The following is a 56,973-nucleotide window of genomic DNA, read 5'->3' on the forward strand; positions in this document are numbered from 1 at the left end:
GGGCAGGCGCCCGCCCAGGGCCAGGCGCCGCAGGGGCAGGCGCCCGCGCAGAGTCAGCCGCAAGCGCCGGCCGCCTACGCTCCCAGCACCGCGGCCCCCGGCTCGCCCGCGGCGCCCGCTGCCTATCCCCCGCCGCCCGGGCTTCCCTACCCGCAGGGGCAGCAGAGTTCGGTCGGCCGGGCCACCATGCCGATGCCGCCGCCCGGTTCCGACGCGCCGCAGCAGGCACCCGGCCCGGCGCCGGACCCCGCGCAGCCGGGCTCGCGGATCGCGGTTCCCATGCAGCGCCCGCCCGCGGACGGCACGACACCGGAGTCGGCCGCCCCGGCGACCGACCGGCCGGCTCGCCACGGAGCGCCGGACGCCGGGGGCGAGACTGCCGCGCGGGCGGACGACGGCACCCGCGAGGGCAAGCCCGGCGCGCACTCCGCCCCGTACATGGATCTGGATGGAACCCTGCACAACCTGCGGCCGATCGGGCGGCTCGACGTCGCCGAGCCGGCGCAGGAGTCGCGGCGGCCGGCGGACACCGAGTTCGGCGGGATGTGGTTCGCCAAGCCGGCGACGGGCGAGCAGGCCGACGAGCCGGAAACGCCAGAGACGCCAGAGACGCCGGAAACGACCGAAACGACCGAGACGGCCGCGACCGCCGAGACGCCCGCAGAACCGGAGCCGCCCGCCGAGGAGGTCGTGCAGCACCCGGCCGCTCTGTCGGCGGCCGACCTCGAGGCTATCCGGTGGCGGCTCGACGGGGGCACCCTGCGGGAGGTGGTGGACGACAAGGAGGCGTTGCGGGCGCTCGGTGAGAAGATCGACGGGCCGCTCGCCGAGGAGGTCGACAACGTCGCCAAGGCGGGGCTGCTCAGCATGCGGGCCGAGGTCTACCGGCTGCTCGGTGAGCTCGGCATGGCGGCGGCGGCCAGCCGGCTGGCTCTGGCGCACGCCGAGTCGGCGCGGCACGTGCAGTCGATCGTGATCGCGCAGGCGGAGCTGGCGCACATTCTGCGGCTGCGGCGTGACTTCACCGAGGCGGACCGGCTCTTCTACCGCGCGGCCGACTCCAACGTGCCGGAGACGCTGCGCAGCGTGGTGCACGAGAACGCCGGCCGGTCCTGCTTCGACCAGGGACGGCACATGGAGGCGCTGGACCACTTCGCCCGGGCGGTACGCCTGGGCCGCGCCGACGACCAGGAGCTGGCCGAGCGCATCGGGGTGTGTCTCGAGTCCGTCTACATCCACGTGCTGCGCGACGGCTGGGGCCCGTACCCGCGGGACAGCCACGAGATCCTCGGCACCGACCCGCCGCCCCCGGTGCAGCCGAAACTCAGCGACGCGTTCGACGAGACCACCGCCGAGCAGCGGATCGTGCGACCGGGCGTCAGGTGAGCGCGGTCAACTGGTCGACGTTGTGCCGCTCGGCCGGTGGGCTGGCCACCCCGGTACGGCCGCGGCCGCCCTCCTTGGCCTGGTAGAGCGCCGCGTCCGAGGCCGCCGTCAGCTCCTCGGTGGTGGCGGCGTGCTCGGGCGCCACGGCCACCCCGATGCTCAGGCCGGGCGGGCCGCAGGGCAGCGAGTCGATCTCGGCGACCAGGGCGCGCAGTTCCTCGGTGGCCCGGAGGGCGCCGGCCTGGTCGGTGCGCAGCAGCACCAGGAACTCGTCGCCGCCGAGCCGGCCCACCACGTCCTCGGGGCCGTGGGCGATCTTCTGGAGTGCCTCGGCGACCGCCTGGAGGGCCTGGTCGCCGACCGCGTGTCCCCAGGTGTCGTTGATCTTCTTGAAGTAGTCGACGTCGAGGGTGAGCAGCGCGACCGGCTGCTGGGCGCCGTCCGCCCAGGTGATCGCGCGGGCCAGCTCACCGTCGAACGAGCGCCGGTTGGCCACGCCGGTGAGCGGATCGGCGTACGCCTGCCTCTCCAGCACCTCGCGGAGTTTCTCGTTGCGGTTGCGCAGCGACGTCACGACGATCGTGGTGAGCGTCATGGCCACCGAGAGCGACGCCCAGTCGGACACCGCCTGGTGGACGTCGAGGACGCCGAACACCACGGCCGCGTTGCCGCCCGAGACCCACAGCAGGCTCAGGTAGTTGACCGTACGGCTCAGGAAGTTGGCGGCGTAGAGCACCGGCCACAGATAGAACAGCTGGGCGCCGGTGCTGGCGTCACTGGTGGCCAGGTTGAGCGAGGTCACCAGGCCGGCACCGAGGAACGGCGCGACCAGCCAGGACAGGTGCGGCATCCGCTCCGGGCGCCAGCGGCACAGCACGCCGAGGCCGAGCAGGATCACCGTGAGCAGGGTGAAGATCGCCGCGCTGACCATCGAGGGATGTTCCGGCGGCAACACGATGCCGGTGACGAACATGAACGGACCGGCACCCATCAGCAGATACGCGACAGAGCGGGATGCACCCGCCGGATCGCGCAGCTGATACCGCACCGTTTACCCTCCTCAATTCGGAAAAACCCTTCGGTCCCGGACGCTGCCATCTGAGGGGTTCCGGCGGCTCAGCGTGATCCCGGCGCTGGCGAGGGTGACCAGCGTCAGGGCGACGATCTCGACGGGGCCGAGGCGCTGGCCGAGCACCACCAGCCCGGCGAGCGCGGCGGCGGCCGGCTCGAGGCTCATCAGGATGCCGAAGACGCGGGTGGGTATCCGGCGCAGGGCGTTCAGTTCGAGGCCGTACGGGAGAGCCGACGAGAGCACGGCCACCGCGATGCCGCCCAGCAGCAGTTCCGGCCGCTCGACGACCGCGCTCGCGCCCGCCGCGCCGAACGGGAGTACCAGCAGCGACGCGACGGCCAGCGACACGGCCAGCCCGCCGGTGCCCGGGACCAGGCCGCCCAGCCGGGCGCTCAGCACGATGTAGGCCGCCCAGCACAGCCCGGCCAGGAAGGCCAGCGCCAGCCCGCCCACCGGAGCCGAGCCGCCGCCCAGGCCGAGCAGCGCCACCCCGCCGCCGGCCAGCAGCGCCCACAGCAGGTCGGCCAGCCGCCGGGTCTGCACCAGGGCGAGCAGCAGCGGGCCGAGGAACTCGACGGTGACCGCGGTGCCCAGCGGCACGGTCCGCAGCGACAGGTAGAAGGTCAGGTTCATGGCCGCCATGGCGACCCCGAGCAGAGCCGCGGCCCGCCAGGCGGCGAGCGACCAGGAGCGCACCGCCGGGCGGGCGACCACGGCCACGATCAGCCCGCCGAGCAGCAGCCGCAACAGCGTGATGCCGGACGCGCCGAGGTCGTCGAACAGGGTGCGGGCCACCGCGCTGCCGACCTGCACCGAGGCGATGGCGGCCAGCACCATCAGGGGTGCCGGCATCTATTCGGTCCGCAGGGCCACGACCGGGTCGAGCCGGCCGGCCCGCTGGGCGGGCACCACGCCGAAGATGATGCCGACCGCCGCCGAGACGCCGAACGCGAGGGCCAGCGACCACCAGGTGATCGCCGCCGGCACCGGGCTGAGCCGGTCGACCAGCAGCGCCGAGGCGATGCCCAGGGCCATCCCGAGCACGCCGCCGATGGTGGTCAGCAGGACGGCCTCGAGCAGGAACTGGACGCCGATGTCGCGCGGCCGGGCACCGACCGCCTTGCGCAGGCCGATCTCCTTGGTCCGCTCACGCACCGACACCAGCATGATGTTCGACACGCCGACGCCGCCGACCAGCAGGCTGATCCCGGCGATGGCGGCCAGCACGCCGGTCAGCACGCCCAGGATGTCGCCGAGAACGCCGAGGATCTGCTCCTGGGTCACCGCGCTGAAGTCGGTGTCCGGGTGGCGCTTGACCAGGGCGTCGACCACCGCGGCGCCGAGTTGGTCGATGCGTTCCCGGTCGGGGGCCCGGATCGCCAGGCCGTCGATCCGCTCGGTGCCGAGCAGCCGCTGGGCCGCGGTCACCGGTACGTGTACCTCGCCGTCCCGGTCCACGCCGAGGCTCTGCCCGAGCTGCTCGAACGTGCCGATCACCCGGAACCGGACGCCGCCGATGGTGATCTGCCGCCCGATCGGGTCGCGGTCGCCGAACAGGTCGCGGGCGGTACCGGCGCCGAGCACCGCGACCCGGCGACCGGTGGTGACGTCGGTACGCGTGAGGTAGGCGCCCCGGTCGAGCCGGCGCACGAACACCGACGGGGTCGTCTCGAGGACACCCTGCATGCTCGCGAACGTGGACCGCGAGCCCGCGCGTACGGTCTCCCCAGAGCTGATCGTGACCGCCACCCGGGACCGGTCTCCCACCACCCGGGTGACCGCGTCGACGTCGTCCATGGTGAGCGTGGACGCGGCCGGGGCCGCGCCGGGGTCGAGCCGGCCCGGCACCACGATGAGCAGGTTCGAGCCCAGCCCTTCGACCTGCTGCTCGATCTGCTGCTTGGTGCCGGTGCCGATGCCGACCAGGGCCACCACCGCGCCGACCCCGATCACCACCCCCAGCATGGTGAGGACGCTGCGCAGCCGGTTGGCCCGCAGCGCGTCGACGGCGACCCGCCACGCCTCGGCGATCCTCACGAGACGATCACACCGTCCTTCATCACGATCTGGCGGCTCGCCCGCGCCGCCACGTCCTTGTCGTGCGTCACCAGGACCACCGCCACGCCGTCGGCGTTGAGCGACTCGAGCAGCGCGAGCACCGACTGTCCGGTGGCCGAGTCGAGGTTGCCGGTAGGCTCGTCGGCCAGCAGCACCGACGGCCCGGTGACCAGGGCCCGGGCGATCGCCACCCGCTGCTGCTCGCCGCCGGACATCTGGTTGGGCCGGTGGTCGAGCCGGTGCGCGAGCCCGACCCGGTCCAGCATCTCGGCGGCCCGGCCGCGGCGCTCCCGGCGGCCCACCCCGCGATAGACCAGCGGCAACGCCACGTTGTCCCGGGCCGTGGTGCGGGCCAGCAGGTGGAACGACTGGAACACGAAGCCGATCGTCTCGTTGCGCAGCCGGGCCATCTCGGCCGGCCCGAGGGTGGCCACGTCCCGGCCGCCGATCAGCAGGGTGCCGCTGGTCGGCCGGTCGAGCCCGCCGAGCAGGTGCATGAGGGTCGACTTGCCGGACCCCGAGGTGCCGACGATGGCCAGGTAGTCGGTGGATTCGATGCGGAGCGACACCCCGCGCAGCGCCGGCACCGAGACCCCGTCAAGCTCGTACGTGCGCGTCACGTCGGTCGCGACAATCGCGGGGCCGGTCATGAGGCCTTGTCGCCGGCGCGCACCCGGTCGGCTCCGGCCACCACGATCCGCTGTCCAGGATCAAGACCGGAGGTGACCTGTACGACGTCCTCGCCCTGCACCCCGAGCCGCACCGGGAGCTGCCGGTATTCGCCGTTCTGGACGGCCCACACGGTGTCCTGTCCGGCGGAGTTGACGACCGCCGAGGCCGGCACCGTGACCGCGTCGGCGGCCTGCCGGACCTTGAGCCGCACCACGGCGCTCATCCCGGGCCGCGGGGTGGGTGCCGCGGTGCCGTCGTCGAGTTTGCCGCCGGCCAGGTCGAGCCGCACCCGGTAGGAGACGCCGCCCCGCGCCGAGGTGGTGGGCAGCAGGTCGACGGCCCGCACGGTGGCCTCGTAGGCGGCGCCGGTGGCCGCGTCGAGCTCCACGGTGGCCGCCACGCCCGGCTCGACCAGCAGCACGTCGGTCTCGTCCACCTCGGCGGTCAGACCCAGCCGGGTCACGTCGACCACGGTGAGGATCGGGGTGCCGGCCGCCACGAAGGCGCCGCGCGGCACCGCGGTGTCGACGCCGGGCAGCCCGGAGCCACCGCCCGCGGACTGCGGAGCGGCCGCGGCCGGTCCACCGGCGCCGGACAGCAGGTCGTTCAGCGAACTGCTGCCACCGGTCGCCGGGCCGCCCAACTGGACCACGCCGGCCACCGGTGCGCGCAGGGTCAGCGCCTCGACGGCCGCGTCGGCCAGGTCGTACGCCTGCTGGGCCTGGAGTTTCTGTGCGGCCGACAGCGAGCCGAGCGCCTGGCCGAGCGAGGCCACGCCGCGCTGCACCGAGCGCAGCGCCGCGCCGGCCGCCGCCGAGGCCGCCGCGTACTGCTCCTGCGCCGCGTCGACCTGCTTGAGCAGTACGCCGCGCAGCTGCTCGTCGGTGATCTTGTCGGCCGCGTCCCGGGCGTCGTCGAACGCGGCGGCCGCCCGCTTGTCGGTGCGCCGCTGGACGGCCGTGAAACCGGAGGTGCCGACGCTCGGCGTGCCGCCCCGCGAGGCCTGGTCCAGCGCCTTCTCGGCGGCGCGCCGGCGGTCCTCCAGCTCGGGCGCGTCGAGCACGCCGACCACCTGGCCCTTGCTGACCCGGTCGCCCGGCTCGACCAGCAGCTCGTCGAGGGTGCCGGCGGCCGGTGCGCTGACCGTGGCGGCGGCCCGGGCGGTGACCGAGCCGGGCGCCTCGACGATCTCGTCGACCGTGCCCCGGCCGGCCTGGCCCACGGTGACGCCGGTGTCCTCGTCGCCGCAGGACGCCGCGGTCAGCGAGACCAGCGTGACGAGGGCGAGCGCGAGGACGCCCGGCCGGGGCCGGGCGCGGAGGGATCGGCCGTCGGGCCGCGGTACATCGCTGGACACGCTGGCCACTCTATGCCGGGTCGGGTATCCGTCATCGGCGCGCGTCAGTGGTACCGGGCTTGACCCGGTCGTTCACCCTGGGTGAACCGTCCCCGCGGTTCCCCACGTGACAGATGTGGCACAGGTGACCCGAAGGACGTGAGTGAGCAATGCAGCAAGCCGATGAGCTGACCGTGGTGCACCACGACGACTCGGTCAGCCGGTTCCGCGACGTGACATACACGCTGAGCCGCGAGGGGTTAAGCCTGGTGACCGCGTGCGGCAGCGAACGGCACTTCCCGCGCCACGATGTGCTGACCACGCACGTGCGCCGGCTGCGCGCGGCGGCCTGAGACCGACACAGCGCCCGGGCTCGTGACGAGCACCGGGCGCTGAACGGATCAGGTGCCGGGACGGCGCCCGATGACCTTCACCGTCGAGCCGATCTTGCCGAGATTCCAGTACGCCTTGGCGTCGGCCTTCAGCAGGTTGACGCAGCCGTGCGAGCCCCGCCACTTGTCGTGCAGGTAGGTGGTGGTCTCGTGGAAACCGCGCCCGCCGATGAACCGCTGCCAGTAGGGCAGCCAGACCTCGTACGGGTTCGACCACTCCTTCTTCGTACGCTTATTGATCTTGAAGGTGCCGGCCGGGGTGCGGTAGCCCTTCATCCCGGTCCGGGTGACCGTCGGCTTGAGGTGCACCTTGCCGTTCTTCATCACCCACGTGGTCTGGTGGGTGAGGTCGATGCAGAAGGTGATCCCCGTCTTCTTGGCCTTGCAGGCCGACGTCTTGGTCGACGCGAGCCGCTTGGACACGTCGTACGTCGTCGGACCGGCCAGGCCGGCGGCCGGCTTGATGCCGAACCGCGTCTGGAACTTCTTGATCGCCGCGCAGTCGGCAGCCGACTGCTTGCCGTCGACCTTGACGGTGCCGTACCCGCCGATCTTCTTGAGGTAGCCCTCGACCTGCTTCTGGTATTTGCCGGTAGCGCAACCCGCGGCCGCCGCCTTCGTGACCACCGCGGTGGTCGCGACCGTGGACACCGGGGTTCGCACCGCGGCACCGGCGCCCGCAGGCGTCAGTGCTATGGCGCCCAGACCACCGCCCACCAGCGTCGCCATCGCGACACCGGTGAGACGGGTGGTCACCCGTCTCACTCCCAAAATCGTCCTCCCCAGGAGATGTGTGCGCACATCGAAGCACAGCCACGCCCGCGACGGCGGTCGCGGAACGACCGTGGCGCGAACCTGGGATGCGAATCGGCGCGTCTCCTGGGGAGTTGACCGTTTTACGCCATGTTTACGACATCGGGGTTACGACATGGGGGTGGCGAAGTCCTGGACCCAGTACGGGCCGTCGCCGCCGCCGATCGCGAGGCCGACGCCCATCTCGTGCAGGCGACAGTCCAGGATGTTCTCCCGGTGCGACGGGCTGTTCATCCAGCCGTCCACCACCTCGTAGGCGCTGTCGGCACCGCGGGCGATGTTCTCGCCGTACCGCTTCCACCGGTAGCCGGCCTCGCGCACCCGCTCCCCCGCGCCGTCGCCGTTGGGCGAACTGTGCGCGAAGTAGCGGCGCCGGGCCATGTCCGCCGCGTGCTCGTTGGCGGCGTCGATCAGCCGGCGGTCCAGCGAGAGGCTGTCGCACCCGCCCCGCCGCCGGTTCTCGTTGACCAGGGCCAGCACCTGCTGCTGCACGGGCGCCCACGGGCTGTGGGACATGTCGGCCGCGGTCACCCCGCGCCGGGCCGCGGCGAACAGGCCGGCGGTGGAGCGTTGTCCGGCGGCGGGCCGGTCCGGGCGGTCGGCGGTGTCGTCGCGGTCCGGGCGCTGCAGCGCCGGTTTTTGCGGTACGGACCCAGCCTGGTGGCCGGGACGCGCGTTGCCGGCCAGGTCCGATGTGCCCCGGGCCGACGAATCCCCGCCGGGGCCGTGCGCACCCGGGGCATTGCCACGGTTCCCCTGCGTTCCGGTCCCCTGTGTTCCGGCCGGCGCCTTCGCGCCCGGTGCCTGCCCGTCGCCGTGCGCGCGGGTGCCGTGCCCGCCGCCCGCGGGCGCGCCGGCATTGTGGCCGCCGCCCGCGTGCCAGCCCGGCAGATCGCCGCTGTTGCCGTCCCCGCCCGGTCCGGCCCACCCCGGCGCGTCCCAGCGGTGGGCGAAGTCGGACGAGCCGGAACTGTCGTGCGCGTCCACGTCGGACGCCGGGTCACCGCCGAACAGGCTGGACAGGTCGGGCATGCTCCAGCCGGGCATACCGGGCACGTCCGGCGTCTCCTCGGCGCCCGCCGCCGTCGCTACCAGGACACCCCCGAGCAGCATCGCCGACGCCGCCGCACCGACCACCACCAGACGCTTCCGCATACCCCTCAATTCCCATCGATCACTGGCACCCGGCCGCTCCGGGCGCCCCATGCCATGGGTCAACGTCACAAAGCGGCCACGGTCACCACGGATGTCGCACAACCGCACAGACAATTCGGACAGTTCACCCCTTCGGGTTAAGCCTGCGAGGCGTTCTTGCCGACCGCCCGGACGGTCCCGCCCGGCGGGCCCGGTGGCTACCTTTCCCCGGTGCGAAACCGCTACCTGGACCTGCTCCGAGCCGCCGCGATCGTCCGGGTGGTCGTGTACCACCTGTTCGGCTGGCCCTGGCTGTCCATCGTGCTGCCCGCCATGGGCATCATGTTCGCGCTGGCCGGCTCGCTGACCGCGGCCTCGCTGGACAAGCGCGCGGCCGGGCAGGTCGTCACCTCGCGACTGCGCCGGCTGCTGCCGCCGCTGTGGTTGCTCGGCCTCATCGCCGTACCCGTGATGCTGGTCGCGGGCTGGGCCCGGGAAACCGACGGCGCGCACCCGTTCGGCCTGCCGGGTCTCGCGTTCTGGCTGCTGCCGCTCGGCGACCCGCCCGGCAGCGATCTGGGCGTCGACGTCTGGGAGCCGCTCTGGTACGTGCGGGCCTACCTCTGGTTCGTCCTGCTCTCGCCGGTCCTGTACGCGCTCTACCAGCGGATCGGCTGGCTGGCCGTCGCCGCGCCGATCGGGCTGCTGGCCGCGCTGGACGTGACCGGGTTCAGCCTGCCCGAGACCGCCGATGCCGCGCTGTGGGACTTCGTCACGTACGGCGCCTGCTGGATTGCCGGTTTTGCCCACCACGACGGCCGGCTGGCCCGGGTCAAACCGTGGCTGGTCATCGCCGCGGCGGCCGTCATGGGTGGCCTGGCGCTCTACTGGCTCAACGGACACCAGGGCGAAGAACGCTGGGACCTGAACGAGGTGTCCGAGTCGCAGGCGCTCTGGTCGCTCGCGTTCGTGCTGCTCGCCCTGCGCTGGCAGCCGCCGATGGGCTGGCTGGCCCGGACCCGCCCGTTGGACGGCACGGTGAACCTGCTCAACGCCCGCGCGGTCACCGTGTACCTGTGGCACAACATCGCCATCGCCGCGGTCTGGCCGGCGCTCACCCTGGTGGCGCTGGACGACCTGGCCGGCGAGGCGGAGGCCGCGGTCGACCTGGCCGTGGCGCTCCTGCTGACCGCGCTGGCGGTGGTGGCCTTCGGCTGGGCCGAGGACCTGGCCGCGAAGCGCCCGCCGCGGCTGTGGCCGACCGGCGGCCCCCGCCCACCCGCGGACCCGCCGCAGCCCGCCCAACCCGACCCCGCCCAGCCCGACCCCACCCAGCCCGATCCCACCCAGCCCGACCCCACCCAAGGCGCCGAACCGAAGGCGGTCGACTTCCCCGCCCCGGCCACCACCCGGCGGCTGATGGCGATCCCACCGACCCCGCGACCCGCGCCCGGCCCCGGCCCGGCCGATCCCACCCTGGCCGATCCCACTCCGGCCGATCCCACCCCGGCCGATCCCACCCTGGCCGATCCCACCCTGGCCGATCCCACCCTGGCCGATCCCACCCCGGCCGTACCCACCCCGGCCGGCGCCCGGGTGGGCCGGCACTCCCGGGAGGCACACGGCGAGGGCCGCCTCGACCTCGGCCTGCCGGACGACGGCTCCCTGACGGTGGCCCGTCCCGCGGACACCTCGCCGGCCGACCGGCCCGGCCACGGGGTGCTGACGACGGGCGGCCCGCCCGGTGACGGGATGCCGCGCGCGGGACGGCCGCACGGCGGGCCGGCGGGCGGCGGGCTGCCGCTGGCGGGCTGGCCCTGCGACGAGCCCACCATGGCCGGGTTGGCGAACTGGCCGGACAGCGACCCGACCATCGCGGCGTGGCCCCGCGGTGCGATGCCCGGCGACGTCCGGCCCCCCGCCGGGGCGCCGCTCGCCGGGGCGCCGACGGCCGGCGGAGGGCCGGACGGCGGCGTGCGGCCCGCCTGGCCGCCGATGGCGCGGAGTGCCGAGCCGCTCAGCGGGGAACTGCTCGACCCCGGCGGGCGGGTGCTGCCGGACGGGCCGCCGGACGGGTCCGTGGAGCGGCTGGACTGGTTCCGGTCCGGGCAGCCGGGCGACGAACCGGGCCGGTGAGCCGGGCCGGTGAGCCGGGCAGACCCGAAATTGTGCGAGGAAAGCTCGCCTTACTCGGATGAAAGCTCGCTAACCTGAGCGAGTGCGGCAATACGGACAAGCGTCCACGGACTACGGCGAGGCTGTCATGGCCGCGCTGGTCTTCCGCGCCGGTCAGCTGCTGTGTGCGTTGCGGCTGGACGAGGTGATCGAGACACTCCGGCCGCTCGACACGCAGCCGCTGGCCGGGACGCCGGCCTTCGTACGCGGGATCAGCGTGCTGCGCGGCGTGCCCACCCCGGTGATCGACGTGGCCCGGCTGCTCGGCGGCGGGCAGATCGAGGCGGAGCGGTACGTGGCCGTCCGCACCGAGCGCGGCGCCGTCGCCCTGGCCACCGGTCAGATCCTCGGCATCCGCGACGTCGACACCAACGTGGCCGGCGGGCACCCGGCCCTGCTCGGCGCCCGGTCCAGCCACCTGGTGGCCGGCGTCGGCACGATCGGCGCGGAACCGCTGCTGCTGTTGCAGAGCATGCGTGCGGTGCCGGACGAGGTCTGGGAAGCGGCGGCTGCCGCGGTCGTGTCGTGACCAGGGCGGCGGAGATCACCCGATTCCGCGAGTTGCTCGCCCGCCGGTTCGGCTGGACCTATGCCGAACGCGACTACGACCTGCTCGCCAACCTGTTGACCGAGCGCTCCGCGCTGGCCGGGATGCCGCCCGGCGACTACCTCAACAAGCTGGCCGCCCGCCCATGGACGACCGAGACCAACGAGCTGATCGAGCGGCTCAGCATCACCGAGACCTACTTCTTCCGGCATGGCGAGCAGTTCCGGGCGCTGCGCGAGGAGGCCCTGCCGGACCGGGTCGCGGTCCGCTCCGCCCAGCGGGTGCTGCGCATGCTGTCGGTGGCCTGCTCGTCCGGCGAGGAGGCGTACAGCCTGGCGATCACCGGGCGGCAGGTGCGGCCGGACCCGGACTGGATCATCGACGTGATCGGCATCGACGCCAACCCGGCGATGCTGGCTCGCGCCGGGGCCGGCCGGTACACGGCCTGGTCGCTGCGCGAGACCCCGGACCCGGTACGGCGCCGCTGGTTCACGCCGGACGCCGAGGGTTACGCGGTGGCCGACGAGGTGCGGGCCATGGTGCAGTTCCGGCGGTACAACGTCGCCGACCCGGACGAGGGCCTCTGGCGGCCGGACCAGTACGACGTCATCTTCTGCCGGAACCTGCTGATGTACCTGACCCCGCCGGTGGTGTCCGCCCTGGTCGCCCGGATGGCCGGTGCGCTCGCGCCGGGCGGTTACCTGTTCCTCGGGCACACCGACTCGCTCGGCACCGGCGCGGCCGGACTGGAACTGCGGCACACCCACAACGCGTTCTACTACCGTCGCGGCGGCGCCGGCGGTACACCGCCGGCGCAGCGGCCCGGTCCCGCACCTGGCACCGCCGCCACCGGCTCGGCATTCACCGACGAGGATGCGTACCACCGCGCCCTGTCGATGTTGCGCGACGAGCAGTTCGCCGACGCACTGGCGCTGATCGCCGAGCGACCCCCCGCCCGGGCCCGGGACCGGTTGCTGCACGGGGTGCTGCTGGCCCAGGCCGGCCGGCTCCCCGAGGCCACCGAGACGGCCCGCCGGCTGATCGACGACGACGGCCTCAACGCGGACGCGCACCAGTTGCTGGGGCTCTGCCTCGAGGGGGTCAACTCGCCCGGCGAGGCGGTCGCCCAGTACCGGCTGGCCGCGTACCTGGACCCGGGTTTTGCTCTGGCCCGGCTGCGACTCGGCCAGCTCGCCCGGCGCCGCGGCAACGACGGGGACGGCGCCCGCGAACTGGAGCAGGCCCTCGACCTGCTGGCCGGTGAGCAGGACGACCGGATCGCCCTGTTCGGCGGCGGGTTCGGGCGGATCGCGCTGACCGTGCTATGCCGGTCCGAGCTCGAGGCGTGCGGAGCGTCGCGATGAGCCCGGCGATGGAGGGCACCGTAGCGTCCCGGATCGAGTGGCTGCGCGGGGAGTTCGACGGATCGTTCGCCGAGCCGGTCCGGCGGCACGACGAGGAACACGTCGAGTTGCTGTCGATCCGGGCCGGCGACCGCCCGTACGCCCTCCGCCTCTCGCAGACCTCCGGCCTGCACCCGGACCGCCCGATCACCCCGCTGCCCGGACCGCTGGCCGCACTGCTCGGTCTGGCCGGGTTCGCCGGCACCGTGGTGCCGGTCTTCGACCTGGCCGCCCTGCTCGGCCACCCGCTGCCGGAGAAGCCCCGCTGGCTGGTGCTGGCCACCGGCACGCCGCCGCTCGGGCTCGCCTTCCACGAGCTGGACGGTCACGTCCGGGTGCCGGCCGACGCGATCGTGGCGGAGGCCGCCGGCGACGGTCGCAAGGGCTGCCTGCGCGGCATGGTCACGCTGCCCGGCGGGGTCCGGCCGATCTTCGACGTGCCGGCCGCCCGGGCCGCCGTGCACACCCTGGCCGGGCACACCCCACTCACCGACGAGGAGGCCGCGCCATGATGGCGGGACGCACTTTCGGCACCAAGCTAGCGGCCGGCTTCGGCCTCACCCTCGCGCTCACCCTGCTGATGACCGCCACCTCGGTGCTGGCCCTGCGCTACGTGCTGATCACCAAGGACAAGGTGATCCACTCGGCCAGCCAAGGGCTGGTCGGCGCCGAGATGCTCAGCGCAATCATGGAACGGCGGATCGGCGACTACCGCGCGTACCTGCTCTCCGGCAGCGACGAGTGGTTCGACGCGGCCACCAAGGCCCGGACCGAATTCCTCGACCAGGTGACCGCGCTGCGCGGCATGCTGGAGGATCCTCGCAACCTCGAACTGCTGGACGCCGTGCAGGCATCCGAGGTGAAGCATGCCGCCGTACTCGACCCGGTGATGGAGAAGCGCCGGACGATCACGGACCTCAACCAGGTTCCGGACCTTTCCGGCGGCACGCTCCGGCCCGCCCGGGAGGCTTTGCAGCGCGACCTCGACGCGCTGATCAACGGCGTGCGGACCACCGTCGACGAGACTCGCACGGAGTCCTCGGAACGGGCCACCCTGTCGATGCTGGTGATCATCGGGATCGGCACACTGTTGATCATCGGTGCCGCCGCGGTGTCCTGGCGGCTGAGCCGCGACCTCAAGCGCGAGGTGGGTGCCGCGGTGGGCCACATCCAGAGCTCCTCGGCCGAGCTCGAGGCGGCCGCGGCCCAGCAGGCGTCCGGCGGGCGCGACCAGGCCAGCGCGATGAGCGAGATCACCACGACGATCAGCGAGCTGCTGATCACCTCGCGGCAGATCGCGGACAGCGCGCAGCGGGTGTCCAAGGTCGCCGAGGACACCGCCGAGGCGGCCCGGACCGGCGACGCCACCATCGATCAGACCCGGGCCTCGATCACCGCGATCCGCACCCAGGTCGACCAGATCGTGCAGCACATGCTCGCGCTCGGCGAGAAGTCGCAGCAGATCGGTGGCGTCGTCGACCTGGTCTCCGAGCTGGCCGAGCAGACCAACATCCTGGCCATCAACGCGACCATCGAGGCGAGCGGTGCCGGCGAGTGGGGCCGCCGGTTCGCCGTGGTGGCCGAGGAGATCCGCAAACTGGCCGACCGGACCGCCGGGTCGGCCAAGGAGATCCGGGCGCTGATCGAGGACGTCCGCGGCGCGGTGAACACCACCGTGATGGCCACCGAGATCGGCGCCAAGGCGGTCGACTCCGGCTCCCGGCAGTTCGACGACGCGACCAGCTCGTTCCGCCGGATCGCCCAGCTGGTGGCCACCACGAGCGACGCCACCCGGGAGATCGAGCTGTCCACCAAGCAGCAGACCACCGCGGTCGAGCAGGTCAACTCGGCCGCCTCGGACACCGCCCGGGCCAGCCGCGAGACCGAGGCCAGCGCGGTGCAGACCAAGCAGACCGCAGCCCACCTCAGCACGCTCTCCGGCGACCTGCTGGACCTGGTCGGCACCGGGCGGCACTGACCATGGGCGAGGTCCGGGACCCGCTGCGCTACTTCCGGATCGAGGCGCGCGAGCTGGTCGACCAGATCAGCGCCGCCGTGCTCGACCTGGACCAGCAGCCCGGGCCGGAGCTGGTGGCCCGGCTGCTGCGCTTCGCGCACACCCTCAAGGGCGCGGCCCGGGTGGTCAAGCAGCAGGAGATCGCCGAACGCGCGCACGAGTTCGAAGAGGTGCTGGTGCCGCACCGCGGCGGCGCCGACCCGGTGCCCGCCGACGAGATGCGCGAGCTGCTGCGGCTCAACGACGAGATCGCCCGCTGCGTCACCGCGCTGGAGAAGCCGGCCGAGGCACCAGCCGTGCGGCCGGCTGCCGAGGCCGCCGCCCGGCCGCCCGAGACCCCCATCGAGGACGACACCCCGGCGCCCCGGGCCGCCACCGCCGACCTGGACGAGCTGCTGGACGCGATCGGCGAGGCCAGCGCCCGGATCGCGCCGCTGCGCGACGGCAGCCGCACGCTGGCCCGGCTGCACCGCGGGGTGGAGGCGATCAGCGACCGGATGCGCACCCGCCGGGACGCCGGCGACCCCGGCACCCGGGCCGGGATGCAGCGGCTCGCCGCCGACCTGGGCGCACTGGGCCGCCGCCTCACCGACGCAGTGGACCAGGTGGAACGCGAGCTCGACGAGATTCGCGGCCGGGCCGAAGGGCTGCGCCTGGTAGCGGCCGGCACCATCTTCACGGCGCTGCACCGGGCCGTGCACGACGCGGCCGAGGCCGAGGGCAAGCGGGTCCGGTTCGGTGGCCAGGGCGGTGAGATCCGGATGGGCCCGCAGCTGCTCAACCAGATCAGCGGCGCCTTCCTGCACGTGGTGCGCAACGCGGTGGTGCACGGCATCGAGTCGGAAGCGGACCGGCTGACCGCCGGCAAACCGGCCGAGGGCACCGTCGAGGTCGAGGTGGAACGGCGCGGCCGGTGGGCGATGTTCCGCTGCGTCGACGACGGACGCGGGTTCGACGTGGCCGCGCTGCGCCGGGTGGCCGAGGCCCGCGGCCTGCTCGCCGCCGGCCAGGACGCCACCCCGGACCAGATCATCGACCTGGTGCTGCGCGGCGGGATCAGCACCTCGGGCTCGGTGACCGACGTGGCCGGGCGCGGCATCGGGATGGACGTGGCCCGGGACGTGGCCCAGCAGTTGCACGGCACGGTGTCGGTACGCAACCGGCCCGGCCAGGGCGCCACCGTGGAACTGTCCGTGCCGCTCACCCTGCTCAGCATGAACGGGCTGATCGTCGAGGCCGGCGGGACGGTGGTCACCATGCCGCTGGACGCGGTGCGCCGCTGTGTACGGCTGCCGGACCGGGACGCGGCCGCCGCGACCGCCAACGGCCGGCTCGCGCACGACGGCGAGGTGGTGCCGTTCCTGCCGCTGGCCCGGGCGCTGTACGCGGGCGCCGCGGTGCCGGACGTGACCGGCGCCGGGGTGGCCGTCGTGCTCTCCGCCGACGACCAGACCGTGGCGATCGGCGTGGACCGGCTGGCCGGCACCACCACGCTGGTCGCCCGGCCGCTGCCCGACCTGGCCCCGGCCGCACCGGTGATCGGCAGCGTGGCCATCGACCTGGACGGCAACCCGCGGCTGGTGCTGGACGCGCACGGCCTGGTCACCGAGGCGCTCCGGGACCTGTCCACGGCCGTCACCCCACCGGCCGCGGCGGCGCCGAAGCTGCCCATTCTGGTCGTCGACGACTCGCTCACCACCCGGATGCTGGAGCGCAGCATCCTCGAGTCGGCCGGCTACGAGGTGGACCTGGCGGCCTCCGGCGAGGAGGGCCTGGACCGGGCGGCGGCCCGCGAGTACGGCCTGTTCCTCACCGACATCGACATGCCCGGCATCAACGGGTTCGAGTTCGTCCGGCGCACCCGGGCCGATCCGGCGCTGGCGCACGTGCCGGCCATCCTGGTCAGCTCCCGGGCGACCGCCGAGGACCGCGAGCGCGGCGCGCAGGCCGGCGCGTCCGCGTACGTGGTCAAGGGCGAGTTCAACCAGGAGGAACTGCTCGCGCACATCAGGAGGCTGATCCTCTGATGATCCGTGTGCTGCTGGTCGAGGACTCCGCGACGATGCGCAACCACCTGCGCGAGTCGCTCGCCGCCGAGCCCGACCTCCAAGTCGTGGGCGAGGCCACCGACGGTGGTCAGGCGGTCGAGATGGTCGGCCGGCTGCGACCCGACGTGGTCACCATGGACATGATGCTGCCGACCATGAGCGGCCTGGTCGCCACCGAGCACATCATGGCCGAGCACCCGACGCCCATCCTGGTGGTCTCGTCCGCCGACCGGCAGGAGCTGTTCAGCACGTACAACGCGCTGGCGGCCGGCGCCGTGGACGTGATGGAGAAGCCGCGCGGCGACGCCACCGACGCGGACTGGGGCCGCCGGCTGCGGCAGGCGGTGCGGCTGGTCTCCCGGATCCGGGTGATCACCCACCCGCGGGCCCGGCTGAGTGCCCGCCGGGCCGCGCCGCCGGTACCGTCCGCGGCGCCCGGCAACCCGCTGCGGGTGGTGGCCGTGGGCTCCTCCACCGGCGGCCCGCGGGCGCTCACCGAGTTGCTGCGCACGCTGCCGCTCGGCTTCCGGCCGCCGGTGCTGTGCGTGCAGCACATCGGGGCCAGCGAGCCGTTCGCCGAGGCGTTCTCGGACTGGCTGGCCGGGCAGACCGGGCGGGACGTCAGCTACGCCCGGGACTGGACCCCGATCGAGGCGGCCGCCGGCCGGGTGCTGCTCGCCCCGCCGGACCGGCACCTGCAGGTCCGGGACGGCGCGCTGCGGCTCAGCGACGCGCCGCCGCGGCACTCCTGCCGCCCGTCGGTGGACGTGCTGTTCGACTCGATCGCCACCGGGTACGGCCCGGCGGCGGCCGGCTGCCTGCTGACCGGGATGGGCCGGGACGGTGCCGACGGGCTGCTGCGGATGCGCTCGCACGGCGCGGTCACCTTCGCCCAGGACGAGGCGAGCTGCGTGGTCTACGGCATGCCGCGAGAGGCCGCGCTGCTCGGGGCGGCCTCGTACGTGCTGCCGCCGGCCCGGATCGCCGCCCGGCTCACGGAGATGCAGCCCGCGGGGAGCACGCCGTGACCCATCGCGTGCTGATCGTGGACGACAGCCTCACCGTCCGGATGGACCTGCACGACGCGTTCGCCGCCGACGGATTCGTCACCATCCTGTGCGCGACCGGCGCCGAGGCCCGCACCGCGTTCGCCGGCGTCGAGTTCGACGCGGCCGTGCTGGACGTGCTGCTGCCCGACGCGGACGGTCTCGACCTGCTCACCGAGCTGCGCAAGTCGCCGGACCGCTCCGAGGTGGCGATCGTGCTGCTGTCCTCGGAGGACGAGGTGGCCGACCGGCTGGCCGGTCTGCGCACCGGCGCCGACGAGTACGTCGGCAAGCCGTACGACGCCGGCTATGTGGTGGCCCGGGTGCGGCAGCTGCTCGGCGACCCGCCCACCCGGACCGACAACCGCACCACGGTGCTGGTGGTCGACGACAGCATGACCTTCCGCGAGCAGCTGCGCGAGCTGCTCGAGCCGGAGGGGTACGCGGTGCTGACCGCCCCGTCCGGCGAGGAGGGCCTGCGCACGGCCGCCGACCGCCGGCCGCAGGCGATCATCGTGGACGGCGTGATGCCGGGCATCGACGGCGCCACCGTGATCCGCCGGGTCCGGCTCGACCCGGCGCTGCGCGACATCCCGTGCATCCTGATGACCGCGGCCGACGACTACGCCACCGAACTGCAGATGCTCGACGCCGGCGCGGACGCGTTCGTGCGCAAGCAGCAGAACCTGGCGATCGTGCCGGCCAAGCTCAACGCGGTGCTGCGGCAGAGCTCCGAGCAGCTGCCCATCGAGGTGACCGGCAGCCTGCACGGGCCCAGCAAGGTGCTGGCGCTCACCCCGGACCGGGACCGGCTGGCCGACCTGGCCGGGTCGCTGCGCGATGACGGCTACGACGTGGTGCCGGTGGCCGACACCGGCGACGCCCTCGACCTGCTGGCCGAGCAGCCGGTGGACTGCATCGTGCTGGGCCTGGGCCTGTCCGGCGACATGGGCCGGGACGCCTGCCGCCGGATCAAGGACGTGCCGGTGATCGGCGAGACCCCGGTGGTGATGACCGGCGAGAACGACGACGACATGCTGGCCTGCCTGGCCGCCGGCGCCGACGACTACGTGCGCTCGGGTGCCGGTGCCGAGGCGCTCCGGGCGCACGTGCGCACCCAGATCCGGCGCAAGCAGTCGCACGACGAGAGCCGCCGGATCCGCGAGGAGCTGATGCGCCGCGAGCTGGACGCGGCCGAGGAACGCTCCGCCCGCCAGCTGGCCGAGACCCGGGCCGCCCTGGTCGAGGAGCTGGAGTGGCGCAACCGGGAGCTGGAGGCGTTCTCCGGCTCGGTGTCGCACGACCTGCGCGGCCCGCTCCAGGTGATCAGCAGCTTCGCCGAGGTGATGCTGGACGACGAGGACGAGCCGCTGGGCGTCGAGGCCCGCCGCCGGCTGGCCCGGATCCAGGCCGCCGCGGTGCGGATGGCCGACCTGGTCGAGTCGCTGCTGATCCTGGCCCGGGCCAGCCGCGGCCAGCTGCGCCGCACCGCGTTCGACCTGACCGCGACGGCCTGGCAGGTGATCGCCGACGTGGAGGCCCGCGACCCGGAGCACAAGGTGGCGTTCACCGTGCACGAGGGGATGACCGCCGACGCCGACGAGGGCCTGGTCCAGGTGATCCTGGAGAACCTGGTGAACAACGCGGTCAAGTTCACCCGCAAGGTCGAGCACGCCACCGTGGAGATCGGACACGACGCCGAGCGGTACTTCGTCCGGGACAACGGTGCCGGCTTCCCGGCCGGAAAGGCGGGCGAGCTGTTCCGGCCGTTCGCCCGGCTGCACAAGGCCGAGGACTTCCCGGGCACCGGCATCGGGCTGACCACTGTGCACCGGGCGGTGGAGCGGCACGGCGGCGAGATCTGGGCCGAGGGCGAGGACGGCCGCGGCGCCACCTTCTGGTTCACGCTGCCGTCCGCCGCGGCGGTGACCGGTGAACGCCGCACCCAGCCCCGCCGCCACGGCTGACCTCAGCCGATGTACGCCAGCCCATCGGCGACCACGGTCGGGCGGCCCGAGGTGCCGGCCACCACCACGGCCACGGTGTGCTTGCCCGGAGTCAGCGCCCGCACCCACAGCGCCTGCCGGTACTTGGTGCTGCCCAGCCGGGTGTCGACGGTGGCCACCTTCTTGCCGTCCAGGTAGATGTCGGCCTTGCCGGTCTTGGCGCCGCGGGAGAACAGCAGTGCCGCCGACCGGCCGGTGAACGTGTAGGTGAGCTTCGCGTTCTTCTTCGTCGCGGCCAGCGCCTTGCCGCCCAGATAGGACGACCCGGACCTGGCCGTCCAGGTGCCGGACCGCTTCGCGGCGGTCTCGGCCGGCAGGACCGCCTTGCGTTGCACCGTCGCGGTCCGCGCGTTGCCGGCCCAGTCCCGCGCGGCCAGCGTGTAGTTCAGCGCCGGGCCGGGCCGCACCGTGGTGGCCCAGGAGGTCGCGGTGGCGCCCAGCCCGGCGGCCCGCGGCGAGGTGGCGGCCAGCGCGGAGACCTTGACGTTGTCGGCCGCCCGGAAGGTCACAGTCAGCGGCACCGACGTGGCGGAGTACGTGCCGCCGCGCAGCACCACCGCGGGCGCACCCGGGAAGGTCGGCGCGGTCGCGTCGCCGAACACCTTGGCAGCCGCGGTGGTCCCGGTGGCGCCCGAGACGTGCACGGCCCGGACCGCGACGGTGTGCGCACCGGCCGGCACCTTTACCGCGGCCGAACGCGCGGTGCCCGGCGCGGTGCCGGCCACCTTGCCGTCCAGCAGCAGGTCGAACCGGGACAGGTTGGCCGACGGCGTGGTCACCGACCAGTTCAGCGTGGCCACCGTCCGGACGTGGAAGACGCCGTTCGCCAGGGTGCCACCGGTCAGCGGCTTCGCGGCCAGGCCGGACACCACGTTCACCGCGCGGGCCCGGACCAGCGGCAGCTGGGCGTACAGGTTGTCGCCCGGGCACTCGGTGGCCACTCCGTCACGGTGCCCGGAGATCCGCGGGAAGGTGACCGTCTCGCCGGACGCGAACCGGCCCGCCGAGCCGGCCTTGAGCTGGGTGCTGGTGGCCGGGTTGTGGCCGTACGCGCCGAGCCGGGCCGCCGCCAGCTGGGCGACGGTCATCTCGAACGCCGCGGCCGACGGGGCCTTGGTGTAGTCGCCGAGCACCGCGACGCCGGCCGAGAACGTGTTGAAGGCGTACGTGTGCGCGCCGACCACCGCCTTGGTGACCCCGCCGCGCCGGCCCTCGAACAGCCGGCCGCACTTGTCGACCAGGAAGTTGTAGCCGATGTCGGACCAGCCGTTGCTGTTCACGTGGTACTTCTGGATCGCGCGCACGATGGCCGGCGAGTCGGCGCAGGCGTAGTCGTTGGACCCGGCCGTGTGGTGCACGAAGATCACCTTGACCTCGGCGGCCACCGTGATGGCGTCGGTAACCAGGGTCTCGTCGGCCGACCACTGTGTCCGGGTGGTGTACGCCGGCAGCGGCGTGACCAGCGGCGCGGTCGAGTCCGGCGAGGGCAGCGCGGTGGTCGGAGCGATGCTGGTGGGCGCCGCCGTGGTCGGCGTCGTGGTCGGCGTCGTCGTCTCCACCACCGGCGGCTCCGGGTCGGAAGGCTCCGGCTCCGGGACCGATGATTCGGATATTTCTGGCGTGGGGGATTCGTCCGACGCGGCCGGATCCGGCTCGGCACCGCCGCGTCCGCCGGCCCGGCCCGGATCGACCAGGTCGAGCCGCAGCCCCGCCGGCAACGGCTCGGCAGCACCGCCCGCCTGGATCCGGGCGGACACCCCGTCGGACGGCCCCACCCACATCGGCTCGGTGGCGCCGCGCCGCCGCCCGCCGCCCTCACTGTCCGAACCCGCTTCGCCGGCTTCGAGGTCGCGCCAGCCGCTCCACTTGCCGGTCCGGGCGCTGCGGGTGCGCACCTGCACCGTCCCGGCCGGCGCCGCCTTCGGGTCGTTCCAGGTGATGCCGAGCAGGCTGAACTGCTTGGTGTCGCGCTCCGGCACGTCGAGTTCGGCGGCGGACGGGTCGGCCGGGGCGATGTCGACCACGTCGAGGCGCGCCCGCACGGCCGGCTTCGGCGGGTTCGGGTCGGGCGCCACGGTGCCCGCACCCTCGGCGAACCGGGCCACCGGCGCCGTCGAGGGCCAGGCCAGTACGGCCACCCCGCCGCCCGCGGACAGCACCGCCACGGACACACCCAGACCGATTCCTGCCCGACGCCGCACACCGACCCCCTCATCGACGCGCGAAGGGTAGCGGGAAGTGGATCAGGAAGCCATTCCGAACCACGGCCGGCACGCATCGAAGCCGTCCACCGTCACCTCGGCACCCGGCCATCGATCGGCGGTAAGCCGCAAATGCTGCAACTCCACCACGTCGCCGCCGGTGTCGACGATCCGGCTGCGCCCGTTGTCGAGGTAGCCGATCCGCCGGGACACGCCGAGCGAGGCCGCGTTCGCGAGGGTGGCCGAACTGACCGCCGCGACCGCACCGAGGTGGTCGAACGCGAGCCCGAGCGCCGCGGTGCGCATCGCCACCCCGAGGCCCCGGCCGCGCGCCGCCGGCACCAGCCAGGAGGCCGAGTCCACGGTGCGCAGCGCCGGAAAGTTCGCACCCTCGAGCGTCTGCACCCCGATCGGCTCGCCGCCGGCCGACACCACCAGGTGCAGCACCCAGGACGCCGGGTCCCAGGTGCCGAGCGCCTTCCAGTAGCCCATGCAGAACAGCCGCCGCTCGTTCTCGGCAAAGCTCTGCGACGCGAACATCGCCAGCCGCGGATCGTGCCCCACGTCGCCGGGCAGCACCGCACACAGCTGCGGGAGGTCGGCCTCCCGCATGGCCCGCAGCGTAACGTCGCGGTGCCGTAGCCGGAGGTCGAACAGAGGCCAGGATTCCATGGCCGTATTAGCGCATAGACTCGGCCGGGTGATTGCCAGAATGTGGCGCGGCTGGGTCGCCACCGAGCGGGCCGCCGCCTATGTGGAGTACATCAACGGCACCGGGATGGCGGAATACCGCGCCACGCCCGGCAACGTCGACGCCCAGATGTGGACCCGGGATCTGGGGGACGGGCGCACCGAGGTCATCACCGTGAGCTGGTGGACCGACCTCGAGATGATCAAGGGCTTTGCCGGGGACGACATCTCGCGGGCGGTGTTCTATCCGTCGGACGACGCGTTCCTGGTGGACCGGGAGACGACGGTGTCGCACTTCGAGGTCGCCGGCCGCTGAGCCGGCGACCTCGCCGCCTCCCTACTCGGTGCCGAGGGCGACCACCGGGCTCACCTTCGCCGCCTTGCGGGCCGGCAGCACCCCGGCCGCCGCGGTCAGCAGCACCAGGATCGCGAAGACCAGCGCGAGCTGGCCGACCGGCAGGGTGAGCGGCGCGTTCACGCCCAGTGCCCGCACCGCCAGCCAGGCGTACGGGACGCCGAGCAGCAGACCGATGGCCGCGCCGATCACGCCGTACAGCGCGGACTCGGTGGTCAGCATGAGCCGCAAGCCGCCGCGGGACATGCCGACGGCCCGCAGCAGCCCGGACTCGCGGGCCCGCTCCACCACCGACAGCGCCGTGGTGGTGCCGACGCCGACCACCGCGATCAGCACGGTGAGCCCGATCAGGCCGAGCGCGATGGCCAGCAGGATGGTCAGCGCGGTGTCCAGTTCGTCGCGCTGGTCGGCCAGCACCTCGACCGCCCACCGGCCGCCGGTCTTCGCCGCCGCCTGGATCAGCGCCGTGCGGCCGTCGGCCCGGCCGCGCTCACCGCTGCCGGTGGCGTCGGCCAGCAGACCGGCGTATTCGGATCCCGCGCCGAGCTTGGTCAGGTCGGACGGGTCGAGCACGGCCGCCGAGCCGAGCGGTGCCGAGTCGGGCAGCTGCGCCGCCACGGTCAGCCGTACGCTGCGGCCCTCGCGATTCAGCGTGACCTGGTCGCCGGTCTTCAGGCCGGTGACGTCGGCGGCGTAGCCGGAGATGACCATCCGCCCGGGGCCGAGGTCGCCCAGCGAGCCGGTGGTGACGTCCAGCGAGCGCAGCCGAGGCACCGCATTCACCGCCAGGTCGTTGACGTCGAGCGGGCTGCCGGAGCCGGGGAAGCCGACCTGCAGGCGGCGGTACGGTGCCACGTTCGTCAGCTCCGGCCGGCCGCGCAGCTGCTCGGCGACGCTCGCCGGAATGAGGCGCTCGGAGTCCTGCGCGGTGAGCTCGTAGTCGGCCGGCGCCGACGACGCCGACTCGCGCTCGGCCAGCATCCGGATCGACGCGCCGCCGACCAGCGTGCCGGCGATCAGCGTGACGCCCAGCGCCACCACCACCGACACCGCGGCGGCCCGGCGCGGCGCGCCGCCCACTCCCCCGGCGGCCAGCCGGCCGACCGCGCCGGACCGCCGGATCGGCGCGCCCAGCGCGGCCAGCACCGGCCCGACCAGCACCGGCCCGAGCGCGATCAGGGCCAGGAACGCGACCCCGCCGGAGGCGACCACGGCGAAGAGGTTGACGGCCGGGTCGTAGTCCTTGGCGTCGCGGGCCGGCAGGTGGGTGAGTACGTAGCCGGCGAGCGTGCCGGCGGCGAGCACCAGCAGCACGCCGAACGCCCAGCGCAGGCCGCCGATGTCCCGGCGGCTGCCGGTCACCGCGGCGCCGCGCAGCGCCTCCAGCGGCGACACCCGAGCGGCCGAGAACGCCGGCGCCAGCACGGCCACCGTGGTGATGAACACGGCCAGCAGCACGGTGCCGAGCGCGGCCGCCACCGGCAGGCCGGGCGACGCGATCCGCGGGCCGAACGCGGCCACCAGCGGCGGCAGCGCGTGGCCGGTGCCGAGCGCCAGCAGCACCCCGGCGGTGCCGGCGACCAGGCCGGTGAGCGCGCCCTCGGCGGCCAGCGACCAGCGCAGCGCGCCCCGGCCGGCGCCGACCGCGCGCAGCAGGGCGAGCTGGCGCATCCGCTGGGCGAAGACGATCCGGAAGGTGGACGCGGCGACCAGGCCGGCGGCGATCACCGCGATCGCCACGAACATGGCGATCACCAGGAACACCTCGTCGACCTCCTCCGCCTTGGCCCGGGCCTCGTCGAGCCGCACGTCCGATCCGTACGCCACCCGGGGTTGATCTTCGGTTTTGACGCCGGACGCCGCGATCAGCGCCTCGATCCGGTCGCGCACCGCCTCCCGGTCGGCACCCGGTGCCAGCCGCACATCGATCTGGAGCAGGTCATCCGTGCCGGTCATCGCCGCGACGGCCGGCTGTGGGGCGTACGCCTGAAAGCCGTGATCCGCAGCCGCGGTGACCACGCCGACCACCGTGAGTGGCACCGGCTCGATCGGTTTGCCCTGCTCGTCGAAGCGGAACGCGACCTCGGCCCGGGTGCCGACCGGCAGCGCGAGCCGCTCGGCGGTCCGCGTCGTCACCGCGATCTCGCCGGTACCGGTGGGCAGGCGGCCCGAGCTGAGCCTGCTGAGCGCCAGCGGCCCGGTGCCGGAGTCGCCGGTCACCTGGAGAAACTCGTTGCCGAGCTGACCGCCGGCCTCGGTGCGCCCGGCCGTCTCGGCCACCCCGGGGAGCTTGCCGATCGCGGCCAGGTCCTTGCCGGTGACCGCGCCCTCGCCGACCACCAGATCGACCGCCGCGGGCGTGCCGCTGAGGCCGTTGAGCAGACTGCGGGTGGTGATCTCCTGGGCCAGCACGGTGGCGTAGACGACGTACGAGACCACCAGCACCGCCAGGCCGGTGAGCAGCAGGCGGGCCGGTCGCCGCCCGATCCCGCCGAGCTGGGTGCGCAGCACCGCCCTCACCGGTTCACCGCCAGCGCCTGCAGCGCCTCGGCCACCGACGCCAGGCTGGGCTGGTCCAGGTCGCCGGCCACCCGGCCGTCGGCCAGCAGCACCACCCGGTCGGCGTACGCGGCCGCGCCCGGGTCGTGGGTGACCATCACCACCGTCTGGCCCAGCTCGCGCACCGAGTTGCGCAGGAACAGCAGCACCTCGGCGCCGGACCGGGAGTCCAGATTGCCGGTCGGCTCGTCGGCGAAGACCACCTCGGGCCGGGACGCCAGCGCCCGGGCCACCGCGACCCGCTGCTGCTGGCCGCCGGACAGCTCGCTGGGCCGGTGGCTGAGCCGGCTGGTGAGCCCGAGCGACTCGACCAGGTGGCCGAACAGGTGCCGGTCCGCCTTGCGGCCGGCCAGCTCGAGCGGCAGCAGGATGTTCTGCTCGGCGGTGAGCTGCGGCAGCAGGTTGAACGACTGGAAGACGAAGCCGATCCGCTCGCGACGCACCTTGGTCAGCACCCGGTCGGACTGCCGGGTCAGGTCGGTGCCGCCGAGCAGCGCCTGCCCCGAGGTGGCTGTGTCCAGCCCGGCCAGGCAGTGCATGAGGGTCGACTTGCCGGAACCGGACGGCCCCATGATCGCCGTGAACTGCGCCCGGTCGAAGCCGACGGTCACCCCGTCCAGGGCCCGTACCGCGGTGTCGCCGCTGCCGTAGACCTTGACCAGGTCGACGGCGGCCACGGCGGCCATCCGCTCCTGGGGCGGGGCCGGGATCTGGGTCTGCATGTTCGCTCCTTCGTTGTGGTCGCGCCGAGTCTCCGGCCTGCCGCCCGGCCGGCACATCCGCCGCCAGCCGGGCACGCGAGCCGCGCCGGATCTGTCTTTCGGCCGATGGGACCCTCGTGACCAGCAACTACGCTGGGTACGCGATGCAGAACAACCTCGTACTCCGCCGCCTCGCCCAGTTCGGCGCGCTCGGCATCATGGCCGCGCTGGGCCTGTTCGACGTGGCCGCCGGCCGGATGCTCAACACCGACGCCGAGGCCCTCGGACTCTTGCGCATCGTGCTGGCGATCGCGGCGGCCGGGGTCTGGCTGCCCCGTTACCAGCAGGGTTCGACCACCCTGCCCAAGGTCGCGGTGGCGCTCGGTGTGGTGTCGCTGCTGGTGACCGCGGGCGCCGCGGTGCCGTTCGGGTCCAGCGGCAGCTGGGGCCTGGCCGAGTCGCTGGCCCTGCTCGGGGTGCTGTTCGTGGTGGCACGCCGGGCCGCGCCGGGCTGGGCGGTCGCCGCCGTGATCAGCGTGGGCGCCGCGGTCAGCTTCCTGCCGCTGCGCGGCGGCCAGTCGGCCGAGTTCGTGATCTTCGGGCTGATCCAGGCGCTGGCCGGCGCCGCGGCCATCGGCGCGGGGATCTACCTGCGCATGGTGGCGGGCGAAAGACAAAGAGCAGTTGATGCCGTACGCGCCGAGCAGCGCGCCGAATTCGCCCGCGACCTGCACGACTTCATCGCGCACCACGTGACCGGCATCGTGGTGCAGGCACAGGGCGCCAAGTTCATCGCCGAGCAGGACCCGCAGCGGGTGCTGCTGGCCCTCGAGCAGATCGAGCAGGCCGGCGCCGAGACGATGGCGTCGATGCGGCGGATGGTGGGCGTGCTGCGCGACCCGGAGTCCAAGCCGGACGCCCCGCTGGCGCCGGTCGCCGGGGTCTCCGACCTGGCCACACTCACCGAGCAGTTCACCGCGGCCGGCGGCCCGCTGGCCCGGCTGCACGTGGACGGCGAGATCGACGGCCTGCCGGTGGAGGTGTCCACCTCGGCCTACCGGGTGGTGATGGAGGCACTCACCAACATCCGGCAGCACGCCGGCGGCGCCAGCGTGGCCGACGTGTGGGTGCGGCGCACGCCCGAGTGGCTGCTGGTGCGGGTGGCGAACGACGGTGCGGCGCGGCCCGCCGGCACCCGGGACCGCACCGGGTACGGTCTCGTGGGTCTCACCGAACGCGTCCGCGCGGTCGGCGGCCGGCTCACCGCCGGTCCCGGCATCGAGGGCGGCTGGGTGGTCGACGCCGCGTTTCCGATCAAGCTGAAGGTGGACCAGTGATCCGGGTTCTGATCGCCGACGACCAGGCGATGGTCCGCACCGGCTTCGGCATGATCATCGGCGCACAGCCGGACATGGAGGTGGTCGGCGAGGCCGCCGACGGCGTCGAGGCGGTGGCGCTGGCCCGGCGGATCCGGCCCGACGTGGCGCTGTTCGACATCCGGATGCCCAAGATGGACGGGCTCGAGGCGCTGCGCCTGCTGGCCGGCCCCGGCGTCGCCGACCCGGTCAAGGTGGTCGTGGTGACCACGTTCGACCTGGACGAGTACGTGCACCAGGCGCTGCGCAACGGCGCGGCCGGCTTCCTGCTCAAGGACTCCGGCCCGGCACTGCTGGTCGAGGCGGTGCGCGCCGCCGTCTCGGGCGACGCACTGATCAGCCCGTCGATCACCGTACGGCTGCTCGAACACCTCAGCCCACCCGCACCCGCAGGCGACGACGGTGGCCTCTCCCCGCGCGAGCTCGATGTGGTGAAGCTCGCGGCACGCGGGCTCACCAACGCCGAGATCGCCGCCGAACTGTTCATCTCAATCGGCACGGTGAAGACCCACCTGGGCAGCGTGCAGACCAAGCTGAACGCCCGGAACCGGGTCGAGATCGCGGCCTGGGCCTGGGAACGCCGCCTGGTCAGCTGAACCCGGCGCCCTGCTATTGCCCGCCGCCCCTCGGACGGTTCGCGCCGGCCGGGGCCGCAGGTCGGCGTTCTCCTGTCCTCCGTGGAGTGACGGCTCGGCGGCTACCGGCGGTTCAGGACAGGCCGATCCAGTAGCGGCGCACCCGGTCGTTGCCGATGCCCCGGATGTCCTCGAAGACGCCGCCGGCCCGCTCGATCGTCCGGCGGGACGCCTCGTTCGCCGGCCGGCAGGTGATCAGCACCCGATCGAGGCCGCGCTTCCGCGCCACCCGCAGTGTCTCCCCCAGCGCCCACGAGGCCAGCCCGCGCCGCCGCTCGGCCGGGCGCACCCCGTACCCGATGTGGCCGCCGAAGTTGAGCAGCGACTCGGTGAGCTCGTGCCGCAGCGCGATGGCACCCAGCACCCGGTCGTTCTCGACGATCCAGCGGTACGTGCTGTGCACCATCCCGGGCGGCAGCGGCGTGGCCGGATCCTCCTGCGCGCACAGCTCGTCCACCCACTGCGCGAAGCCGTCCGCCGAGTCCAGGTCGCCGGCCCGGGCGATGCCGCTGCCGTCCTGGTGGACACCCCGGCCCCAGTCGTCCCGCGCGTCGAGCCAGGCGGCGTGCAGCCGCACGGTGGGCGCGATCAACTCGGGCATGGCCCTACGGTAGCGGCGCCGGCCGCCAGCGCGCGGTCCCGTCCCTCGGCCTTCGCCCGGTACAGTGCCGCGTCCGCCGCCGCCAGCAGGGCGTCCTGGTCGGTGGCCGCGATCGGCGGGCCGGCCACGCCGATACTGATCGTGATCGGGTGGGTCCAGTCCCGGCTGCTGTCCCGGACGTCGCGGCGCAGCGCGTCGGCCGCGGCCAGCGCCTCGTCGCCCTCGGTGCGGGTGAAGACCGCCACGAACTCCTCGCCGCCCAGCCGGGCCACCAGGTCGTCGCCGCGGATCCGGCGGGCCAGCAGGTCGCCCAGGTTGCGCAGCACCTCGTCGCCCGCCGCGTGGCCGGCCGTGTCGTTGATGCGCTTGAAGTGGTCGACGTCGATCAGGGCCAGCGACACCGGCCAGCTGCCGGGGTCGAGGCCGGCCAGCGCCTCGGTGAACGCCCGCCGGTTGGGCAGCCCGGTCAGGCCGTCGGTGGTGGCCTGCCGGTGCAGCGCGTCCACCAGCCGGGCGTTGCGGCGCCGCAGCGTGCCGAGCACCAGCACGGTGATCAGCAGCGTCACGGTCATGGTGATCGAGGGGGTGACACCGGCCGGGCCGAGGATCCACAACGCGACCGGCACGAAGGACGCCAGCACCGAGGCGAACGTGCAGAGAATCACCCAATTCGGCATCATGTACGCGGCCAGCAGCGGCCAGGTCAGCAGCACCTCGCCGCCGATCACGATGTTGCCGTCCAGCACCATGCCGAAGCACAGGGTGAAACCGCCGAACGGCGGCATGGCGTACGCGATCCACCGTGGCATGCGCCGGGCAAAGAGCCAGAAGCCAAACCCACAGATCATGCCGAACGACGACATCGCCAGCACCCGGCCGTCATGGTTGGCGTAGCCCGGGTCGGCCACCGTCAGCACCGCGGCGATCAGCGAGGCCGCGATGTACAGCAGCCCACCGACGCGCGCCGGCTCGGCGGGGTCCGCCGCGGGGCCGGGCTGTCGCGCCTTCGCCGTCACACCGCTCGGATCGGCGACGGCCGGGAGCAGTTAAGGAAACGCCAGGGCGAGCAGGCGCTGGATCTGGGCCTGCCGGCGCTGCGCCTGGCTGTCGGCCAGCGCGCGGGCGGGCGGGTAGGAACCGGACGCCGACCCCATCCGGGCCGTCTCCACGCCGTTGCCCAGGTGGCCCAGCAGCAGGTTCACGGCCGTGCGGTCGAAATCCGCCGCCGCCCGCAACTCGGCCACGTCGGCCGGGCGCAGGGCGTGCAGGGCGCCGTGACCGTCGTGCGCCGCCGACGGGTCGGCCGTGAGCGGCTGCTGCCAGCCGAGCAGCCAGCGCCGCATCGTTCCGGACTCCTCGCCCCACTGGCCCCGCAGTTCGGTGACCAGTTCGCGCAGCCGCGGCTCGCCGGCCCGCTCCTCGGCCAGCGCCAGCACCGGCTCCCCCTCGGCGATCTGCGCCAGCCCCATCTGCAGATACATCACGTCCGCGGCGTTGTAGGCCGCGGCGGGGGCGCTGGTCTCCGGCCGCGCGGAGCAGCCGGAGACCAGCAGGAGGGAAAGCGCAACCCGGAGGGCTAGACGGCGAGCCACAGGGCCGGCGCGTTCGGCGGCTCCCAGCCGGTCAGCGCGGTGTGCGCCTGCCGGCAGCGGTACGAGCGGCCGCCGTACGTGACGGTCGAGCCGACCTGGTAGGCGGTGCCGGCCGCCCAGGTGCCGCCGGCCGGCGGGTTCGTGGGCGGGTTCGTGGGCGGGTTGGTCGGCGGGTTGGTGGGCGGGTTCGTCGGCGGGTTGGTCGGCGTGGTACTGCCGCCACCGATGTTCACGTCGACGCAGGCGTAGAACGCCATGGCCGTGTCGGCGACGTTCCACCGGGCCAGCACGGTCTGCCGGCCGGAGAAGTTGCCCATGCTGACCGTGTGCGACTTGGTGGCCCCGGGCTGCGCGCCGCCGTCGTTGAACGACGCGAGCAGCGTGTTGCCGATGAAGTACTCCCAGGTCGAGGTGGCGTGCCGGGCGGTCAGCACCCAGCTGAACGTGACCGACCGGCCGACGCCGGCCACCGGCCAGGCCCGGGAGTTGTCGTTGAGTACGGCGAAGCGGGAACCGCCGCCGTTGCACTGCATCGAGCCCTTGGGCGCCTCGACGCTCTGCGGCTCGTAGACGATGTCGCCGCAGTTCGCGACGGCGCCGCGGGCGCAGTTCGCCTGGCGGCTCGGCGGTGAGGAGATGTAGCCGTGCGCGGAGGCGGGTGCCACGGCCACGAACATCGACGTGACGACCGCGGCGACGGTCAGAACAGGAAGCGTGAATCGACGTCTCATGAAGGGACTCCTTCGCTTCATGGGAGGGGATGTGGCGATCGGCCACAGTGGGGGCTGGGATCGACCGCTGTGAGGCTCAACATAAGTTAAAGAGTGTTAACAGTAAAGAGAACTAACCAAGTTTTTCGATACCTATCAAGGCGGCGCCGCGGCGGCCGATGGGTCAACTCGTGCAGAACATCCACGACGTGCTCGACGCGCGTGCCGTGACCCCGCTGTTCCAGCCGCTGGTCGAGATCGCGAGCGGCCGGGTGCTCGGCTACGAGGCGCTCAGCCGCGGCCCGGCCGGCTCACCGTGGGAGTCCCCCGCCGCGCTTTTCGCCGCCGCCCGCCAGGCCGGCCGCGCCGACGAGCTGGACTGGATCTGCCGCGCCCAGGCCTACCGGGCGATCCTGGCGGCCGGCCTGGACCCGGCCCTGACCTGGTTCGTGAACATGGAGCCGACCAGCTGGCGGGCCGGCTGCCCGGCCGACCTGGTCCCGGTCGTCGAGCAGGCCCGCGACGAGCTGCGGGTGGTCACCGAGATGACCGAGCGGGTGCTCGCCGACGACCCGTCCGGCCTGCTCGCGGCCGCCGCCGCGTGCCGCGAGGCCAACTGGGGCGTGGCCCTGGACGACGTCGGCGCCGACCCGATGTCGCTCGCGCTGATGCCGTTCGTGCACCCCGACGTGGTGAAGCTGGACATGGGCCTGCTGCACCACCCCGGCGACCCGCACACCGCCCGGGTGGCCGCCGCGGTGGCCGCGCACGCCGAGGCCAGCGGCGCGGTGATCCTGGCCGAGGGCATCGAGACCGAGGAGCACCTGGCGATCGCCCGCACCATGGGCGCCACCGTGGGACAGGGCTGGTACTTCGGCCGGCCCGCGCCGCTGCCGGCCGGGACCCGGGCCGGTGCCTGTCTGCCGTTCATCCCGCCACCGGCGCGCGACGACCGCACCCCGTTCCAGATCGTGTCCGGCCGCCGCCCGGTCACGGTGGCCACCAAGGCGCACCTGATCCCGCTGAGCCGGCACCTCGAGGCGCTGGTCGACGACGGCCCGGAGCCGCCGGTGCTGCTCGCCTGCTTCCAGGAGGCCCGGCACTTCACCCCGGCCACGCTGCGCCGGTTCGCCCGGATCGCCGGCCGCAGCCCGCTGGTGGCCGCGCTCGGCGCCGGGCTCAGCGACCGGCCGGCGCCCGGGGTTCGCGGTGCCTGCCTCGGCGACGACGACGTACTGCGCGGCGAGTGGAACGTCGTGGTGGTCGGCCCGCACCGGGCCGCCGCGCTGGTCGCCCGCGACCTCGGCGACGACTGCGCGGACGGCGAGCGCCGCTTCGAGTTCGCGCTGACCCACGACCGCGCCCTGGTCCTGGAGGCCGCGCGCACCCTGCTCACCTGGCTCGCGCCGGCCCGGGTGCCGGCGTTAATCAGCTGACCTTTCCGGCCGGCCCGGCTAGCGTCGCCGGCATGGAACCACTCACCGAGCGGGACATCCGCGATTCCTTCGTCAACTGTTCCAAGGGCGAGGCGAGCCGCATCAAGATGCCGCCGGACCTGGCCGCCACCCCGTGGGCCGACCTCGACTTCCTCGGCTGGACCGACCCGGGCGCGCCGCTGCGGGCGCTGCTCGTGCTGCCCAGCCGGGAGGGCATCGTGCTGCGCCGCCCCGAGTCCCGGCGCACCACCGCGATGCGCTCCAGCATGTGCCGCGTCTGCCTCACCGGCCACAGCTCCGACGGGGTGACCCTGTTCGTGGCCGCGCTGGCCGGTCCGGCCGGGCGCCAGGGAAACACCGTGGGCGAGTACATCTGCAGCGACCTGGCCTGCTCGCTCTACCTCCGCGGCAAGCGGCAGCCCCGCGGCCGGCTGGTGCGCCCGGAGGAGTCGCTCACCCTGGACGAGCGGGTCGACCGCGCCCTGACCAACCTGAACGGATTCGTCAAGCGGGTCACCTCAGGCCGCTGAAATCGAGCGGGTGACCACCCAGTGCCATTTGCCGATCTGCCGGTCCCGCCGGAAGCCGTGCCGCTCGAACAGCGCCACCGTCCCGTTGTGCAGGAACGCCCCGGCCACCTTGCGCCCCTCGGCGTCCTCCGGGTAACTCTCCACGGTGCCGCCGCCGAGCCGCGCGATCTCGGCCAGCGCCCCGCCCAGCGCGACGTCGGCAACCCCGCGCCGCCGGTGCCGCTTGTGCACATAGAAGCAGGTGATCCGCCAGTCCGGGAGACCATCAAGATCAATCTGGTACGCCTTGAGGCGCTTGATCCGGGGCAGTTCCGCGGTCGGCCCGAACTGGCACCAGCCCACGCAGTCACCACCGTCGTAGACCAGCGCGGCGTGCGCCCGGCCCGCGCGCACCCGGCACTCCTTGTCGGCCCGGTTCTGCTCGGCCGTTCGGTCGCCACCGACGCCCTCGTCGTGGAAGCCCATGCACCAGCAGCCACCCCACACCCCGTTCTGGCTCTCCACCAGCCGGGCGAAGTCGGGCCAGGTCGTCTCGTCGAGCGCCGCGGTGTGCACGTCACGCATTATCGAGGATGCGGCCCAGGTGGTAGTCCAGAGTTCGCCGACCAGATCCTCGAGCGGGCTGCTCTCGTGCAGGAAGACCGCCGCGACCACGAACGGGTGAACGCGCCCTCCATCGTGGACACCCCCGCTTGCTCAGCACGCTCGACCGCGCTCACCTGGCCTGCTGGTGGCGCTTCCAGGCTTCGCGGCGGCCCAGGTGAAGCTGATCGTCTCCTTCGAGAAATGGCTGTTCAGCGGCGACAGCGGCGGTTTCTTCGCGTTCTTCACCACACCCGCCGACTACGGCGCCGGCTCACTCGAGACGATCGGCCGGGCCGTGACCGTCGCATTCTGGTGGATCCGGACGGACGCCTGGCTCGCCTGGTGCCGGCGTTACCCGGGACCGGCGCGGTCGGCGTTGCCCAAATGGGGCCTGGCCGGAGGGCTGGCCGCCATCGGCATCGTGGCCCTGATCGGTCTCAGCCTGTGGCCGGCGACCGCGATGGCGTTCGACTACGCGGTCGGCTGGCACAGCTCGGCCCACCGGCTCGATCGCACCGGTCTGATGCTCGCCCTCGCGGGCGGGGCGTCGGCGGGTCTCTGCGTCGTGCTGAAGCTGGCCCGGCGCGGCCGGCCGCTCTGGTACTGAGCGGTGCGAAGCCGGCGCCCCTGGGGTATAGCTTGCTCATGCCGGCAGATCACGATGAGTCTCTGGGTGTACGCCTCGCCGTCGCGGCCGGGGGCGCGGTGGCGTTGCTCGTGCCGTTCGCGCTGATTGCGGTGCTGGTGGTGGGCAACGTCGGCTGGCTGCACCGGCTCGACATGTCGGTGACCGACGCGCTGCACAACCACGCGCTCGGCAACCCGGGCTGGGTTCGGTTCATGGCGGTCTGGAGCACCGTGTTCGACCCGTGGGTGTGGCGGGTCGCCGCGCTGGGGCTGGTCGTCTGGCTGGTGCGGCGCAACGCCCGGTCGCTGGCCTGGTGGGTCGGGATCACGATGGTCGCCGGCGGCCTGCTCGGCGTACTGCTGAAGGTTCTGGTGGGCCGGCACCGGCCGAGCTTTCTCGACCCGGTGGCCAACGCGGTGGGGTATGCCTTCCCGTCGGGGCACGCGCTCAACAACGCGCTCGGTGCCGCGGTCTTCCTTCTCGTCCTGCTGCCGCTGGTGCGGCACCGGCCGGGGCTGCGGGCGCTGCTCTGGGTCGCGGCGGTCGTGGTGCCGGTGGTGACCGCGATCAGCCGGGTGGCGCTGGGCGTGCACTGGACCAGCGACGTGACGGCGGGCCTGCTGCTCGGCGTGGCGGTGGTGGCGGCGACCACGGCTACATACCTGCATCGTGCCGGCCGGGTGCGGGCGGGCATAGAAGAACAGCGAATCGGGTAGTGCCAGCCGCGTGCTGGAAATGCGAAGCGCCGTTACCAGGGTCCTGCTGCCGATCGGGCTGCTGCTGCTCGGGATGATCGGGCTGGGCCTGCTGATCACGAAAGTCCTGCCCGACGTCTGGCCGTTGACCGCGGAGGACGCCGTCAACCGCTGGTTCGCCAGCCGCCGCGGCGGCACGTCGGATGCGGTGTCCGAGTTCTTCAGTTTCGTCGGCGACACCTGGACGATCATCACGGTCGCCGGGCTGGTGGCCTGCCTGATCTACGCCCGGCGGCGCCGGTGGCGCGAGCCGGTCTACCTGGCCGCCGCGGTCACCGCGCAGGCCGTCGTCTTCTTCCTCACCACGCTGGTGATCGACCGGACCCGGCCGGCGGTGCCGCACATGGACGACTCGCCGCCCACCTCGAGCTTCCCGTCCGGGCACACCTCGGCCGCGGTCGCGCTCTACGCCGGGCTCGCCCTGCTGCTGGCGAGTCTGGCCCGGCAGACCTGGACCCGCTGGCTGGCCTGGCTGCTGCTGATCATGCCGATCGGGGTGGCGGTGTCCCGGATGTACCGCGGCATGCACCACCCGAGCGACGTGATGGGCTCGTTCCTCAACGGCGGCATCTGCATCGCGATCATGGCGACCGCGATCCTTTGGAGCGAAGTCAAGACAAGGGAGCGAATCGCAGCGCGGTGATCGCCACCGGGCTCTCCGCCTGCAACGGCCGGATGAGCAGGAAGTCGACGCCGCCGTTGGCCTGGGCCTGGTCGGCCGGCACCGTGAGGGTGGCGGACGGCGCCCGGCGCAGGTTGCGATAGACGATCTCCATGGTCAGTGTGCCGGGCTGCAACGGGATCACCTGGGTCGCTCCCGCCGGGGTGTCCGGCAGGAAGTCGATCAGCAGCGGCACGTTGTTGCACCGGGCCGGGTCGTCCGGCGAACTGGACGTCATGTGCCGCTGGTTGTTCGCCGCGACCACGGCGGCGCTGCGGGCATTTTCGCAGCCCGGCACCGACACCGCGCCCGGGTCGGCGCTGACCAGGAAGCCCTGGTTGCGGAACACGTCGCTGGGCTGGACGCCGTCGTCCGGCGAGGTGAGGTCGACCTCGCGCACGCCCCCGCCGTTGTCCGGCGGCGGCGTGGTCGGTGCCTCGGTGGTCGCCTGCGGCTCGGTGGCGGCCGGGGGCGGCGCGGCCGCGCTCGGCGGTGCCTGGGACGCGGCCGGCGGCGGGGCGGCCACACTCGGCGCCTGCTGCTGGCCGCCCGGCGGGACGACCGGCTGGGTCTGCGCCACCGGGTTCTCGTTCTGGTTGTTGCCGCGGGCCAGCAGCGTCGGCACCGCGATCGCGGCGGCCAGCACGATCACCCCGGCCGCGATGCCGGCGATCTTGACGAACTTCGAGGCGAGCCGCGGCTGCTGCACGAAGGTGGCGGTGGTGGTCACCGGTGCGGCGCCGGGCATGTCGGGGGTGGCCGCGATGGTGAGCTGTCGCTGCTTCTCCCGGTTCCACGGCAGCGGTGCGGACACGGCGAGCAGCGCGCGGCCGGTGACGCCGGGCGGCAGGTCGACCCAGGGCGGCTGGAACGTCGCGCTGACCCGCTGCTCGGGGTCGGTGGCGGTCAGGTAGAGCCGGACCGGCGCGTTGCCACCGTTGGCCACCTCCACCGTGTATTGCCCCGACCGGCCGCCGTTGACCACCTCGGGCGTGGTGCGCACGGTCAGCTGTTCGACGCTGGCCAGCTGGATCGGCACCTCGACGCAGCGGGACACGTCGTACCGGTACTTCGAGCGCACCAGGGCACCGACCACATAGGTGCCGGCCGGCGCGGGGGGCTGCACCGGCAGCGCGACCCGCACGGTCAGCGTGCCGCTCTCGGCCGGCCGCAGCTTGGCGACCTCGGGTTCGGTGCGCACGGTGGCGCCGTCCGGCAGGCCGAGCAGCTCGATGCCGTAGTGCTCCACGATGTCGCTCGCGTTGCGCACGGTCACGTCGAATTGAAGGTTGTCGCCGGGGGCCGCGTCGGCACGCTCCGGCGCCACATTGACACGCAGCGGGAGGGTCACGGGCCCATGCTGTCACCCGCGCACAAGTAGGAAAACCCGCTGTCAGGTTGGCGACGCGAGATCTTCGAGGGTCGCTTTCGCTCCCTTGTGGTGCAGCGAGGACAAGACCGAGAGGTACGCCGAGACGAAGCGCTCGTTGTCGACCAGATCGCCGAACAGCTCGCGGTTCGCGATGAAGGCGGCCGGCTCCTCGTGCTGCCGCTGGGCGGTGGCCACCAGGGTGTCGCGCAGCCGGTCCACCACCTCGATCGGGCGGCCCTGCTCGTCGACGCCCTCGGCGTACCGGGCCCAGGACGCCACCACCGCGGTGGACAGCAGGATGTCGCCGCCGGTGTCCAGGTTGTGGCGGATCACCGGGAGCAGCCACTTGGGAATCCGGTCCGAGCTCTCCGCGCACAGCCGGGCCACGGTGTCGCGTACCTGCGCATTGGAAAAGCGGTCGATCAGCTGGTGCTGGTATTCCCGCAGGTCGACGCCCGGCACCGGGGCCAGCGTCGGGGTGGCCTCGCGTTCCATGTAGGTCAGCAGGAACCGGGCGAACAGCGGGTCCTGGGCCACCTCGTGCACCAGGCGGTAACCCGCCAGATAACCGAGGTAGCAGAGGGCCTGGTGGGACGCGTTCAGCAGGCGGAGTTTCATGAGCTCGTACGGCTCCACGTCCGCGACCACCTGCACGCCGGCGTCCTCGAACGGCGGCCGCCCGGCGCCGAAGCTGTCCTCGAGCGCCCACTGCGTGAACGGCTCGCACACCACCGGCCACCCGTCGTCCACGCCGAACTGCTTGCGCACCTGCTCGCGGTCGTCGTCGGTGGTCACCGGCGTGATCCGGTCCACCATGCTGTTCGGGAAGTGCACATTCTCGGCCACGTACGCGGCCAGCCCCGGATCGCGCAGCCGGGCGAACGCCACGAAGCTCCGGCGCGCCGCGTCCCCGTTCCCCTGAATGTTGTCGCAGCTCATGATCGTGAAAGCCGGCACCCCGCGCTGCCGCCGCCGCTCGATCGCCGCGGTGATCAGCCCGAACGTGGTGCGCGGCGCGGCACCCGGCTGGAGGTCGTGCCGCACGTCCGGGTTGTCCGCCATGAACTCCCCGGTGACCGCGTTGAAGTTGTACCCGCCCTCGGTCACCGTGAGCGAGACGATCCGCACCTCCGGCGAGGCCATCTTCTCGATCACCGCGGCCGGGTCGTCCGGCGCGAACAGGTACTCGGTGATCGACCCGATCACCCGCGCCTCGAGGCTGCCGTCCGGCGCCTTGACCACCAGCGTGTAGAGCCCGTCCTGCCGGTCCAGCACCTCCTGCATGCGCCGGTCCCCCGGCATCACCCCGACCCCGCAGATCGCCCACTCGAACGCCCGGCCGTCGTTCATCAGCCGGTCCAGGTACATGGCCTCGTGGGCCCGGTGAAAACCACCAACCCCGAAATGCACGATCCCGGTACGCAGCGCGGACCGGTCATACGACGGCACGGCGAGCCCGGCAGGCAGGCCGGCCAGGTTGGCGGCGTTGAGGGGCAACATCGTCGGTACCTCCCGGGCGGTGTTCGGGGATCACCCTCAGCATCGCACTGATACCCCTTGGTCACCGGCGACCGGCTTGAGTATCCTGCCGGCCTGCCCGTGGTGCCAGGCGAGCCGGACCCGGACCTCCTCGTGCCGGAACTCGTACACCGCACCGGCCTGCCGCAGCAGACCGGCGGCCTCGGCGTCGCGCAGGAACGACATCAGGCGGGCGGGCAACCGGCCGCGCAGCCGGAACCAGCACACGGCCATCAGGAAACCGGGCGCAGCGTTGTAGTAGCAGGCCAGGACCAGCCCGATGGTGGTGCCGAACAGCAGGCCATGCATCGGGCGGATCAGCACCGGCTGGCCCAGCGGCCCGGTGAGCTGCCGCAGCGGTCCGAGCACGAGCGCGATCGAGCCGCTCGAAACCAGGCCGACGGTCACCAGGCAGCCGGCCGTCGCGAGCCAGTCGCTGCGCAGGGTGTGCAGCGGCGTGGCGACGACGTGCCGGACGGTGGGCTGGTTCAGCCAGCGGAGCAGTCCGCCGGCGACACCGATCGGGATGCCGGCGACCAGACCGAAGAAGACGGCGAGCGTGGCGCCGTAGGCCGGGCCGTCACGCAGCAGCCCCACCACGCCGCCGGCGATGCCGACCGTGGTCGCCGCCGCCACCGCCACCGCGACGTGCGGCAGCGGATTGCCCAGCCGGCTGCCGCGGCTGCGCAGCGTCACCCGGGAGGGCCGGTGCGCCCGGTCGAGGGGCACCAGGAGCCGTGCCGAGAGCACCGCCACGCCCACCCCGAACGAGATCGCGATCCACGTACCGGCGAAGCTGCGGTGCGCAACGACCTGCGGCAACAGCAGGTTCAGGCCGCTGACGGCGGCGGCCGGAACGCCGCCGGCCGCGGCCACCGCCAGCACGGCCCGACCGGTTGACGCGCGCTTGATCAGGGCGTCCTTGCCGACGACGATCAGCAGGACGGCGAGCGGGATCTGGACCGCGTCGGCAACCGCGACCGCCGGCGCCGCATTCCCGAAACCGACCCCCGCGACGATCAGAAGCGCGGTCAGCCCGGCCGGTCCGGCGGCCCGGCGCAGCCGCCGCGCCCGGACCACACCCAGCAGCACGCCGGTGAAGGTGCCGATGGCCAGCCCACGGGTCAGGCCCGCGGGCATGACGAGCGCCAGCCGGTACGCCGGCAGCAGGCTCACCGCTGCCCCGGCCGCTAGCACCCGGCTGGGCACCGCGGCCGGCGCCCGCCACCATGCGATGCTGCGAACCTTGAACTGGCCGAGCCGGTACGCGACGTAGGCGAGACGCGTCCGCATCCGCGGCGGGAGCGTGGCGAGGTAGTCGTCGAGAAGCTTGTTCCTGGCCTCCTGCGGGGTCCGCGTCCGCGCCTGGTCGTGGAGGAGAACCACCTGCTCGCGGGTGCGGTACACGCGCAGCGCGATGTCGAGCAGAAGCGGCGAACGCAGGAGTTCGTGCACCGCGCGGGCGGCGCCCCGCCGGTCCTTCGTCACCACGTCCCAGCCGGCCATCCGCGGTTCGCGGGCCGCCACGAACTGCAGATAGCCGCGGACGGCCGAGCCCGGAGCGGTACGAAGATGCAGGACGTCCCCGGGGCTGCGGACCAGCGCGCCGAGATCGTTGCGCCGGGCCGGGCGGGACAGCACGACCAGCGGCCGGTCGAGCGGTATCGCCTCGTTGATCTGGGCCACCGCCCGGTCAAGGTCGGTCTCGCCGAGCCGGTCCAGGCCGTCGAGGATGAACAGCACGTCGTCGCCGTACACGAGCTGCCGGATGCGGTCGTCGCCGAGCGCTTCCGTCGCCCGGTAGGTGAGCGTCAGTTGCCGGTCCAGCCAGGACCGGAACGATTCGTCCTCGACGTTCCAGCTGTTCAACGACAGCAGCAGCGGCAGCGCCCGCCGATCGGCCCGGCGCAGTCCGAGCGCGAGCATCAGGGCGAGAGTGGATTTCCCGCTGCCGGACGCGCCCAGCACGACCACGCGCCGGGCGCACCGGCCGAACACGTCGGTGATGGCCCGCTGGTACTGCTCGGCGTCCCAGGCCGCGGCCCGGCCGGACCGGAGCGGAACGGCCGACCCCGCCGGGCACAGCCGGGGCGGCAGGAAGTAGTGCTGGTAGATGCCGCCGTTGCTGGCGAGCGGCCCGCACTGGGCGTCGATCTGGTCGCCCAGCCGGTCCCGCACCCCGCTGACGCTCTGCGGCTCGGGTGTGCGGGTGAACAGCCCGAAGAGGGACGTACCCAGCACGAGCAGCAGGGTCAGCACACCGGACAGTTGATCCGCCGTGTCGAGATCCTCGGCGGTGAGGACGTACGTGACCGCGGCCAGCGCGGCCACCGCGAGCGCGGTGCTGACTGCTTGCTTCGACCTTCGCACAGGTGCGAGGTTTCTCCCGAAAGGAGTCCGGGTGCACCACTACCGGACCGAGCCGGACGAAGCCGGACAGTGGCCTCAGCCGGTCCCGAGTTGCCGCCAATCACGCAGAATCGCCTCGAACTTGCTCGTCTGGCGGTGCCGGTCGCCGTAGAGCTCGAGCAACCGGGCGTGAATGCCGGCCAGCTCCGCCAGATGGGCGGCCGGGCCGTCCCGCCGGCCGAGCAGGACGACGAGGTTGCCCCGCGAGCCGAGGGTGTACTGGTGGTCCGCCCCGAGGGCAGCGGCACAGTCGGCGCACACCTCCGACATCACGTCGATGGCGTCCTGCACCCGGCCCGCCTTGCCGAGCCAGACGCCGTAGCCGTTGCGGGAGATCAGAGTGTGCTCCGCCCGCGGCCCGTGCAGGGCCTGTCGGTCCGCGGCGAGCAGGCGGAACTCCTCGGCAGCGCCGCTCGCATCGCCCGCCTCGCCACGGAAGAACGCCAGATCGTTGCGGGCCGTGAGGGTCATGTCGTGCTGTGCACCGAGAAGTTCGGTGAGCTCGGCCGTGAGCTCGGTGAGCAACGGGATGGCGGCCGCCGCGCCGGTGTGTCCGGTCCAGCGGGCCCGGTAGAGGCGGGCGTCGAGGGTGTGCTGGTGGGCATGGCCGAGGACCCGCTCGCAGTCGTCGATCAGCGAGGCGGTCCGAGTCGCCGCGTCGTCGTAGTACTCGGCGATGCCCAGCCGGTACGTCTCCTCGAGGCGGAGCTCCAGGACGTCGGTGTGGTCGGCGCCCAGATGACCGGCCGCGGTCTCGCCGGCCCGGGCGAAGTGCCCGATCGCGGCCTCCACGCTTCCCGAGCGGGCCAGGCTCCGGCCGGTTTCGAACACCAGCCGGTGTACCCCGCCCGGGTACAGGGTGCCGTCGTCGCCGTCGATCAGGGTCGCGGCGTTGGCGTGCAGGCGAGCCAGGCGCTGGCGGTCGCCGGCCGCTCCGGGCAGGAGTTCCACGAGCGCGTCGGCGGTGGCGCGGCGCAGCTTTCCGAGCAACCCGGCCGGTGTCTCCTCCCTGGTGACCCGCTGGACCAGCGCGTGCACCCGGATCCAGCCCTGGTCCGCCGGATCGATGTCGATCAGGCTGACCCGGCGCAGGCAGCGCAGCGCGTCCCGGGCGTCGTCGGCACCGATCCCCAGCGCTGCGGTCACCGCCGCCGTGGTGAAGACGTTCTCCGGAATCCCGTTCGGATCCAGCAGCGCCGCGATCCGGAGCACCGGCGTGGCCAGCCCGGCCGGGCGTAGCCCGTCGGCGTGCCGCAGCGAAAGCGCCCAGGTGGCGGTCAGCGCCGCCGGTTGGTCGTCGGGCAGCGTCTCCGGGGCGGCGTTGCGTAGCGGCTGACGGCGCAGCCGGGCGAGATAGTCCGAGCAGGACAGCTCCAGGTCGAGCTGGTAGACGACCGCCTGCGCCAGGGCCAGCGGCAGGCCACCGAGTTCGGCGACCAGTCCGTCGGCGCCCACGCCCAGTTCGGGTCGCCCGGACAGCTTCGCACGCACGTAGTTGAGCGCCTCGGACCTGGCGAACGAGTGGATCCGGACCATCGTGCGCCCGTCGGAACTCAGCGCCGCATCGGTGCGCCGGGTGGTCACCACCGTCCGGCCGGTCGGTGTGACGGGCGGCCAGAGCCCGCGCAGATGGGCGGGGTCGGCGAGGTCGTCAAGCACCACGAGCCAGCGCCGGTCCGTGGTCTCCAGCCAGGTCAGGAAGCTGCCGGCCGCCTGCTCGTCGTCGTCCTGCGGCTCACCGATCCCCTCCCACGCCAGCCGGTACGCGTTCAGGATGCGGTCCCGGGAGCCCGCCTCCACCCAGATCAGGTCGTCGATCTGCTCGGCGGCCCACAGCCGGCGGGCCAGACTCGCCGCGATCTGGGTCTTCCCGACTCCACCGAGGCCGGTCAGCACGTGCTGCCGCGGGCCGGGAGAGTCGAACGTCACGCTGAGGCCGCGGTCCTGATACCCGCCGGCGGGCTGGGGCACCACACCGATCCGGCGCCGGTCCGCCGGTGCGGCGACGTCCTCGGCGGGGCGCTGGCCAGGCGCGCCGGAGAGACGGACGTACCGCGCGAGCCAGGCGCTGCGGACCAGCCCCTCCGGGTCGTCGGGCCACCGGCCCGGGTCGGTCCGGGCATAGTTCTCGCACGCCGTGAGGAAGAGCTCGACCGTCACCCATCGGGGCTTCCGGGGCCCGGTCAGCAGGTCGTGGAGCGTCGAGCGGGCCAGCGAATGGGGATAGGGCCGGAACCAGCTGTTCGGCGGATTTCCCACGCTCACCCGCAGGCTGCCGAGGTCCTGTTTGAACCGTGCGAGCTCCTCGTCACCGTGAGTGGTCACCGTTCCATCGGACCACAGGGAGGCAAGCTACGGCGAACGGCGCGGCCCCCAGTGCCTTCGGGGCCGCGCCGTTCTCCCGATCCGAGATCAGGCCGCGACAGTAGCCTGCTCGGGTTGGGGCGTCCCGGCCCCGCCGGACATGTGCCGGAGGTAGGCCGGCAGGGTCAGGAACTCGGGGCAGGTCCGCTCGGTGAGCAGCACGGTCAGCAGAGTCCGGGCCTGGCCGAAGCGCCGGGCCGCGTCCTCGTCCAGGGCGCCGGTCTCGCTGAGCACGTCGAGTTCCTCGCGCAGCATCCGGGTGACCAGGGCGGCCGTGATCGGGACGCCGTAGTCGGTCGGGGTGCTCGAGTGGATCCACTGCCAGAGCTGCGCCCGGCAGATCTCGGCGGTGGCCGCGTCCTCCATCAGGCCGCCGAGCGCGACCGCGCCGCGGCCGCCCAGCCAGGCGGCGATGTAGCGCAGCGCCACGCTCACGTTGTTGCGCAGCGCCACCTCGGTGACCTGGACGCCGGTCGCCTTGATGTCGAGCAGGTCGGTGGCGGTGACCCGGACGTCCTCGCGCTTGCGCACGATCTGGTGCGGCTCCTCGCCCAGCCACTGGTCGAACACGTCGCGGCAGGTCTCCACCAGGCCGGGGTGCGCCACCCAGGAGCCGTCGAAGCCGTCGCCGACCTCGCGCCGCTTGTCCTGGCGCACCTGGTTGAGGGCCCGCTTGGCGGCCACCGGGTCCCGGCTCGGGACCACGGCGGCCATGCCGCCGATCGCGTGCGCGTTGCGGCGGTGGCAGGTGCGCACCAGCAGTTCGGTGTACGCGCGCATGAACGGCGCGGTCATGGTGACCTGGGACCGCTCGGGCAGCACCACGTCCGGCCGGTTCTTGATCATGCTGAACAGGTAGTCCCAGCGGCCCGCGTTCAGGCCGGCCGAGTGTTCGCGCAGCTCGTACAGGATCTCGTCCATCTCGAACGCGGCGGTGATGGTCTCGATCAGCACGGTGGCCCGGATCGTGCCGCGCGGGATGCCCAGGTGCTCCTGGGCGAAGACGAACACGTCGTTCCACAGCCGGGCCTCGAGGTGCGACTCGAGCTTGGGCAGGTAGAAGTACGGGCCGCTGCCCCGGTCGAGCTGCCGCTGCGCGCAGTGGAACAGGTAGAGCCCGAAGTCGAACAGCGAGGCCGAGACCGCCCGGCCGCCGATCCGCAGGTGGCACTCCGGCAGGTGCCAGCCGCGCGGGCGCACCATGATCGTCGGGGTCCAGCCGTTGACCTTGTACTCGCGGCCGTCCGGCGCGGTGAAGTCCAGCGTGCCGTCCAGCGCGTCACGCAGGTTGAGCTGGCCGATCACCACGTTCTCCCAGGTGGGCGCGGTGGCGTCCTCGAAGTCGGCCATCCAGACCTTGGCGCCCGAATTGAGGGCGTTGACGGTCATCTTGCGCTCCGGCGGGCCGGTGATCTCGACGCGGCGGTCCAGCAGGTCCTCGGCCGGCGGCGCCACCGTCCACGACGCGTCGTCGCGGATGTGCTGCGTCGACGGCAGGAAGTCGAGCTCGTCGGTCCGGGTGGTCCGGCGGCGCCGGCGGCGCTCCAGCAGCTGGACCCGGCGGGCGCCGAACTCACGGTCCAGCGCCACCACGAACGCGACGGCCTCGGGGGTCAGGATTTCGGCGTAGCGGCCGTTCGTCGTACCCGTGATCGTGATCTCTTCGATTCCCATCAGAACTGCTCCGCCTCGGTCGAGCCCTTCAGGGCGGTGGTCGAGCTGTCGGGGTTGAGCGCGGTGGAGACGGCGTCGAAGTAGCCGGTGCCGACCTCCGCCTGGTGCTTGGTCGCGGTGTAGCCGTCGGCCTCGGCCGCGAACTCGGCCTCCTGGAGTTTCACGTACGCGGTCATGCCGGTTTCGGCGTAACCGCGGGCCAGCTCGAACATCGAGTGGTTCAGCGCGTGGAAGCCGGCCAGCGTGACGAACTGGAACTTGTAGCCCATCGCGCCGAGCTCCTTCTGGAACCGGGCGATGTCGGCGTCGTCCAGGTTGCGCTTCCAGTTGAACGACGGCGAGCAGTTGTACGCCAGCATCTTGCCCGGGTGCTCCTTGTGCACCGCCTCGGCGAAGCTGCGCGCGAACTCCAGGTCGGGCTTGCCGGTCTCGACCCAGAGCAGATCGGCGTAGTCGGCGTAGGCAACGCCGCGGGCGATCGCCGCATCGGGCCCGCTGCGCACCCGGTAGAAGCCCTCCGCGGTGCGCTCGCCGGTGAGGAACGGCCGGTCGCGCTCGTCCACGTCGGTGGTGAGCAGATCGGCCGCCAGCGCGTCGGTGCGGGCGATCACCAGCGACGGCACGCCCAGCACGTCGGCCGCGAGCCGGGCCGCGTTCAGCGTCCGGATGTGCTGCGCGGTCGGGATCAAAACCTTGCCGCCGAGGTGGCCGCACTTCTTCTCGCTGGCCAGCTGGTCCTCCCAGTGCACGCCCGCGGCGCCGGCCGCGATCATGCCCTTCATCAGCTCGAACGCGTTGAGCGGGCCGCCGAAGCCGGCCTCCGCGTCGGCGACGATCGGGGCGAACCAGTCGCGTTCCCGCTTGCCCGCGGCGGTGTCGATCTGGTCGGCGCGCATCAGCGCGTTGTTGATCCGGCGCACCACCGCCGGCACCGAGTTGGCCGGGTAGAGGGACTGGTCCGGGTACGTGTTGCCGGACAGGTTGGCGTCCGCCGCGACCTGCCAGCCGGAGAGGTAGATGGCCTTCAGGCCGGCGCGGACCATCTGCACCGCCTGGCCGCCGGTGAGGGCGCCGAGCGCGTTGATGTAGTCCTCGCTGTGCAGCAACTCCCAGAGCCGCTGCGCGCCGCGCTCGGCCAGGGTGTGCCGCTCCTGGACCGTGCCCCGGAGCTTGATCACGTCGTGCGCGGTGTAGCTGCGCTTGATGCCCAGCCACCGCGGATCGCCGGCCCACGCCCTGGTGAGGTCCGCAGCGGTACCGCCCCTGACTTCGGTCAGCTGATCACTCATCGAATTTTCCCTTCCGTGCCCTGTCGCGTTCCTTCTCGGTGGAAGAATTCGACTGTCGCCGACGCGACAAGGGGGTCAGAAGGTGTTTGTGAGCAGAAGATCTGCAGAATTTCTGTTAACGTCAAACCCGTGACCGCTTCATCTTCTGTCGACCTCGTTACCCTCGGGCAGCGCCTGCGCCACCTGCGCAAGACCAAGAACATGACGTTGGAGCAGCTCAGCGAGGCGGTCGGCCGGGCGCCGTCGCAGCTTTCGATGATCGAGAACGGCAAGCGCGAACCCAAACTGTCGGTGCTCCAGGCGATCGCGGGCGCGCTCGGCGTACCCCTGCAGGATCTTTTGCGGCCGGAGGCCCCGAGTCGCCGGGCCGGGCTGGAGATCGACCTCACCCACTTCCAGCAGGATCCGGCTTACGCCGCCCTCGGCCTGCCGGTGGTACGCGGCGGTCGGCGGCTGCCCGCGGACGCGCTGGAGGCCCTCGTCGGCCTGCACCGCGAACTGGGCCGGGTGCGCACCGAGCAGAGCGCCACCCCCGAGGTGGCCCGCCGGGCGAACGCGCAGCTGCGGGTCAACATGCGCGAGCGCAACAACTACTTCGCCGAGATCGAGCAGGCCGCCGCCAAGGTGCTGACGTCGGTGCGGTACACCACCGGGCCGCTGTCCCAGCGCGGCATCCTGGACATCGCCGCCAGCCTGGGCTTCTCCCTGCACTACGTGAACGACCTGCCCGGCTCCACCCGCTCGGTGACCGACCTGCGCAACCGGCGCATCTACCTGCCCCAGGTGGCCAGCGGCAAGGGCCACGACCCGCGCGCCGTGGTGCTGCAGACGCTCGGCCACTTCGTGCTGGGCCACAGCGACCCGGCCGACTACGGCGACTTCCTGCGCCAGCGGGTCGAGGCCAACTACTTCGCGGCCGCGCTGCTGATGCCGGAGAAGTTCGCCACCGACTTCCTGCGCCAGGCGAAGGCCGACCGGGCGCTCGCGATCGACGACTTCCGGGACGCGTTCGGGGTGTCCTACGAGACCGCGGCGCACCGCTTCACCAACCTGGCCACCCAGCACTTCGGCATCCCGGTGCACTTCACCCGGGTGCACGAGAACGGCATCGTCTACAAGGCCTACGAGAACGACGGCGTCCGCTTCCCCAGCGACGTGACCGGCGCGATCGAGGGCCAGCCGATCTGCCGCCGCTGGGCGTCCCGCACGATCTTCCAGGCCGACGACCCGTACTCGTCCTTCTACCAGTTCACCGACACCTCAGCCGGCACCTACTGGTGCACGGTCCACATCGAGTCGACCCGCTCCGGCGAGTTCTCGGTCACCGTGGGCACGCCGTACGAACACGCCCGCTGGTTCCGCGGCGGCGACACCACCCGCCGGACGGTCTCCCGCTGCCCCGACCCGAACTGTTGCCGCCGCCCACCCGCCGACCTGGTGCGGCGCTGGTCCGGCGGCGCGTGGCCAAGCGCGCGAGTCCACTCCCACCTGCTGGCAGCACTGCCACCGGGCACCTTCCCGGGAGTCGACGCCCAGGACGTCTACGAGTTCCTGGACCGCCGAGCCTGACCCGCGAGCCTGATTTGGCCGGGCGCGCTGCGGTCGCGTGCGACCGCCAACCCGGCCGGACCTCGACTGCCCCACCCACGGCGGCCGCCGCAGTGATCACCGCACCACCTTTCGGCACCGAACGTGCGAGCCGATCCCGACCGCGGCCATCGTCCCGCAGCTCGGACCCGGCGTCCCACCATCCGACCACACCACAGGCCTCAGCGGATATATCGCCCTTATCACGAACCGCGCGCCGATGTTGTCGACTTGCAGTCCGGCCCGCACTGTCCGGCCCGCACCCCCAGATCAACAAGATCCGGAGTGGCGCGGCTCGGGGCAGCGCGGGCGGGCAGCGCGGGCGAGCAGCGCGGGCGAGCAGCGCGGGCGAGCAGCGCGGGGCGGCGCGGGGCAGCGCGCTGCTGGGGCGGCCAGGGCCCGCAACGACCAGCCGGCCGCGCCGCTCGGTCGAAGGGGCGGGGCTCAGTTGACGGCGATTATGCGGTTGATCAGGGTGCCGCCCGGGAAGTCGAGCATCAGGACGCCGGTGCGGGTTACCGGGGCGTGCACGTCGGGGCCCTCGTTCAGGTAGGTCAGCAGGAACGGGTTGACGCCCTGCACGCCCAGGGCGCCGCCGGCCACCTGCTGGGGCTGGGCGAAGATGCTCGCGCCGCTGGTGAAGTTCACGTGGATGCGGGTGGGGTCGCCGGCGCTCGTGGCGTCCAGGAAGCGGCGCACCTGGTCGCGCTTGGTGGCGATGGCTCCGACATTGGGCACGTTGTACTCGTCCTGGACATATGTTGACGAGCCGTCGTTCCAGCCGGCGAACTGGGACAGGCCGTAGTTGGCGAAGCGGCCGCCTCGGGGGCCGTTCAGCACGGCCAGTACCACCTTGCCGCGGACCTCGGCCAGGGTGGGCACGGCCGCGGCGGTGGCGCGGGTCACCGCGGGCGTCCAGAACAGGGCGGGACGGCTGGCCACGTACGCGTCAAAAATGTCGGTGAAAGGCGCCTGGCCGGACGCGTCGGTGCACGAACCCAGCTCGCCGGTGCATTCCTGCTTGAGTCGCAGCAGGACCGTCTCGCCGGGGTGTGCGGACAGGAACTCGGCCAGCCGGGCCAGCACATCGTCGAAGTTCGCGTTCTGGTAGGTGGCGCCGTGGTGGATCGTGAAGGTGTTGCCGGTGTTCACCCGGGCCCGTACGTCGATCATGCGGATGCCGGCGGTGAGCTGGGCGGTCAGGGTGGCGCCGCCGTCGCCGTGGTTCTCCTGGGTCTGGGTCCAGGCGCCGCCGTGGATCGACAGGGTCTCGTGGGTGCCCGGAATGGACAGCGCGGCGAGGCTGGTGGCGCCGGGCAGGGCGCGCATCCAGTCGGGGTTGCTGGCCGAGGTCAGCGTGCGGTAGGAGGGGTCGGCCGCGAGCAGGGTGGCCGTAAGAGCGGCGGCGACGGCGAGCTTCACACAGCGAAACTTATCTATCGCTGGCGGCGGATGTCACCCGTCCCGGTCGGCTCCGAGTCTTTCGCGCAACGCGGCCAGGGCCTCGCCGACGTCCGACTCGGCCGGCGGCGGGGCGGCGGCCGGACCGCCCTCCCGGCGCTGGCGTACCTGGCGGGTGTGCGCGTCGAACCGCAGCCGGGCCTGCTCGTACTCCCGTTCCCAGGCGTCCCGCTGAGCCTCGTAGCCCTCCAGCCACTCGCCGGTCTCCGGGTCGAAGCCCTCGGGGTAGATGTAGTTGCCCTCGGCGTCGTACGCGGCCGCCATCCCGTACATGGTCGGGTCGAAGTATTCCTCGTCGTCGGTGATCGCCTCGTCGGCCTGCTTGAGCGACAGCGAGATGCGCCGGCGCCGCAGGTCGATGTCGAGCACCTTGACGAAGACCGCGGCGCCCGCGCGGGTCACCTGGTCGGGCTGCTCCACGTGGGTTTCGGCCAACTCGGAGATGTGCACGAGGCCCTCGATGCCGTCGTCCAGCCGGACGAAGACGCCGAACGGCACCAGCTTGGTGACCGTGCCGGGCACGATCTGGCCGATCGCGTTCTCCCGGGCGAACTCGTGCCAGGGGTCCTCCTGGGTGGCCCGGTACGACAGCGACACGCGTTCCCGGTCATGGTCGACCTCGGTGACCTCGACCGAGACCTCCTGACCCACCTGGACCACGTCGGTCGGGTGGTTGACGTGCCGCCAGGACAACTCGGAGACGTGCACCAGGCCGTCGACGCCGCCCAGGTCGACGAACACGCCGAAGTTGACGATCGACGAGACCACGCCCTTGCGGATCTGACCCTTCTGCAGCGAGCCCAGCACATCCGCCCGGTTCGCGGTCTTGGCCTGTTCGAGCGCGGCCCGGCGGGACAGCACCACGTTGCCCCGGCCGCGGTCCATCTCGAGGACCTTGAGTTCGAGCTCGCGGCCCAGGTACGGGCGCAGGTCGCGGACCCGGCGCAACTCGACCAGCGACGCCGGCAGGAACGCGCGCAGCCCGATGTCGACGATCAGGCCGCCCTTGACGACCTCGACCACCTTGCCCTGCACCGGCTGGTCGCCGTCGCGCAGCTTTTCGATGCGGTCCCAGGTGCGTTCCTGGTCGGCCCGCTTCTTGGACAGGAGCAGGCGGCCCTGCGGGTCGGCGGTGGTGAGCACGACGGCCTCGACGCGGTCGCCGACCGCGAGCGGGGCGGCCTCGCGCGGCAGTTCGCGGGACGGGATCACGCCGTCCGCCGTGTATCCGACGTCGACCAGGACCTCGCCCTTGTCGACCCGCACCACGGTGCCGGACAGCGTGTCGCCGTCGTTGACCGGGCGGATGATCTCGTCGGAGCCGGTGGCGTCCAGGGCCGCGTCGACCGACCGCCAGGCCTCGTCGTCGCCGGGCGCGTTCAGCACCTGGCGGCAGGCCCGCAGGCTGCGATAGACCAGCGCGGCCGTGGAGTGTGCCGGGCCGAGCGCCCGCCCGATCCGGGTGGACGCCTCGGCCAGATGGTCGGCGGCGGTGCCGGCCAGGTCGGCCGAGCGGGCCCGGGCGGCCGCGGCCAGTTCGGCGAGCGCGCCGTTGGCCAGCGCCACCACGGTGACCGGGTGGACCGGGCCGAGCGTGCGGCCGGCGTCCTCGGCCACCCCGGCGAGCTGCCGGGCCGCCTCGGCGAGGCCGTCCGCCGCACCGTCCCGGCGGGCCGCCGCCAGCTGGGCGACGCCGGCCTGGGCGGACGCGGCCAGGGTCAGCGGGTGGTCGGGTCCGAGCCGGCGCAGCGCCCACCGGGCGGTGCGCAGGCTGTCGTCCAGGACGGCGGCGTGGTCGGTGCCGGCCGCCACGCCGCACTCGGTCAGCCGGACCCGGGCCGCCAGCACCCGCGGATGGTCGATGCCGAGCGCGGTGCCCAGCAGCCGCACCGGCCCGGAGAGCGCCGCCAGCAGCTCGCCCAGCCGCTCGGTGTCGCCGGCCAGCCGGGCCGCCTGGAACCGGCCGTAGGCGAGGTCGGCCAGGGTGCTGACGGCCGCCGGGTGGCCGGCCGGGAGCGCCTCCTGCACGGCCGTGGCCGCGGCGGCGAGGGCCTCGGCGGTCTGCGGCACCGCCCAGCGCTCCTCGCGCAGCGCCTCGGCCTGCAGCCGGGTGAAGCAGGATGTGAAGACCAGGCGGGGGTCGGTGAGGCCGGGCTCGGCCTCCTTGGCGCCGGCCAGGTCGCCCCGGGCCAGCGCGAGCGCCGCGAGATTGACCCGCACCCGCGGGGCCACCTCGTCGTCGGCGTCGGCGAGGGCCTCCTGGAGCGCGTCGCCGGCCTCGGTCAGGTGGCCGGCGTCGGCGAGCAGCAGGCCGCGCAGGTTGTGCACGCGCGCCCGCTCCGCGCCCTCGGACCGGCCCGCCGCCGCCTGCAGCACCCGGATCGCGAGGTCGGGCCGCTGCGCCTCGGCGAGCAGTGCGGCCAGCTCGCAGGACGCCGCCGCGTCCGGCTCCTCGGCCAGGGCCTGCTCGACCGGCCCGTCCAGATCGGTGCCGCCGAGAGCGGCCCGCACCGCCTCCTCAGCTCCGGATATTGCCTGCGCCAACGCGGTCATCCCCGCACGCCCTCCTCGGTGGCCCGGTCCCGTACAAAGCTGAGGAGGAAGTCGCCGGCCGGGCCGGGCGGCACGCCGAGCGCCGCGGCGGAGTCGGCGAACCACGACTCGCCGGCGCCCAGATCGGGTCCGTCCAGCTCGATCAGCCCGGCCTCGGCGAGCCGGCCGCCGACGCTGTGCCCGGCGGCGTCCGCCACCGTCACGTCGGAGCGTTCGGCGCTCAGACCGGGGGCCACCGCGTAGCCTCGGGAGACCAGGAATCCGTCGCCGAGCACACGGCCGTCCTGCATGATCGTCACCGCAGGGGTGTTCTCCGTTACCACCGCGCGCCTCAGCCGCGCCCGGCCGGACGGCACGATGGGTCGCCGGCGAGCTGGCGCGTAAATGGCATGTGAACCGGTCCGATCGACTACGGCGAAATTGGTGACTGTCCGGAAGGCAACACGCTACCCGGTGTCACGCCGCTACGACAGTCGTCCGAAGGTCCGGATGGGGGTTTTAGGCTACCCCGATGCAGATCCGGACGGTCACCGGCGCCGATATCGCCGACCTGAACGAGCTGTTCGACAGCAACTCGGCGACTCGCGGCTGCCGGTGCATGTGGTTCGTGCTGTCCAACCGGGAGGTGCAGGGCGGCTGGGGCGCCGGCAACCGGGACCGGTTGACGAGCCTGGCCGCCGGCTCGGCCGAGCCGGTCGGTGTGCTCGCGTACGACGACCGGCCGGTCGGCTGGTGTGCCGTCGGCCCCCGCGCCCGGTACACCCGGGCGCTGCGCTCGCCGATCCTGGCCGGGCACGACCCGGCCGAGGACGACCGGGTCTGGCTGGTTCCGTGCTTCTTCGTCCGGGTCGGCCACCGCCGGGCCGGACTCACCGAGGAGCTGCTCACGGCCGCGGTCGAGGTGGCCCGGCAGCACGGCGCCACCGCGGTCGAGGGCTTCCCGCTGGCTGGTGCCGGACCGCACCGGTCCGACCGGTACCTGGGCAGCGAGCCGCTCTTCGCGGCGTGCGGATTCACCGAGGTGACCCGGCCCTCGCCTCGCCGGGTAGTCATGCGCCACGAGCTCAGCCCAGATAGACCCACAGCAGGGTGAGCCCGAGCAGCACCAGGGCGGCCACGGCCAGGATGATCAGCAGGATCAGCCAGATCGAGACGCCGCCGCGGGCCGCCTGCTGGGCGTACATCGCCGGGGCCAGCTGGGTGCCGCGGGGGCGGGCGGTGCGCAGCTCGAAACCGCAGCGCTCGCAGCGGATCCGGGTCGGGTCGTTCGGGTATCCGCAGGAGCGGCACTGCACCTGCCCCTGCGGCGCCGCCCCGAACGTGCCCGCCTGGAACTGACGGGTCTCCACCCGGGGCTGCGGCGGCGGGGCGGCCCGCAGGCTGGTCATGTCGTCCCGCTCGTTGGGGCTGCGCGGGATCGACTGGGCCCGGGCGTCGTTGTCGCCGGCGCTCTTGCGCAGGAACATCAGCGGGTAGCCGCAGTTCGGACACAGCTGGTCCCGGTCCGGCTGGACCGGGTAACCGCAGTCCGGGCACGGCATCTGGCGTACCGAACCGTAGATCTCAGGCATTGTCGTCTCCGGTGCTCGGCGGGCGGGCGCGGCCGCGGGCCGTCTGTTGCTGGAAGCGGACGTCCAGCTGAACCTTGGCGCCCAGCGGCAGTTCGCTCTCCAGGAAGGCCATCACCTGGCGCTCGGTGAGGTGGCCGGTGTGGTCCATCTGCACCACCACGACCGGGTCGGGTGGCGGGATCTTGTCATTGCTGCCGTACACGCCGCCACCGTCGAGGACCGTGACCCGGGCGCCGGTGGCCGCGGCCAGCAGGGCCTCCACGCCGTACCGGGTGCCGCGCCAGCCGAGCAGCTTGCCCACCTCGCGGACCATCGAGCGGCGGTATTCGGCGGGGTCGGTGGGTTCCAGCATCACGCCCAGCCAGGAACCCAGGTACTGCAGCATGTCGGGACTGGCCAGGCCGGTGTCGACCTGGTGCTCGATGGCGTCGATCCGTTCCCGGACCGTGTCGTGCACCTGCTCGAACGCGCTGACCAGGTCGTGCAGCACCTGGTCGGTGGCCATCGCCCGGGGCAGCTGCTCGACCAGCCAGCCGGCCTGCGCGGTCACTGCTGCACCACCACCCGGTGCTCGAAGGACATGAACAGCGACTCGGGCAGCAGCCGCAGCCGCTGCTCCACCTGGTCGAGGGTGCGTTTGCGGCGCAGGTCGGCGGAGAAGAAATGCACCGCCTCGATGCCCTGCACGCCGAACGAGCCCTGCAGCACCCCGTACACGTCGCCGAGGCGCAAGTCGGTGTCGAACGGCCAGCCCTGGCCGCTGGGTCCGCCGGTGAGCGGGTTCAGGTATTCGTAGAGGGCGCGCTCGGCCCGCTCGCGTACCGTCTCGGTGCGAACGCCCGGCGCCGCCCGGACCTCCGCGACCACCTTGACCCCCTGATAGCGCGGGGCCCGCACCCGCAGCCGCATGGTGAGCAGCCGGCGCGGCTCCAGATAGGCCTTGATCTGCTCCTCCAGCTCGTCGGAGAGCCCCAGGTCGTCCAGTTGCAGGTTCTCCGGCGCGATGTCGACCCGGGGCACCACCAGCAGCCGGGCCGGCTCGGCCGGGTTCTCCGGCGCCATGCACCGGGCCCGGGCCACACTGGGCGCCGCGTCCAGGGTGAGCCGCTCGACGTCCTCGGCGGTCACCGCGCGCCGGCCGCTGCGCAGCAGCATCGGCCCGCGCACCTTGGCGTTCTCCACCGTCTCGGCGTCCACCCCGCCGCTGCTCGCGTCCAGGTTGGTCACCGAGGCCACGAACGGGATCGAGGTGTGCAGCACGGTGAGCCGCTCGGCCGGCACGTTGCCGCGGCGGCCGCCGCCGAACCGGTAGCCGGTCACGTAGACCTGCGCGTCGATCGGCGGGATGGCACCGTGCTGCCAGACCCGGCCCTCCCGGTCCAGCACCCGCGGCCCGAACCGGATCTCGCCGGTGGCACCGGACCAGGTGAAGACCTGGTCGTCCTCCTCCGCGTCGGCCAGGTCGGCCACCTCGCGCCAGGTCTGCTCCTCCGGTTCACCGGTGCGCTCGTGGCGCGGCAGCACCACCCGTACGGTCTCCTCGTAACGCCGCGGCAGCACCGGCACCCGGCGGACCTGGAACACCTGGCCGGGCTTGCCGGTGCTGGTGCCGAGCAGTTCGGCCGGGGCCGGCTCGGCGTGGTGCGCCGGCACCGCGCCGCCCAGCGCCACCGCGGACAGCTGCTCGAGGATCGGCGGTTTCGAGTACTCGGGCTGCCCCTCGATCGCCTTGACCAGCCGGCAGCGCAGCCAGAACGCCCGGCGCGACCCGATGGCCAGCGCCTCGTGCCGCAGCGGCAGCAGCAGCGTGACCTGGCCGGTGCTGTTGAAGCCGGCGCTGGTGTCGTCGAGGATGCGCACCTCCTTCCAGGTCTGCCCGTCCCACGCCTCCCACACCCGGGGCGGCCGGCGCGGGTCGACGCCGGCACCCTCGGGACCGGTGGTGACGTCGAGCCGCAACAGGTTGCCGGCGGCCGAGTCCTGGAGTCCGAAATAGACGGCCTCGTCCGGCTGGAGGGTCGGGAACAGCTGCACGGTGGCGGCCTCCCGGCGCAGTTCCTCCCAGTGGTCGGCGTACCGCTCGCCGGCGCTGTGGGTCAGGCAGGCCATCAGCTTGGGCGGGGTGATCACCAGCTCGGAGTCGGTGAGGAAGACGATCGGCGCCTCGTCGTCCCGGCGCTCGGTGCTGACCTGGGTGCCGCCCGGCACCCGGACCGCCTCGTCGCGCGCCGCGGTGAGCCGGAACAGCAGGTCGGCGCGGGCCGGCACGGCCGAGAACAGCTCCACGCCGACCAGTTCGAGGAACTTCACGTAGAGCCGGTCCGGCACCTGGTTGAGCCGGTACAGCGTCATCTCGGTCATCCAGGCGAACAGCTCGATCAGCGCCACGCCGGGGTCGGACACGTTGTGGTCGGTCCAGTCCGGGCAGAGCCGGTTGATCCGCCGTTTCGCCTCGTCGACGATGTCCTGGAACCGGCGGTCGTCCAGATCGGGCGCAGGGAGGCTCATGACGCGGGCTCCTCGGTGGGGATCGTGTAGAACGGGTACACCAGGTTGCGGACGTCGTTGGTGGCCTTCACCCGGTACGCGACCGTGATGTGCACGGCACCGGCCGCCTGCTCCGGCTCGGCCACCACGGACTGCAGCTCGATCCGCGGCTCCCAGCGTTCGAGGGCCTCCTTGACCGCCTGCTCGATCAGCCCGATGGTCCCCGCGGTCAGCGGTGCGAAGATCTGCTCCCACATGGCACAGCCGAACTCGGGCCGCATCACCCGCTCCCCCGGCACCGTGGACAGGATCATCCGGATCGCGGCGTCCACCTCCTCCATGCCGGTGACCAGGCGGAAGCTGCCGTTGCGGTTGATCGCGGCCGGGAACGCCCAGCCGTTGCCGATGAAGTCGCCGCCGGCCATCGCTCAACCCACCAGCACGTCGGGCGAACCGGCGACGATCTTGCTGACCGGCAGGTCGACCGGGTCGTTGCAGGTCGCCACCGGGTCACCGAGCCGGGCCAGCGGCTTGCCGTTGACCAGCACGGTGGTCGAGCCCATCACCA

50 protein-coding genes (1 of these 50 only partly in view) are annotated in these 56,973 nt (G+C 73.1%); 20 read left to right on the forward strand and 30 right to left on the reverse strand.

Annotation, left to right across the window (positions count from 1 at the left end; translation table 11 throughout):
- On the forward strand, positions 1 to 1,386 hold a 1,386-nt coding region (locus tag Ari01nite_RS10945; protein ID WP_498371175.1), incomplete at its 5' end, for a tetratricopeptide repeat protein.
- Here the strand turns inward: Ari01nite_RS10945 and Ari01nite_RS10950 are convergent.
- The 5 genes from Ari01nite_RS10950 to Ari01nite_RS10970 are packed head-to-tail and all read right to left on the reverse strand — an operon-like array spanning position 1,379 to position 6,554.
- Positions 1,379 to 2,434, reverse strand: a complete 1,056-nt coding sequence (locus Ari01nite_RS10950) for a GGDEF domain-containing protein (RefSeq protein WP_203781056.1) — start codon at positions 2,432 to 2,434, stop codon at positions 1,379 to 1,381. The two genes, Ari01nite_RS10945 and Ari01nite_RS10950, sit on opposite strands and share 8 nt — an antisense overlap.
- A 12-nt stretch (positions 2,435 to 2,446) precedes the next feature.
- A complete protein-coding gene (locus tag Ari01nite_RS10955) occupies positions 2,447 to 3,310 on the reverse strand; it encodes an EamA family transporter (protein ID WP_239162648.1) in 864 nt (287 codons plus the stop codon).
- Positions 3,311 to 4,495 (reverse strand): ABC transporter permease, encoded by a 1,185-nt coding sequence (locus tag Ari01nite_RS10960; RefSeq protein ID WP_203781057.1) that lies wholly within the window; start codon positions 4,493 to 4,495, stop codon positions 3,311 to 3,313. It abuts the gene before it with no gap.
- Complete coding sequence (locus Ari01nite_RS10965; protein WP_203781058.1) at positions 4,492 to 5,166, reverse strand: ABC transporter ATP-binding protein; 675 nt, start codon at positions 5,164 to 5,166, stop codon at positions 4,492 to 4,494. The genes Ari01nite_RS10960 and Ari01nite_RS10965 overlap by 4 nt, the downstream gene beginning before the upstream one ends.
- The gene (locus Ari01nite_RS10970) at positions 5,163 to 6,554 is read right to left on the reverse strand and encodes an efflux RND transporter periplasmic adaptor subunit (protein ID WP_203781059.1); all 1,392 of its coding nucleotides are present in this window, start codon (positions 6,552 to 6,554) and stop codon (positions 5,163 to 5,165) included. Before Ari01nite_RS10970 ends, Ari01nite_RS10965 begins: the two co-directional genes overlap by 4 nt.
- A gap of 140 nt (positions 6,555 to 6,694) precedes the next feature.
- On the opposite strand from Ari01nite_RS10970, the gene Ari01nite_RS10975 reads away from it, so the two are divergent.
- Positions 6,695 to 6,877, forward strand: coding sequence for a hypothetical protein (locus Ari01nite_RS10975; RefSeq protein ID WP_203781060.1), 183 nt, complete (start codon positions 6,695 to 6,697; stop codon positions 6,875 to 6,877).
- A 48-nt stretch (positions 6,878 to 6,925) separates the two neighbouring features.
- Here Ari01nite_RS10975 and Ari01nite_RS10980 read toward each other — a convergent pair whose 3' ends face one another.
- A complete protein-coding gene (locus Ari01nite_RS10980; protein WP_203781128.1) occupies positions 6,926 to 7,645 on the reverse strand; it encodes a L,D-transpeptidase family protein in 720 nt (239 codons plus the stop codon).
- Positions 7,646 to 7,837: 192 nt separating this feature from the next.
- The gene (locus Ari01nite_RS10985; RefSeq protein ID WP_203781061.1) at positions 7,838 to 8,884 is read right to left on the reverse strand and encodes a CAP domain-containing protein; all 1,047 of its coding nucleotides are present in this window, start codon (positions 8,882 to 8,884) and stop codon (positions 7,838 to 7,840) included.
- A gap of 210 nt (positions 8,885 to 9,094) precedes the next feature.
- Here Ari01nite_RS10985 and Ari01nite_RS10990 point away from each other — a divergent pair, with 210 nt between their 5' ends.
- From Ari01nite_RS10990 to Ari01nite_RS11025, 8 genes are all read left to right on the forward strand, one after another.
- Entirely contained in the window at positions 9,095 to 10,999 is a 1,905-nt protein-coding gene (locus tag Ari01nite_RS10990) for an acyltransferase family protein (protein ID WP_203781062.1), read from the forward strand.
- Between the two features lie 82 nt (positions 11,000 to 11,081).
- Positions 11,082 to 11,567 (forward strand): chemotaxis protein CheW, encoded by a 486-nt coding sequence (locus tag Ari01nite_RS10995; RefSeq protein ID WP_203781063.1) that lies wholly within the window; start codon positions 11,082 to 11,084, stop codon positions 11,565 to 11,567.
- Positions 11,564 to 12,949, forward strand: a complete 1,386-nt coding sequence (locus Ari01nite_RS11000) for a CheR family methyltransferase (protein WP_239162650.1) — start codon at positions 11,564 to 11,566, stop codon at positions 12,947 to 12,949. The genes Ari01nite_RS10995 and Ari01nite_RS11000 overlap by 4 nt, the downstream gene beginning before the upstream one ends.
- Positions 12,946 to 13,500 carry a chemotaxis protein CheW gene (locus Ari01nite_RS11005; protein WP_239162651.1) on the forward strand — a complete coding sequence of 185 codons (555 nt, stop codon included), beginning with the start codon at positions 12,946 to 12,948 and terminating at the stop codon, positions 13,498 to 13,500. The genes Ari01nite_RS11000 and Ari01nite_RS11005 overlap by 4 nt, the downstream gene beginning before the upstream one ends.
- Positions 13,500 to 14,966: a methyl-accepting chemotaxis protein gene (locus Ari01nite_RS11010; protein WP_203781064.1), complete on the forward strand. Its 1,467-nt coding sequence runs from the start codon at positions 13,500 to 13,502 to the stop codon at positions 14,964 to 14,966. The genes Ari01nite_RS11005 and Ari01nite_RS11010 overlap by 1 nt, the downstream gene beginning before the upstream one ends.
- 2 nt (positions 14,967 to 14,968) lie before the next feature.
- Complete coding sequence (locus Ari01nite_RS11015) at positions 14,969 to 17,032, forward strand: hybrid sensor histidine kinase/response regulator (protein WP_203781065.1); 2,064 nt, start codon at positions 14,969 to 14,971, stop codon at positions 17,030 to 17,032.
- A complete protein-coding gene (gene cheB / locus Ari01nite_RS11020) occupies positions 17,032 to 18,081 on the forward strand; it encodes a chemotaxis-specific protein-glutamate methyltransferase CheB (protein ID WP_203781066.1) in 1,050 nt (349 codons plus the stop codon). Before Ari01nite_RS11015 ends, cheB begins: the two co-directional genes overlap by 1 nt.
- On the forward strand, positions 18,078 to 20,066 hold the full coding sequence (locus Ari01nite_RS11025; protein ID WP_203781067.1) for a response regulator: 1,989 nt from the start codon (positions 18,078 to 18,080) through the stop codon (positions 20,064 to 20,066). The genes cheB and Ari01nite_RS11025 overlap by 4 nt, the downstream gene beginning before the upstream one ends.
- A 2-nt stretch (positions 20,067 to 20,068) precedes the next feature.
- Here the strand turns inward: Ari01nite_RS11025 and Ari01nite_RS11030 are convergent, their stop codons facing one another.
- Both Ari01nite_RS11030 and Ari01nite_RS11035 read right to left on the reverse strand, forming a co-directional pair.
- The gene (locus Ari01nite_RS11030; RefSeq protein WP_203781068.1) at positions 20,069 to 22,270 is read right to left on the reverse strand and encodes an N-acetylmuramoyl-L-alanine amidase; all 2,202 of its coding nucleotides are present in this window, start codon (positions 22,268 to 22,270) and stop codon (positions 20,069 to 20,071) included.
- 78 nt (positions 22,271 to 22,348) lie between these two features.
- Entirely contained in the window at positions 22,349 to 22,978 is a 630-nt protein-coding gene (locus tag Ari01nite_RS11035; RefSeq protein WP_203781069.1) for a GNAT family N-acetyltransferase, read from the reverse strand.
- Between the two features lie 28 nt (positions 22,979 to 23,006).
- Between Ari01nite_RS11035 and Ari01nite_RS11040 the strand changes: the two genes are divergently transcribed.
- Positions 23,007 to 23,312: a hypothetical protein gene (locus Ari01nite_RS11040; RefSeq protein WP_203781070.1), complete on the forward strand. Its 306-nt coding sequence runs from the start codon at positions 23,007 to 23,009 to the stop codon at positions 23,310 to 23,312.
- A gap of 21 nt (positions 23,313 to 23,333) precedes the next feature.
- Here Ari01nite_RS11040 and Ari01nite_RS11045 read toward each other — a convergent pair whose 3' ends face one another.
- Both Ari01nite_RS11045 and Ari01nite_RS11050 read right to left on the reverse strand, forming a co-directional pair.
- Complete coding sequence (locus tag Ari01nite_RS11045) at positions 23,334 to 25,871, reverse strand: ABC transporter permease (protein ID WP_203781071.1); 2,538 nt, start codon at positions 25,869 to 25,871, stop codon at positions 23,334 to 23,336.
- On the reverse strand, positions 25,868 to 26,632 hold the full coding sequence (locus Ari01nite_RS11050; protein WP_203781072.1) for an ABC transporter ATP-binding protein: 765 nt from the start codon (positions 26,630 to 26,632) through the stop codon (positions 25,868 to 25,870). Before Ari01nite_RS11050 ends, Ari01nite_RS11045 begins: the two co-directional genes overlap by 4 nt.
- A 116-nt stretch (positions 26,633 to 26,748) precedes the next feature.
- Here Ari01nite_RS11050 and Ari01nite_RS11055 point away from each other — a divergent pair, with 116 nt between their 5' ends.
- Together Ari01nite_RS11055 and Ari01nite_RS11060 are read left to right on the forward strand one after the other, a co-directional pair.
- A complete protein-coding gene (locus tag Ari01nite_RS11055) occupies positions 26,749 to 27,948 on the forward strand; it encodes a sensor histidine kinase (RefSeq protein WP_307837771.1) in 1,200 nt (399 codons plus the stop codon).
- Complete coding sequence (locus tag Ari01nite_RS11060; protein ID WP_203781073.1) at positions 27,945 to 28,583, forward strand: response regulator; 639 nt, start codon at positions 27,945 to 27,947, stop codon at positions 28,581 to 28,583. The genes Ari01nite_RS11055 and Ari01nite_RS11060 overlap by 4 nt, the downstream gene beginning before the upstream one ends.
- A gap of 112 nt (positions 28,584 to 28,695) precedes the next feature.
- Here Ari01nite_RS11060 and Ari01nite_RS11065 read toward each other — a convergent pair whose 3' ends face one another.
- From Ari01nite_RS11065 to Ari01nite_RS11080, 4 genes are read right to left on the reverse strand one after another with little or no spacing between them, the layout of a single operon-like run.
- On the reverse strand, positions 28,696 to 29,223 hold the full coding sequence (locus Ari01nite_RS11065; protein WP_203781074.1) for a GNAT family N-acetyltransferase: 528 nt from the start codon (positions 29,221 to 29,223) through the stop codon (positions 28,696 to 28,698).
- Positions 29,211 to 30,239 carry a GGDEF domain-containing protein gene (locus Ari01nite_RS11070; protein ID WP_203781075.1) on the reverse strand — a complete coding sequence of 343 codons (1,029 nt, stop codon included), beginning with the start codon at positions 30,237 to 30,239 and terminating at the stop codon, positions 29,211 to 29,213. Before Ari01nite_RS11070 ends, Ari01nite_RS11065 begins: the two co-directional genes overlap by 13 nt.
- Positions 30,240 to 30,269: 30 nt before the next feature.
- Positions 30,270 to 30,815: a DUF305 domain-containing protein gene (locus tag Ari01nite_RS11075; RefSeq protein ID WP_203781076.1), complete on the reverse strand. Its 546-nt coding sequence runs from the start codon at positions 30,813 to 30,815 to the stop codon at positions 30,270 to 30,272.
- The gene (locus Ari01nite_RS11080) at positions 30,800 to 31,546 is read right to left on the reverse strand and encodes a lytic polysaccharide monooxygenase (protein ID WP_203781077.1); all 747 of its coding nucleotides are present in this window, start codon (positions 31,544 to 31,546) and stop codon (positions 30,800 to 30,802) included. Before Ari01nite_RS11080 ends, Ari01nite_RS11075 begins: the two co-directional genes overlap by 16 nt.
- 158 nt (positions 31,547 to 31,704) lie before the next feature.
- On the opposite strand from Ari01nite_RS11080, the gene Ari01nite_RS11085 reads away from it, so the two are divergent.
- Both Ari01nite_RS11085 and Ari01nite_RS11090 read left to right on the forward strand, forming a co-directional pair.
- A complete protein-coding gene (locus Ari01nite_RS11085; RefSeq protein WP_239162652.1) occupies positions 31,705 to 32,961 on the forward strand; it encodes an EAL domain-containing protein in 1,257 nt (418 codons plus the stop codon).
- A gap of 32 nt (positions 32,962 to 32,993) precedes the next feature.
- Positions 32,994 to 33,491: an FBP domain-containing protein gene (locus Ari01nite_RS11090; protein ID WP_203781078.1), complete on the forward strand. Its 498-nt coding sequence runs from the start codon at positions 32,994 to 32,996 to the stop codon at positions 33,489 to 33,491.
- Here Ari01nite_RS11090 and Ari01nite_RS11095 read toward each other — a convergent pair.
- Entirely contained in the window at positions 33,480 to 34,145 is a 666-nt protein-coding gene (locus Ari01nite_RS11095) for a GNAT family N-acetyltransferase (protein WP_239162653.1), read from the reverse strand. The genes Ari01nite_RS11090 and Ari01nite_RS11095 overlap by 12 nt on opposite strands.
- Positions 34,146 to 34,221: 76 nt before the next feature.
- Between Ari01nite_RS11095 and Ari01nite_RS11100 the strand changes: the two genes are divergently transcribed.
- From Ari01nite_RS11100 to Ari01nite_RS11110, 3 genes are read left to right on the forward strand one after another with little or no spacing between them, the layout of a single operon-like run.
- Positions 34,222 to 34,683 (forward strand): hypothetical protein, encoded by a 462-nt coding sequence (locus Ari01nite_RS11100; protein ID WP_203781079.1) that lies wholly within the window; start codon positions 34,222 to 34,224, stop codon positions 34,681 to 34,683.
- Between the two features lie 38 nt (positions 34,684 to 34,721).
- Positions 34,722 to 35,420, forward strand: a complete 699-nt coding sequence (locus tag Ari01nite_RS11105; protein WP_203781080.1) for a phosphatase PAP2 family protein — start codon at positions 34,722 to 34,724, stop codon at positions 35,418 to 35,420.
- A 19-nt stretch (positions 35,421 to 35,439) separates the two neighbouring features.
- Complete coding sequence (locus tag Ari01nite_RS11110) at positions 35,440 to 36,102, forward strand: phosphatase PAP2 family protein (RefSeq protein ID WP_203781081.1); 663 nt, start codon at positions 35,440 to 35,442, stop codon at positions 36,100 to 36,102.
- On the opposite strand, the gene Ari01nite_RS11115 is transcribed toward Ari01nite_RS11110, so the two are convergent.
- From Ari01nite_RS11115 to aceA, 6 genes are all read right to left on the reverse strand, one after another.
- Complete coding sequence (locus Ari01nite_RS11115; RefSeq protein ID WP_203781082.1) at positions 36,071 to 37,471, reverse strand: COG1470 family protein; 1,401 nt, start codon at positions 37,469 to 37,471, stop codon at positions 36,071 to 36,073. The genes Ari01nite_RS11110 and Ari01nite_RS11115 overlap by 32 nt on opposite strands.
- A 42-nt stretch (positions 37,472 to 37,513) precedes the next feature.
- A complete protein-coding gene (locus Ari01nite_RS11120; protein WP_203781083.1) occupies positions 37,514 to 38,992 on the reverse strand; it encodes a mannitol dehydrogenase family protein in 1,479 nt (492 codons plus the stop codon).
- A gap of 36 nt (positions 38,993 to 39,028) precedes the next feature.
- Entirely contained in the window at positions 39,029 to 41,380 is a 2,352-nt protein-coding gene (locus Ari01nite_RS11125; RefSeq protein WP_203781084.1) for an NACHT domain-containing protein, read from the reverse strand.
- Between the two features lie 75 nt (positions 41,381 to 41,455).
- Positions 41,456 to 43,744, reverse strand: a complete 2,289-nt coding sequence (locus tag Ari01nite_RS11130) for an NB-ARC domain-containing protein (RefSeq protein ID WP_203781085.1) — start codon at positions 43,742 to 43,744, stop codon at positions 41,456 to 41,458.
- 87 nt (positions 43,745 to 43,831) lie between these two features.
- Positions 43,832 to 45,457: a malate synthase A gene (gene aceB, locus Ari01nite_RS11135; RefSeq protein ID WP_203781086.1), complete on the reverse strand. Its 1,626-nt coding sequence runs from the start codon at positions 45,455 to 45,457 to the stop codon at positions 43,832 to 43,834.
- Positions 45,457 to 46,746: an isocitrate lyase gene (aceA, locus tag Ari01nite_RS11140; protein ID WP_203781087.1), complete on the reverse strand. Its 1,290-nt coding sequence runs from the start codon at positions 46,744 to 46,746 to the stop codon at positions 45,457 to 45,459. The genes aceB and aceA overlap by 1 nt, the downstream gene beginning before the upstream one ends.
- A gap of 129 nt (positions 46,747 to 46,875) precedes the next feature.
- Here aceA and Ari01nite_RS11145 point away from each other — a divergent pair, with 129 nt between their 5' ends.
- Positions 46,876 to 48,315 (forward strand): XRE family transcriptional regulator, encoded by a 1,440-nt coding sequence (locus Ari01nite_RS11145; protein ID WP_203781088.1) that lies wholly within the window; start codon positions 46,876 to 46,878, stop codon positions 48,313 to 48,315.
- Between the two features lie 462 nt (positions 48,316 to 48,777).
- Here the strand turns inward: Ari01nite_RS11145 and Ari01nite_RS11150 are convergent, their stop codons facing one another.
- The 3 genes from Ari01nite_RS11150 to Ari01nite_RS11160 all read right to left on the reverse strand — a co-directional run bounded on the left by Ari01nite_RS11150 (position 48,778) and on the right by Ari01nite_RS11160 (position 52,637).
- Positions 48,778 to 49,755: a phosphatidylinositol-specific phospholipase C gene (locus Ari01nite_RS11150; RefSeq protein ID WP_239162654.1), complete on the reverse strand. Its 978-nt coding sequence runs from the start codon at positions 49,753 to 49,755 to the stop codon at positions 48,778 to 48,780.
- A gap of 33 nt (positions 49,756 to 49,788) precedes the next feature.
- Positions 49,789 to 51,273 carry a 30S ribosomal protein S1 gene (rpsA, locus tag Ari01nite_RS49770; protein ID WP_438872162.1) on the reverse strand — a complete coding sequence of 495 codons (1,485 nt, stop codon included), beginning with the start codon at positions 51,271 to 51,273 and terminating at the stop codon, positions 49,789 to 49,791.
- 1,070 nt (positions 51,274 to 52,343) lie between these two features.
- The gene (locus Ari01nite_RS11160) at positions 52,344 to 52,637 is read right to left on the reverse strand and encodes a hypothetical protein (RefSeq protein WP_203781090.1); all 294 of its coding nucleotides are present in this window, start codon (positions 52,635 to 52,637) and stop codon (positions 52,344 to 52,346) included.
- 221 nt (positions 52,638 to 52,858) lie between these two features.
- Between Ari01nite_RS11160 and Ari01nite_RS11165 the strand changes: the two genes are divergently transcribed.
- Positions 52,859 to 53,440 (forward strand): GNAT family N-acetyltransferase, encoded by a 582-nt coding sequence (locus Ari01nite_RS11165; protein WP_203781091.1) that lies wholly within the window; start codon positions 52,859 to 52,861, stop codon positions 53,438 to 53,440.
- Here the strand turns inward: Ari01nite_RS11165 and Ari01nite_RS11170 are convergent.
- The 5 genes in view from Ari01nite_RS11170 to Ari01nite_RS11190 are tightly spaced (at most 3 nt apart) and all read right to left on the reverse strand, a layout consistent with a single transcriptional unit that may run on beyond the window.
- Complete coding sequence (locus Ari01nite_RS11170; protein ID WP_203781092.1) at positions 53,412 to 53,918, reverse strand: zinc-ribbon domain-containing protein; 507 nt, start codon at positions 53,916 to 53,918, stop codon at positions 53,412 to 53,414. The two genes, Ari01nite_RS11165 and Ari01nite_RS11170, sit on opposite strands and share 29 nt — an antisense overlap.
- On the reverse strand, positions 53,911 to 54,468 hold the full coding sequence (locus Ari01nite_RS11175; protein WP_203781093.1) for a phage tail protein: 558 nt from the start codon (positions 54,466 to 54,468) through the stop codon (positions 53,911 to 53,913). Before Ari01nite_RS11175 ends, Ari01nite_RS11170 begins: the two co-directional genes overlap by 8 nt.
- Positions 54,465 to 56,426 carry a putative baseplate assembly protein gene (locus tag Ari01nite_RS11180; protein WP_203781094.1) on the reverse strand — a complete coding sequence of 654 codons (1,962 nt, stop codon included), beginning with the start codon at positions 56,424 to 56,426 and terminating at the stop codon, positions 54,465 to 54,467. Before Ari01nite_RS11180 ends, Ari01nite_RS11175 begins: the two co-directional genes overlap by 4 nt.
- The gene (locus Ari01nite_RS11185) at positions 56,423 to 56,830 is read right to left on the reverse strand and encodes a GPW/gp25 family protein (protein ID WP_203781095.1); all 408 of its coding nucleotides are present in this window, start codon (positions 56,828 to 56,830) and stop codon (positions 56,423 to 56,425) included. Before Ari01nite_RS11185 ends, Ari01nite_RS11180 begins: the two co-directional genes overlap by 4 nt.
- 3 nt (positions 56,831 to 56,833) lie before the next feature.
- Positions 56,834 to 56,973 carry the 3' end of a PAAR domain-containing protein gene (locus Ari01nite_RS11190; RefSeq protein ID WP_203781096.1) on the reverse strand. The gene runs 247 nt beyond the window's last position, so only the last 140 of its 387 coding nucleotides appear in the window; the start codon falls outside the window, past its right edge — the gene reads right to left on this strand; its stop codon occupies positions 56,834 to 56,836.

This window comes from Paractinoplanes rishiriensis, from assembly GCF_016862375.1.
GTDB classification, from domain to species: domain Bacteria; phylum Actinomycetota; class Actinomycetes; order Mycobacteriales; family Micromonosporaceae; genus Actinoplanes; species Actinoplanes rishiriensis.

Excerpts from the sequence above, each read along its gene's own strand:
- Ari01nite_RS11120 (WP_203781083.1), bottom strand. The coding sequence starts at position 38,992 with ATGTTGCCCCTCAACGCCGCCAACCTGGCCGGCCTGCCTGCCGGGCTC.
- Ari01nite_RS11035 (WP_203781069.1), bottom strand. The coding sequence starts at position 22,978 with ATGGAATCCTGGCCTCTGTTCGACCTCCGGCTACGGCACCGCGACGTT.
- Ari01nite_RS10980 (WP_203781128.1), bottom strand. The coding sequence starts at position 7,645 with ATGGCGACGCTGGTGGGCGGTGGTCTGGGCGCCATAGCACTGACGCCT.
- cheB (WP_203781066.1), top strand. The coding sequence starts at position 17,032 with ATGATCCGTGTGCTGCTGGTCGAGGACTCCGCGACGATGCGCAACCAC.
- aceB (WP_203781086.1), bottom strand. The coding sequence starts at position 45,457 with ATGGGAATCGAAGAGATCACGATCACGGGTACGACGAACGGCCGCTAC.
- Ari01nite_RS11085 (WP_239162652.1), top strand. The coding sequence starts at position 31,705 with ATGGGTCAACTCGTGCAGAACATCCACGACGTGCTCGACGCGCGTGCC.
- Ari01nite_RS10975 (WP_203781060.1), top strand. The coding sequence starts at position 6,695 with ATGCAGCAAGCCGATGAGCTGACCGTGGTGCACCACGACGACTCGGTC.
- Ari01nite_RS11105 (WP_203781080.1), top strand. The coding sequence starts at position 34,722 with ATGCCGGCAGATCACGATGAGTCTCTGGGTGTACGCCTCGCCGTCGCG.
- Ari01nite_RS11015 (WP_203781065.1), top strand. The coding sequence starts at position 14,969 with ATGGGCGAGGTCCGGGACCCGCTGCGCTACTTCCGGATCGAGGCGCGC.
- Ari01nite_RS11010 (WP_203781064.1), top strand. The coding sequence starts at position 13,500 with ATGGCGGGACGCACTTTCGGCACCAAGCTAGCGGCCGGCTTCGGCCTC.
- Ari01nite_RS11080 (WP_203781077.1), bottom strand. The coding sequence starts at position 31,546 with ATGAGACGTCGATTCACGCTTCCTGTTCTGACCGTCGCCGCGGTCGTC.
- Ari01nite_RS11165 (WP_203781091.1), top strand. The coding sequence starts at position 52,859 with ATGCAGATCCGGACGGTCACCGGCGCCGATATCGCCGACCTGAACGAG.
- Ari01nite_RS11005 (WP_239162651.1), top strand. The coding sequence starts at position 12,946 with ATGAGCCCGGCGATGGAGGGCACCGTAGCGTCCCGGATCGAGTGGCTG.
- Ari01nite_RS11090 (WP_203781078.1), top strand. The coding sequence starts at position 32,994 with ATGGAACCACTCACCGAGCGGGACATCCGCGATTCCTTCGTCAACTGT.
- Ari01nite_RS11180 (WP_203781094.1), bottom strand. The coding sequence starts at position 56,426 with ATGAGCCTCCCTGCGCCCGATCTGGACGACCGCCGGTTCCAGGACATC.
- Ari01nite_RS10985 (WP_203781061.1), bottom strand. The coding sequence starts at position 8,884 with ATGCGGAAGCGTCTGGTGGTGGTCGGTGCGGCGGCGTCGGCGATGCTG.
- Ari01nite_RS11160 (WP_203781090.1), bottom strand. The coding sequence starts at position 52,637 with ATGCAGGACGGCCGTGTGCTCGGCGACGGATTCCTGGTCTCCCGAGGC.
- Ari01nite_RS11110 (WP_203781081.1), top strand. The coding sequence starts at position 35,440 with ATGCGAAGCGCCGTTACCAGGGTCCTGCTGCCGATCGGGCTGCTGCTG.
- Ari01nite_RS11170 (WP_203781092.1), bottom strand. The coding sequence starts at position 53,918 with ATGCCTGAGATCTACGGTTCGGTACGCCAGATGCCGTGCCCGGACTGC.
- Ari01nite_RS10965 (WP_203781058.1), bottom strand. The coding sequence starts at position 5,166 with ATGACCGGCCCCGCGATTGTCGCGACCGACGTGACGCGCACGTACGAG.
- aceA (WP_203781087.1), bottom strand. The coding sequence starts at position 46,746 with ATGAGTGATCAGCTGACCGAAGTCAGGGGCGGTACCGCTGCGGACCTC.
- Ari01nite_RS11050 (WP_203781072.1), bottom strand. The coding sequence starts at position 26,632 with ATGCAGACCCAGATCCCGGCCCCGCCCCAGGAGCGGATGGCCGCCGTG.
- Ari01nite_RS10955 (WP_239162648.1), bottom strand. The coding sequence starts at position 3,310 with ATGCCGGCACCCCTGATGGTGCTGGCCGCCATCGCCTCGGTGCAGGTC.
- Ari01nite_RS11185 (WP_203781095.1), bottom strand. The coding sequence starts at position 56,830 with ATGGCCGGCGGCGACTTCATCGGCAACGGCTGGGCGTTCCCGGCCGCG.
- Ari01nite_RS11065 (WP_203781074.1), bottom strand. The coding sequence starts at position 29,223 with ATGCCCGAGTTGATCGCGCCCACCGTGCGGCTGCACGCCGCCTGGCTC.